At 64.3% G+C, this 57,287-nt stretch carries 53 protein-coding genes and 1 pseudogene (2 of these 54 cut by a window edge); 35 read left to right on the forward strand and 19 right to left on the reverse strand.

Annotated elements, in window-relative coordinates; translation table 11 throughout:
* From K408_RS0125930 to K408_RS0125955, 6 genes are all read right to left on the reverse strand, one after another.
* A protein-coding gene (locus K408_RS0125930; RefSeq protein ID WP_024341377.1) for a hypothetical protein crosses the window boundary here: on the reverse strand, positions 1-38 show its 5' portion. The gene continues 3,871 nt to the left of window position 1, outside the view; the window shows 38 of its 3,909 coding nt (coding positions 1-38); the start codon lies at positions 36-38; its stop codon lies beyond the left edge, outside the window.
* Positions 39-463: 425 nt separating this feature from the next.
* A complete protein-coding gene (locus K408_RS0125935; RefSeq protein ID WP_024341378.1) occupies positions 464-1,858 on the reverse strand; it encodes a hypothetical protein in 1,395 nt (464 codons plus the stop codon).
* Positions 1,855-3,129, reverse strand: coding sequence for a glycosyltransferase family 4 protein (locus K408_RS0125940; RefSeq protein WP_024341379.1), 1,275 nt, complete (start codon positions 3,127-3,129; stop codon positions 1,855-1,857). Before K408_RS0125940 ends, K408_RS0125935 begins: the two co-directional genes overlap by 4 nt.
* 29 nt (positions 3,130-3,158) lie before the next feature.
* Entirely contained in the window at positions 3,159-4,496 is a 1,338-nt protein-coding gene (locus K408_RS0125945; protein ID WP_029674310.1) for a hypothetical protein, read from the reverse strand.
* Positions 4,496-5,629 carry a glycosyltransferase gene (locus K408_RS0125950; protein ID WP_024341381.1) on the reverse strand — a complete coding sequence of 378 codons (1,134 nt, stop codon included), beginning with the start codon at positions 5,627-5,629 and terminating at the stop codon, positions 4,496-4,498. The genes K408_RS0125945 and K408_RS0125950 overlap by 1 nt, the downstream gene beginning before the upstream one ends.
* Positions 5,630-5,880: 251 nt before the next feature.
* Complete coding sequence (locus tag K408_RS0125955; protein ID WP_024341382.1) at positions 5,881-6,984, reverse strand: glycosyltransferase family 4 protein; 1,104 nt, start codon at positions 6,982-6,984, stop codon at positions 5,881-5,883.
* 162 nt (positions 6,985-7,146) lie between these two features.
* On the opposite strand from K408_RS0125955, the gene K408_RS0125960 reads away from it, so the two are divergent.
* Positions 7,147-8,034, forward strand: coding sequence for an aldose 1-epimerase family protein (locus K408_RS0125960; RefSeq protein ID WP_024341383.1), 888 nt, complete (start codon positions 7,147-7,149; stop codon positions 8,032-8,034).
* A 26-nt stretch (positions 8,035-8,060) separates the two neighbouring features.
* On the opposite strand, the gene K408_RS0125965 is transcribed toward K408_RS0125960, so the two are convergent.
* Positions 8,061-8,909, reverse strand: coding sequence for an MBL fold metallo-hydrolase (locus K408_RS0125965; RefSeq protein ID WP_024341384.1), 849 nt, complete (start codon positions 8,907-8,909; stop codon positions 8,061-8,063).
* An 87-nt stretch (positions 8,910-8,996) separates the two neighbouring features.
* Between K408_RS0125965 and K408_RS44135 the strand changes: the two are divergent.
* A pseudogene (locus tag K408_RS44135) lies at positions 8,997-9,225 on the forward strand (winged helix-turn-helix domain-containing protein); the annotation flags it as partial.
* Positions 9,226-9,520: 295 nt separating this feature from the next.
* On the opposite strand, the gene K408_RS44140 reads toward K408_RS44135, so the two are convergent.
* The gene (locus K408_RS44140; RefSeq protein ID WP_063830807.1) at positions 9,521-10,009 is read right to left on the reverse strand and encodes a transglycosylase SLT domain-containing protein; all 489 of its coding nucleotides are present in this window, start codon (positions 10,007-10,009) and stop codon (positions 9,521-9,523) included.
* Between the two features lie 246 nt (positions 10,010-10,255).
* Here K408_RS44140 and pgm point away from each other — a divergent pair, with 246 nt between their 5' ends.
* From pgm to K408_RS0125990, 4 genes are all read left to right on the forward strand, one after another.
* The gene (gene pgm, locus K408_RS0125975; RefSeq protein WP_024341385.1) at positions 10,256-11,902 is read left to right on the forward strand and encodes a phosphoglucomutase (alpha-D-glucose-1,6-bisphosphate-dependent); all 1,647 of its coding nucleotides are present in this window, start codon (positions 10,256-10,258) and stop codon (positions 11,900-11,902) included.
* 158 nt (positions 11,903-12,060) lie between these two features.
* Positions 12,061-13,110 (forward strand): aromatic ring-hydroxylating dioxygenase subunit alpha, encoded by a 1,050-nt coding sequence (locus tag K408_RS0125980; RefSeq protein WP_024341386.1) that lies wholly within the window; start codon positions 12,061-12,063, stop codon positions 13,108-13,110.
* Between the two features lie 3 nt (positions 13,111-13,113).
* Positions 13,114-13,866, forward strand: a complete 753-nt coding sequence (locus tag K408_RS0125985; protein WP_024341387.1) for a GntR family transcriptional regulator — start codon at positions 13,114-13,116, stop codon at positions 13,864-13,866.
* Between the two features lie 10 nt (positions 13,867-13,876).
* A complete protein-coding gene (locus tag K408_RS0125990; protein ID WP_024341388.1) occupies positions 13,877-14,857 on the forward strand; it encodes a PDR/VanB family oxidoreductase in 981 nt (326 codons plus the stop codon).
* A 111-nt stretch (positions 14,858-14,968) separates the two neighbouring features.
* Here the strand turns inward: K408_RS0125990 and K408_RS0125995 are convergent, their stop codons facing one another.
* Positions 14,969-16,930, reverse strand: a complete 1,962-nt coding sequence (locus K408_RS0125995) for a putative bifunctional diguanylate cyclase/phosphodiesterase (protein WP_024341389.1) — start codon at positions 16,928-16,930, stop codon at positions 14,969-14,971.
* A gap of 395 nt (positions 16,931-17,325) precedes the next feature.
* Between K408_RS0125995 and K408_RS0126000 the strand changes: the two genes are divergently transcribed.
* Positions 17,326-18,270 (forward strand): hypothetical protein, encoded by a 945-nt coding sequence (locus K408_RS0126000; RefSeq protein WP_024341390.1) that lies wholly within the window; start codon positions 17,326-17,328, stop codon positions 18,268-18,270.
* 11 nt (positions 18,271-18,281) lie between these two features.
* Here K408_RS0126000 and K408_RS0126005 read toward each other — a convergent pair whose 3' ends face one another.
* Positions 18,282-18,647 carry a nuclear transport factor 2 family protein gene (locus K408_RS0126005; RefSeq protein WP_024341391.1) on the reverse strand — a complete coding sequence of 122 codons (366 nt, stop codon included), beginning with the start codon at positions 18,645-18,647 and terminating at the stop codon, positions 18,282-18,284.
* Between the two features lie 99 nt (positions 18,648-18,746).
* Here K408_RS0126005 and K408_RS0126010 point away from each other — a divergent pair, with 99 nt between their 5' ends.
* The 3 genes from K408_RS0126010 to hemC are packed head-to-tail and all read left to right on the forward strand — an operon-like array spanning position 18,747 to position 22,021.
* Positions 18,747-19,337: a TetR/AcrR family transcriptional regulator gene (locus K408_RS0126010; RefSeq protein ID WP_024341392.1), complete on the forward strand. Its 591-nt coding sequence runs from the start codon at positions 18,747-18,749 to the stop codon at positions 19,335-19,337.
* Between the two features lie 53 nt (positions 19,338-19,390).
* The gene (locus tag K408_RS0126015) at positions 19,391-21,016 is read left to right on the forward strand and encodes a GMC family oxidoreductase (RefSeq protein ID WP_024341393.1); all 1,626 of its coding nucleotides are present in this window, start codon (positions 19,391-19,393) and stop codon (positions 21,014-21,016) included.
* Between the two features lie 24 nt (positions 21,017-21,040).
* A complete protein-coding gene (gene hemC, locus K408_RS0126020) occupies positions 21,041-22,021 on the forward strand; it encodes a hydroxymethylbilane synthase (protein WP_024341394.1) in 981 nt (326 codons plus the stop codon).
* Between the two features lie 165 nt (positions 22,022-22,186).
* On the opposite strand, the gene hemE is transcribed toward hemC, so the two are convergent.
* A complete protein-coding gene (gene hemE, locus K408_RS0126025) occupies positions 22,187-23,221 on the reverse strand; it encodes a uroporphyrinogen decarboxylase (RefSeq protein ID WP_024341395.1) in 1,035 nt (344 codons plus the stop codon).
* Between the two features lie 105 nt (positions 23,222-23,326).
* Between hemE and K408_RS0126030 the strand changes: the two genes are divergently transcribed.
* Together K408_RS0126030 and K408_RS0126035 are read left to right on the forward strand one after the other, a co-directional pair.
* Positions 23,327-23,542 carry a hypothetical protein gene (locus K408_RS0126030; protein WP_024341396.1) on the forward strand — a complete coding sequence of 72 codons (216 nt, stop codon included), beginning with the start codon at positions 23,327-23,329 and terminating at the stop codon, positions 23,540-23,542.
* A 174-nt stretch (positions 23,543-23,716) separates the two neighbouring features.
* The gene (locus K408_RS0126035; protein ID WP_024341397.1) at positions 23,717-25,621 is read left to right on the forward strand and encodes a sensor domain-containing diguanylate cyclase; all 1,905 of its coding nucleotides are present in this window, start codon (positions 23,717-23,719) and stop codon (positions 25,619-25,621) included.
* A gap of 6 nt (positions 25,622-25,627) precedes the next feature.
* On the opposite strand, the gene K408_RS0126040 is transcribed toward K408_RS0126035, so the two are convergent.
* Positions 25,628-25,846, reverse strand: coding sequence for a SlyX family protein (locus K408_RS0126040; RefSeq protein ID WP_024341398.1), 219 nt, complete (start codon positions 25,844-25,846; stop codon positions 25,628-25,630).
* Positions 25,836-26,633, reverse strand: coding sequence for an oxygen-dependent tRNA uridine(34) hydroxylase TrhO (gene trhO / locus K408_RS0126045; RefSeq protein ID WP_024341399.1), 798 nt, complete (start codon positions 26,631-26,633; stop codon positions 25,836-25,838). The genes K408_RS0126040 and trhO overlap by 11 nt, the downstream gene beginning before the upstream one ends.
* A gap of 195 nt (positions 26,634-26,828) precedes the next feature.
* Here trhO and ggt point away from each other — a divergent pair, with 195 nt between their 5' ends.
* The 5 genes from ggt (at position 26,829) to K408_RS0126070 (ending at position 33,034) form a co-directional block, all read left to right on the forward strand.
* Positions 26,829-28,415, forward strand: a complete 1,587-nt coding sequence (gene ggt / locus K408_RS0126050) for a gamma-glutamyltransferase (protein WP_024341400.1) — start codon at positions 26,829-26,831, stop codon at positions 28,413-28,415.
* 164 nt (positions 28,416-28,579) lie between these two features.
* A complete protein-coding gene (locus K408_RS0126055) occupies positions 28,580-29,194 on the forward strand; it encodes a (2Fe-2S)-binding protein (RefSeq protein WP_024341401.1) in 615 nt (204 codons plus the stop codon).
* Between the two features lie 4 nt (positions 29,195-29,198).
* Positions 29,199-30,215, forward strand: coding sequence for an FAD binding domain-containing protein (locus tag K408_RS0126060; RefSeq protein ID WP_024341402.1), 1,017 nt, complete (start codon positions 29,199-29,201; stop codon positions 30,213-30,215).
* 2 nt (positions 30,216-30,217) lie between these two features.
* Positions 30,218-32,509, forward strand: coding sequence for a xanthine dehydrogenase family protein molybdopterin-binding subunit (locus tag K408_RS0126065; RefSeq protein WP_024341403.1), 2,292 nt, complete (start codon positions 30,218-30,220; stop codon positions 32,507-32,509).
* Positions 32,510-32,569: 60 nt separating this feature from the next.
* On the forward strand, positions 32,570-33,034 hold the full coding sequence (locus tag K408_RS0126070; protein ID WP_024341404.1) for an FKBP-type peptidyl-prolyl cis-trans isomerase: 465 nt from the start codon (positions 32,570-32,572) through the stop codon (positions 33,032-33,034).
* Between the two features lie 169 nt (positions 33,035-33,203).
* Here K408_RS0126070 and K408_RS0126075 read toward each other — a convergent pair whose 3' ends face one another.
* Entirely contained in the window at positions 33,204-33,422 is a 219-nt protein-coding gene (locus K408_RS0126075) for a CsbD family protein (protein ID WP_024341405.1), read from the reverse strand.
* A 127-nt stretch (positions 33,423-33,549) separates the two neighbouring features.
* On the opposite strand from K408_RS0126075, the gene K408_RS0126080 reads away from it, so the two are divergent.
* From K408_RS0126080 to K408_RS0126090, 3 genes are all read left to right on the forward strand, one after another.
* Positions 33,550-34,059 carry a cupin domain-containing protein gene (locus K408_RS0126080; RefSeq protein ID WP_024341406.1) on the forward strand — a complete coding sequence of 170 codons (510 nt, stop codon included), beginning with the start codon at positions 33,550-33,552 and terminating at the stop codon, positions 34,057-34,059.
* A gap of 127 nt (positions 34,060-34,186) precedes the next feature.
* Positions 34,187-34,615, forward strand: coding sequence for a VOC family protein (locus K408_RS0126085; RefSeq protein WP_024341407.1), 429 nt, complete (start codon positions 34,187-34,189; stop codon positions 34,613-34,615).
* Positions 34,616-34,650: 35 nt separating this feature from the next.
* Positions 34,651-35,139 (forward strand): VOC family protein, encoded by a 489-nt coding sequence (locus K408_RS0126090; RefSeq protein ID WP_024341408.1) that lies wholly within the window; start codon positions 34,651-34,653, stop codon positions 35,137-35,139.
* Positions 35,140-35,293: 154 nt separating this feature from the next.
* Here K408_RS0126090 and K408_RS0126095 read toward each other — a convergent pair whose 3' ends face one another.
* Complete coding sequence (locus tag K408_RS0126095; protein WP_029674313.1) at positions 35,294-36,445, reverse strand: hypothetical protein; 1,152 nt, start codon at positions 36,443-36,445, stop codon at positions 35,294-35,296.
* Between the two features lie 2 nt (positions 36,446-36,447).
* The gene (locus K408_RS0126100) at positions 36,448-37,149 is read right to left on the reverse strand and encodes a FecR family protein (protein ID WP_024341410.1); all 702 of its coding nucleotides are present in this window, start codon (positions 37,147-37,149) and stop codon (positions 36,448-36,450) included.
* Positions 37,150-37,200: 51 nt separating this feature from the next.
* Between K408_RS0126100 and K408_RS0126105 the strand changes: the two genes are divergently transcribed.
* Positions 37,201-38,631, forward strand: coding sequence for a phospholipid carrier-dependent glycosyltransferase (locus tag K408_RS0126105; protein ID WP_024341411.1), 1,431 nt, complete (start codon positions 37,201-37,203; stop codon positions 38,629-38,631).
* A 54-nt stretch (positions 38,632-38,685) separates the two neighbouring features.
* Here K408_RS0126105 and K408_RS0126110 read toward each other — a convergent pair whose 3' ends face one another.
* A complete protein-coding gene (locus K408_RS0126110) occupies positions 38,686-39,327 on the reverse strand; it encodes an OmpA family protein (protein ID WP_024341412.1) in 642 nt (213 codons plus the stop codon).
* A gap of 353 nt (positions 39,328-39,680) precedes the next feature.
* Between K408_RS0126110 and K408_RS0126115 the strand changes: the two genes are divergently transcribed.
* The 3 genes from K408_RS0126115 (at position 39,681) to K408_RS0126125 (ending at position 41,554) form a co-directional block, all read left to right on the forward strand.
* Complete coding sequence (locus K408_RS0126115; protein WP_024341413.1) at positions 39,681-39,917, forward strand: hypothetical protein; 237 nt, start codon at positions 39,681-39,683, stop codon at positions 39,915-39,917.
* A gap of 121 nt (positions 39,918-40,038) precedes the next feature.
* Positions 40,039-40,284 carry a hypothetical protein gene (locus K408_RS0126120; RefSeq protein WP_024341414.1) on the forward strand — a complete coding sequence of 82 codons (246 nt, stop codon included), beginning with the start codon at positions 40,039-40,041 and terminating at the stop codon, positions 40,282-40,284.
* A gap of 109 nt (positions 40,285-40,393) precedes the next feature.
* Positions 40,394-41,554: a winged helix-turn-helix domain-containing protein gene (locus tag K408_RS0126125; protein ID WP_024341415.1), complete on the forward strand. Its 1,161-nt coding sequence runs from the start codon at positions 40,394-40,396 to the stop codon at positions 41,552-41,554.
* Between the two features lie 100 nt (positions 41,555-41,654).
* On the opposite strand, the gene K408_RS0126130 is transcribed toward K408_RS0126125, so the two are convergent.
* Complete coding sequence (locus tag K408_RS0126130) at positions 41,655-42,083, reverse strand: ribosomal maturation YjgA family protein (RefSeq protein WP_024341416.1); 429 nt, start codon at positions 42,081-42,083, stop codon at positions 41,655-41,657.
* A gap of 77 nt (positions 42,084-42,160) precedes the next feature.
* Between K408_RS0126130 and K408_RS0126135 the strand changes: the two genes are divergently transcribed.
* From K408_RS0126135 to K408_RS0126180, 10 genes are all read left to right on the forward strand, one after another.
* Complete coding sequence (locus K408_RS0126135; RefSeq protein WP_024341417.1) at positions 42,161-43,501, forward strand: MFS transporter; 1,341 nt, start codon at positions 42,161-42,163, stop codon at positions 43,499-43,501.
* Positions 43,502-43,723: 222 nt separating this feature from the next.
* The gene (locus K408_RS0126140; RefSeq protein WP_024341418.1) at positions 43,724-44,830 is read left to right on the forward strand and encodes an efflux RND transporter periplasmic adaptor subunit; all 1,107 of its coding nucleotides are present in this window, start codon (positions 43,724-43,726) and stop codon (positions 44,828-44,830) included.
* A gap of 222 nt (positions 44,831-45,052) precedes the next feature.
* Positions 45,053-48,190, forward strand: a complete 3,138-nt coding sequence (locus tag K408_RS0126145) for an efflux RND transporter permease subunit (RefSeq protein ID WP_024341419.1) — start codon at positions 45,053-45,055, stop codon at positions 48,188-48,190.
* Positions 48,191-48,224: 34 nt separating this feature from the next.
* Complete coding sequence (locus tag K408_RS0126150; protein ID WP_024341420.1) at positions 48,225-48,824, forward strand: TetR/AcrR family transcriptional regulator; 600 nt, start codon at positions 48,225-48,227, stop codon at positions 48,822-48,824.
* Between the two features lie 168 nt (positions 48,825-48,992).
* Entirely contained in the window at positions 48,993-49,616 is a 624-nt protein-coding gene (locus tag K408_RS0126155; protein ID WP_024341421.1) for a flavin reductase family protein, read from the forward strand.
* Between the two features lie 307 nt (positions 49,617-49,923).
* Positions 49,924-52,191, forward strand: coding sequence for an acyl-CoA dehydrogenase (locus tag K408_RS0126160; protein WP_024341422.1), 2,268 nt, complete (start codon positions 49,924-49,926; stop codon positions 52,189-52,191).
* Entirely contained in the window at positions 52,191-53,474 is a 1,284-nt protein-coding gene (locus K408_RS0126165) for an acetyl-CoA C-acetyltransferase (protein WP_024341423.1), read from the forward strand. Before K408_RS0126160 ends, K408_RS0126165 begins: the two co-directional genes overlap by 1 nt.
* Position 53,475: 1 nt before the next feature.
* Positions 53,476-55,572: a 3-hydroxyacyl-CoA dehydrogenase NAD-binding domain-containing protein gene (locus tag K408_RS0126170; protein ID WP_024341424.1), complete on the forward strand. Its 2,097-nt coding sequence runs from the start codon at positions 53,476-53,478 to the stop codon at positions 55,570-55,572.
* Between the two features lie 7 nt (positions 55,573-55,579).
* Entirely contained in the window at positions 55,580-55,990 is a 411-nt protein-coding gene (locus tag K408_RS0126175; RefSeq protein WP_024341425.1) for an acyl-CoA thioesterase, read from the forward strand.
* A 220-nt stretch (positions 55,991-56,210) separates the two neighbouring features.
* Positions 56,211-56,402, forward strand: coding sequence for a hypothetical protein (locus K408_RS0126180; RefSeq protein ID WP_024341426.1), 192 nt, complete (start codon positions 56,211-56,213; stop codon positions 56,400-56,402).
* Positions 56,403-56,513: 111 nt separating this feature from the next.
* On the opposite strand, the gene K408_RS0126185 is transcribed toward K408_RS0126180, so the two are convergent.
* Positions 56,514-56,966 carry a nuclear transport factor 2 family protein gene (locus K408_RS0126185; protein WP_024341427.1) on the reverse strand — a complete coding sequence of 151 codons (453 nt, stop codon included), beginning with the start codon at positions 56,964-56,966 and terminating at the stop codon, positions 56,514-56,516.
* 154 nt (positions 56,967-57,120) lie between these two features.
* Here K408_RS0126185 and K408_RS0126190 point away from each other — a divergent pair, with 154 nt between their 5' ends.
* Positions 57,121-57,287: the beginning of an HAD family hydrolase gene (locus K408_RS0126190; RefSeq protein ID WP_024341428.1), read on the forward strand. The gene runs 520 nt beyond the window's last position; 167 of the gene's 687 nt are visible here — the first part of the coding sequence; it begins with the start codon at positions 57,121-57,123; the stop codon falls past the right edge of the window.

Here is a 57,287-nt window from a genome sequence, read left to right on the forward strand (position 1 = left end):
ATGAAGCCGCTGGCGGACAGGACGGTTTGATCAGGCATTGCACACTCGAATTTCAACGCGAGCAAAATTGCTCGCAGGATTTGCGTTCAAGCTTCATTGTCGAGTGTGAATTTCAGATAAAAATCGTAGCTACAAATCGCGAGCGAATGAGGTTCCTTGTGCAGGAACAGGTCGACTCGAGTTGCAGCCGAATGCTGATGCGATGCCTGCGCAGGATGGCACGAGGAAGGCGCTTTCAAGAATTGCGCGACCCATGCTGCTGAAACTATGCGCACATCGCGCGGCATCGCTTGGTTGCTCAGCCTGTTGGCAGGTGCCGTTTTCGTTGGCGCGTAAACTATGGACGATTAGCGCTTTGGTTGTACGTATTTTCACGGGGTCTCACTGCCGGATTTACCAGGGCCGCTTACGGTTCCATAGGAGCGGCTGACTAGCCACTTGCTTCCGTGAAGGGACAGCGCAGCTATCTGCCTCGGCGGGCCAGCATCAGGAAGTCTCCGCGCCATCCGACGATCGCAGTCGCGATCGCCGCGATCACGATCTTGCCGGCGAGCCATGCCGCGGGCTCGGTCGGAATTGCGCCGAGTGATCCGATCAGGACCGCAGCCGCCACCGCCTGCGCGACCAACGACCAGCGCGGGAATGCGTCGAAGCGCAGGGTCGGACCGAGCGCAGCGAGGATCGTCGCAAGTGTGGCGACCGAAGCGCAGCCGACAGCCTGCCGCGGCGACAGGCCCGCCCATGTTGCGGCAAACACGACAGCTGCGACGGTTGCGAGCTGCCCCGCGGCGACGACCACAAGCCTGGTCGCGAGCTTCTCCAGGTGTGGAACGACGGCAGCTGTGGCCTGCAGATGGGTGTGCAGGAAATAGAAGACGGCGACTGCCGGCGCCGTCGCCAGAAAGCCGTCAAGGCTCTCGCGTGGCACCACCATGCGGGCGGCATCAGGAATGAAGCCTACCAGCCCACCGAGCAGCACAAGGGTGGTGCAGACCATGAATTCGAACATCCGTCGGGCCGATTCAACCGACTTCACGACCGGCCGGCGTTCGAACTCTTTGACCACGTCGGGATAACTTACGGTGTGGATCGCCGCATTGAGAACCCAGAACGGGCGTTGCAGCAGATCGAGCGCGATCGAGAATCCGGCACCTGCGCCGGTCGCGCCCAGCCTGCCGATGATGATGATCCGGAGCAGAACGGGCACCGACAGATGGATGACGGACGCGCCCGCGGCGAGCATGCCGTAACGGGCGAAGCTCTTCCAGTCGGCCAGCATCGTCTGCAACGAAGTACGCTCTACAGGCGTGCGATAGACGGCCATGCCGGCAAGGAGGCCCAGGACGTGACCCGACGCGATACCGAGCAGCGCTGCCTCCGCCGTTCCTGAAGTCGCTGCTCCCAACGCGCCTCCGGCCAGAAGCGCGGTTGCACGGAGTGCGAGAAGAGAGGAGGCCACTCCCAACCGGTCGGACAGACGCACCGTCAGAAAATAGAGATCCGTCAGGCCCTGAAGCACGGAAATGCCGAGACCCAGTGCAATGATCCCCGTCGGCAGGACACTGGCCAGAGATGCGCAGCTGCCGCCCACGATCAGCGCGCCAGCACTCGACAGGCCTGCTGCAAAGAGCGACCACCTCAGCCGAGCCGCCTCGTCTTCGTTGGCTGCCGCCAGGAAACGCAGTCCGGAGAGCTGCAGCCACTCGAACATCAGAACGCAGAGCAATTGGCTCGAGGCCAGTGCCAGCGAGAAATTGGTGTAGGCGGCGGCGGGCAGCAGATGGCTGACTGCGAAGATCAGGATGATCGCCGCGGCGCTCTGATAGACGTAGCCCGCCATCGCGAAGAGGCGTGTCATCTCGGAATGAGGCGCTCCTTGGCCACAGCCCGTCCCAGCGGCGCATCGGCCGTTGCCGCGTGCAGGCGCGACATCCGTTGCTCCCGCAATTGTTCATACAGGTTCTTGTATGACGACAGCACGTCGGCAAATACCCATTTATTGGTGTCCGCGATCAGGCGCCGGCTGATCTCATCGATCTTGTGCGGATCCGCCGCGACCGCGAGCATGCTGTCCGCCAGCGATTGCGGGTCGGCTTCAGTGAGCCAGCCGGTCACGCCATGCTGAATGACCTCGGGCATGCCGCCAAAGCGGGTTCCGAGCAGGGGCCTGCCGGCCGCCTTTGCGTCCGCGACGACGAGCGGGCCGGGGTCGTGCCAGATCGATGGTGCGACCACTACGTCGACTTGCTTGTAGAAATCGTCAGGCGCCACGAAGCCCATGAACTCAATTCGTGCATCTCCCGAGAGAGCCCGGAGACGTCCTTGCTCTTGGTCGCTGACCCGACCGGCGATCAGCATCCGGATCCGGTCGCGGGGCAGCAGAGCAAGAGCCCGCATGAGGTTATCGATGCCCTTTTCCTCCGTAAGCCGGCCAATGAACCCGAACGTCACTTCCGCGGTGCAGATGGGACGTGGATAGGGCTCACGCGGCGGCTCGGTCGAGGCGTTGCGGATCACGGTACGGATCGGCGTCTCCGAGAACATGCCAATGTCGGTATGAATGGACAGGACGCGCTCGCTCACACCGACCACGGCGCTGAGCCAGTGCGTGGCGCGCTTGCGATGAAAGGTCAGGATCCCGCAGCTCGTGCAAGTGTGCTCGCAGGAATGTCCCTTGTCGAAGCGCGAGCACCGCGGGCAGGTCAGGTAATAGTCGTGAAGCGTATGGAGCACCGGGACCTCGAGCTGGGCGGCAACGCGCCAGATCGCGGTGGTGAGACCCGACAAATTGTTGGAGTGCAGTACGTCCGGCTTGAAGGCCCGGATGCGCTCCGCGATCAGGGGCGCCTGCATCTGCCAGTCGTCGATGGCGTGCCAGATGCTGCGCAACGCGACGTTCTTCTGCTCCGTGAAGGGCAGATAGATATTCCGCACGGGCGCAGAATAGATGTTGATGCCGTTGCAGGTCTCGCGAGCCTGCTGGGGCGCGGGTGCTGCGCGTATAACCTCGACCTCGTCTCCGCGTTGCGCCAGGCCTTCGGCGAAACGTCGCGCGAAGATCTCTGCGCCGCCGACGATCTTTGGCGCCTGAGGCGTCGGATAAAGCGTGGATGTCAAAAGAACTTTCATCGCGTAACCCCATATCTGCAAAATGGCGTCTATCGCACCGGACGTATCTCCAGGGCGGGAATGGCACTGTCATTGGCTGCAATGAGAACCGGAGTGCTCGAAACCGGAATCCAGATTCCGGAAGCCGGTTTTGCGGTCGCATTGCACGGCATCGCAAAGCTCGCGCCTTGCTGATCGTCCTTGATCCGGATTTCGTAGCGTCGGCCCGGGGCCTCGGACCAGACCGCAACTCTGCCGCCGGACGTCGTCGATGCGTTGATCGACACGACGCCGCTGGCGAGCTCTCGTCGCTCGGCACTCAGGCTGGAGCGGATGAAGGCCCAGGCGCCCTGGGCCGCGCAGGCGACCGGCTTCGGCGAATTGTCGAAACGATAGAGGCCGAAATTGTGCTCCAGGTCCGACGGATTCGTTCCGCTGTCCTTGAGCTCGTAGAGCCACATTCCCTTGAGCCAGCGCGTTGCAGTCGACGCCCACAGGATCAGTTGTGCCGTATTGTCGGCCTGGGCCTGTTCGTTGACGCCGCATTTGTTGCTGGCGGTGGTCCAGCCGGTCTCGGTGACATAGATCGGGAAGGTGGGGTTTCCGCTCGCCTGGCTGACGAGGCGGTGAAACGCCGTCAGCCTGTCGATGATTTCGGCCGAGGTGCGTTTGCTCGGGCCCATGCAGAAATTATAGAGATGGATCGAAGCGCCGTCCGCGTACTGGAGAATGCCGGTGCGCAGCATCTTCTCCGTCCATATCCAGTCCGGATCGTCGCCGAGTGCTCCGACCAGGAAAGGCGCATTCGGCGCAACGCGCTTGACCGCCGGTCGTGCGACCTGCGCGAGCGCCAGATAATTTTCCGGCGAGAACGCAGCATCTTTCTTCGACGCCAGGTTCCATTCGTTCCAGAGCTCAAACAGGGGATCTTGCGCTACGACCGATCGCGCCGCCGCAGCGGCATACTCCGCGAAGCGCTGCCGGGCTTCATCGGTCGTCGGTGGCGAGGAATTCGGGATGAGATGATGGCCGAAGGCCAGAATCAGGAGAGGGCGTGCGACGCCGGACCTGACTTGCGCCTCGAGCCTGCCAAGTCTGGGGTTGAACCCCAGCCGGCGTCCTGGCATCTCGAAATCGGACCAGGGGAAATCGTCGCGGAAAGCGTTGAAGCCGAGTTGCTTGATCTGGGCTATGTTCTCGGCAGGAACATATCCGCGCGCGCTCACTGGGCCGCCAAGCCCCTGATGCGTGCCGACCCCGAGCAGGAATCGGGCATCGAGCGGCTGCGCCTGCTGCGCGCAGACGGAGGCTGGCAGGAGAATGGATGCGATGAGGCTCGCGACCCGAAGACTGTCGCGAAGCAAGGTGCATGGGAGCGGTCGAGCCATCAGAAGTTCTTGGAAAGATCCGACTGCAGTCCCGCCTTCGCCTCGACCCCGTCGCCCTGGAGAAGCTCGACATAGACCTGCTGCAATTGTGCATGCGTCTTCTGAACGTCATACAGCTGCTTGAAGCGGTCGTAGCCGCGCTGTCCCAGCACCTTGAGGTCGAGATCGAGCGCGCGCCGGAAACCATCGACGAGCGGCTGGACCGCGACGGGCTCGCAAAGCACCCCCGTCACACCGTCGACGACGATCTCGGGCAGCGCGCCGCTGCGGAACGCCAGGATCGGCTTGGCCGCTCGCATTGCTTCAAGGGCAACGAGACCAAACGCCTCCCATCGTGACGGAATCACGACGAGGTCGGCGGCCTCGAGCTGAGTCTCGATGGCGGGGCGATCCAGCCAGCCCAGCAGCGAGACATTGGAAGGCACCGTCGGCCCTTCGTATTTATTGACGACGGAGGCGCCGATCATGCGAACGTCCAGCACATCCTCGAGCGAGCGCGCTGCTTCGATCAGGAGATCGAAGCCCTTCTGTCGGTCCAGGCGCCCGATGAACAGGACCTTGACCTTCTTGGACGTCCAATCGGCCGCAACGGGCTGCGGATTGCGGCTCTTCGCGATGCCATTGTGGACGACCGTGAGGCGGTCGGCAGAAATTCCCGCGCGGATCGCCTCGCTATACTCGTCACCCGAGATGCAGATGATGCGGTCCGACGTTCGCGCGAGAAGAGTTTCTGCGGCCTTCGTCACGACATGGCTGAGACGACCGGTCTCGCGCGCAAACGCCCAGCCGTGTGGGCAATAGACGACCCGCGGACCGTCCGAGCGGGCTGCCAGCGCAGGGCGAAGCACGAGTCCTGCAAAGGAAGAGTGCAGGTGCACCACATCCGGGCGAAAGGCGTCGAGGGCTTGCATGCTTGCGCGCAGCATCTGGAATAATCCCGAGATGCTGCGGCTGGACCGCTCGAACGTCGTAATCTGATTGTCATCGATCGCGCCGAGATCGCGTCGATGATCCGAGGGCACGACATAGTGCACGTTGTCGGCGCCGAAGCTCGCCTGTTGCTGTGGATGCAGTTCATTCAGGTAACTGGCGATGCCGCCGCGGATCGTCTCGGCGATGTGCAGCACTTTCATCGTTTGCCTCGCATAGAACCGCGTTGGAGAGCCGGACATCGTGTATCCCTGTTCTGTTTTCGCTAGTGCGAAACACAGTTCCTCGAATACGTAGCGATATTGGGGCAGCGATGTGGTTATGTTGCGCCATGCTCTGCTCGCTTGCGATCATCGCGCGATCGGAAAAATTTCCTGGAACCACACGCGGAGCCGCGAGTTGCAAAGCGTTTGTGCAAAAACCAATGCGCGCGATAGGCGAGCTATGTCGAATTTCAAGCAGCGCTGGCGACGCTTGCTGGTGTCGCAAGGTGATCCAGCAGCGCCTTCGCAGATTTCTTCCACGAATAGAATGCCAAGCGATCCTGCTGCCGCCTGCGTTCCTGGTCCGAGATCGTGCCGATTGCCAATCTTTCGAGCATGAGTTGCTTCAGCGCTTCAGCGTCGTTGGCGCGAAAATACGCAGCCGCCTCACCACACGTCTCGACGACGGCATCTGCCGTCGATGCGATCACCGGACAGCCGAAGATCATGGCTTCGAGTGGAGGCACACCGAAGCCCTCGTAGAGCGAGGGAAACACGAATGCCGACGCCTGAGCATACAGCGCCGCGATCTCGCCGTCGGTGAGACGACCGGCGAGCACCAGGCCGGCAGATCCTTCGCCCGAATTATCCTGAAAGACCTTGCTGTTATCGCCTCCGACGACGACCAATGGAACGTCGGGTCGATCGAGCAACTGGACGGCGCGAATCGCAACGGAAAGATTCTTGTTCTTGGTCCTTGAGCCCACGAAGAGGAAGAACCTCTGCGGCCTGACTCCAAGCCGCGCGAGAATTCCGGGGTCCGGCTTGGTAGCCGCAAAATGTTCGGCGCTGTTGGGGAAGACCGGAATGCTCGATGCCGATAGATTCAGCACGTCGGCGAGTTCTCTGCGGGAAAAGGCCGACACGGTTGCGATGGCTGCGTGCCGGGAGAGCAACCGCCCCATCGTCCGATGCACGGCCAGATAGCGCCAATCGAAGAAATCGGGCCGGCGAAAGACCTGGGCGTCGTGGATCACGACAATGTGGTCGCGATGGAAGACGGGACCGGAATTGGAGAGGCTGATCAAGCGGCCGCCGGCAGCGGCGCGCGCCAGTTCGATTTGATCCCACGCGTGCCCATGCAACCGGCCGACAGCGCGAATCTTGATCCGATCAAGATCGAGATGTTCAGTTGCATCCGCAGGCGTCAGCAACTGCCAATCGGCATTGCGCAACGAGGCCGAAGTCTGCTCCGACGCAAGCAGCGCGTCGACTGCCTTGACCATTTCAGCGGCATAGCGCTGAACGCCCGTGAGCTTTTGCGACAGAAAGCGGCCGTTGATGAAGATCTTCAATTGGCTACCACAGGCGTTCATCGGTGTTCAGGGGCAGGCGGCGCGACGAACCAACAGAGCAGTCGTTAGGTACGGAAATATGACCGGCCTGACGACAAACCGCTCCGGTTGCATCATGGGAGCCGCCTTGCCGCTTGTCGGGGCGCGGTGTAGACGTCGGCCATGAGTGACGACACCCACTTCCTCCGCAGCGGCTCCCTCACCGCAACCGTCAAGGCGCACGGTGCCGAGCTGTGCTCGCTCAAGAGCGGCAGCATCGAGTTTCTTTGGCAGGCCGGGCCGGAGTGGCCGCGTCACGCGCCGCTGCTGTTTCCGATCGTCGGACGCCTCGCCAACGACGAACTGCGGCATCGGGGCAAGGCCTATCGGATGACTCAGCATGGCTTTGCCCGCGACAGACGCTTTGTCTGGGCAGAACGCGGCGAGAGTCGTTGCGCCCTGGTGCTCGAAGACGATGAGGCGACGCGCGCGCTCTATCCGTTCGCATTCCGCCTTACGGCCGCCTATGCGATTGATCAGTCCGGGCTCGACCTGACGCTCACGATCGCGAACACCGGCAAGGAAGTCTTGCCCGCGTCGATCGGCGGCCATCCCGCCTTCAACTGGCCGCTCCATCCGGGCGCGGCCAAGGAGAGCTATGCGCTGACCTTCGATCGCGCAGAGCAGTCTCCGATCCGGCGTCTCAATGGTGGACTGCTGCGGCCGGGGGCGGAGCCGAGCCCCGTCAAAGGCGCCTCGCTTCCTTTGTCCGAATCCCTGTTCACCGACGACGCCATCATCTTCGATCGGGTCGAGAGCAATTCCGTCCGCTATGCCGCGGGACCGGGCACATCGAGCGGACCTTGGCTGAAGATGTCCTGGCGCGGCTTTCGCGAGCTCGGCATCTGGTCGAAACCATCGGGCGCGCCGTTCCTCTGCATCGAGCCCTGGCGCGGCCATGCCAGTCCCGTGGGCTTCGACGGCGAGTTCACCGATAAGCCGGGGCTTATGCATATCGCGCCGGACGCGGAAGAGTCCTCGTCGTACCGGATCGAGGTCGGATCGTCGTGAAGGCGCAAGGCGGCTGATCGTCGTCCTCAGACCTCGATGCACGTGAGATCCTCGCCGAGCACGATAGGACCTGAGTAGTCGCGGCGCACGTCTTCGAGCAGCGCGTCCAGCATGGAATCGTCGGTCCGGGGCCGGTGATGGGTCAGTGCAAGCTTCTTGACGCCAGCCTTGGCCGCGACCTTGCCGACGGTGTCGCCACAGGCGATCGTGTATTTCGCAAGGCGGCGGAGGTGCTCGGTGTTAATCTCGCGCGTTGCGAGAAAGCAGCACTGAACGAGCAGATCGGCTCCCTCTGCCAGCCGCTCGAGACCGGGGCAGGGCACCGTGTCCCCGGAAATCGCAATGACCTTGCCCTCCGCCTCGAAGCGGTAGCCCAGGCACATCCAGCGGGCGAGGAAGGCGGGCGTCATGTCGAGACCATCGCCATGCGACACCAGCTCGGCGCGGATCTTCCAGCGCCCGGTGTCGAGAACGGGGCCGGGAACGATGTCCGTCGCGACCACTGGTTTCCAGCCGCCGAAGTTCGGCTCCCCCTGGGCGCGCCAGGTGATGTCCTTGTCGTAGACCTGCGTGACCAGCGTATCGACCAGCCGCTCGGTATCCGGCGGGCCGTAGATGCGCAGCTCGTCTTGACGACCATGCATCCAAGAATTCAGCATGACATCGTAGAGGTCGCCGATGTGGTCGAAGTGATGGTGCGTGAGAAAGACGGTGTTGATCGCGCCGAGCGGAACGCCGGCCTTGCTGAGTTGCACGACGACGCCGCGGCCGGCATCGAACAGGATGTTCTCGGTGCCGAGCCTGATCAGCGTGGTCGTTGCCATCCGTCGCGGATCCGGGCGCGGGCCGCCCGTGCCGAGCAATATGACCTCCATGACGCCACCTCCAGGTGCGGACTTTGGGCGCCACAGTAGATGCGAAGCTCGCGGCAGGGCAACTGCAGGGTTCGCCGAGAAGGACTGATCATCGACCCGGCGCGAACGCTCGACAGCAATGGCAAGCCGGTGCGCTGACGCGCGCCGAATTCGATCTGCTCGCGGCGCTTCTCGGAGCCGACGGCAAGCGCTCAGTCGCGATTATCTGATCGAGGTCGCCCGCAATCGCCGGGCCGAAGGCGACATCCGCACGGTCGATGCACTAGTGGCGCGGCTGGGCCGCAAGCTCGCCGGCAGCGGCTCGCTGTCAACGTGACGACGCGCTTTCTTCTGCCTTCGATGCGCGCCTTGATCCGGCTGATCCTCGCCTCGTGTGCGGCCCAGTAGGCGCGGCTGGCGGCCGCGGTGCCTTGCCGGTGGCGGGCATAGGCGGCTTTGGGCTGCACCGGCGTTTTCGATCGGGTCGCCGGTTTTGCCGGGGCTACAGCTGCAATCGCGGGCGCCGCATCTGTCGTAGCCGCAGCTTCGCTGCTTACCGGTATTGCGCTGATCGCAACGAGACGGTTGCGGGCCCGGTTGCAGTAGACCTGCGACCGGGCCGTCGGCTTTTCTTAATCCTGACCTGCCCGGTATTTGATCAGGGCGCGGCAGAGATCGCCGCCGGCCACACGCCAGGCCTGGCTGAGAGCAAGCACGCCGTAATGGATGTTGACGTCGGGTTCTGCGAGTTCCGCGTTGCTTCCGCGAAAGCCCAGCATCGCCGCCGTCTCGGGCCGTACCTGCATCAGGCCGATCTCGCCCGCGCTGCCGATGACGGACGGGTTGTAGCCGCTTTCGACGAAGACGACCGCCTCGGCAACAGCAGCCGGTAGATCGGTGCTTGCGGTTTCTCTCTCGATGATCCTCCGGATCATGGCCCGGGATGACGGCGTCTCGCCAGCGCCGAGCTCTGTGCTGGCGTCGGCGATCGTCGAGGTCGTGCGCGGCCCGTCGATATCGCCGTCGCTCGCATGCGCGCCGATTGGCATCGACAAAAGCAGGACGACCGCGACGTGTCTCCACATCGCGCCGAGCCCGAAGTGCGGCCGATCCCACAGCATGGGTCTGTCATAGGGCGCCGGAGTTAACAAACCGCCATCCGCCCGACCTCACTGTCGCGCGGGGCGGCGTGAAGCTGGTTACGGCATCGACGCATCCGCCCGGCGAGGTGCCTTGGCCGCGGGCGACGGGACGACGAGGATGAGATCACTCCAAGGAACGCCTTCCCCCTCGCGCGTGTTGTGGCTTGGCGGGGGCAATGCGGATGCTATGGTGTCCCGCACTCACGACAGGACGAGGATATTTCAGTGGCTGATGTTCATCCCGCGGCGGGCAAGCAGGCCTCGCCGGACGCGCTCACCAACATTCCGCGGCTGGTCACGGCTTATTTCGCCGGCAAGCCGGATGCGTCCGATCCTGCGCAGCGCGTGGCGTTCGGCACGTCGGGGCATCGCGGCACTTCGTTCAAGAACACGTTCAACGAAGGCCACATCCTGGCGACCACGCAGGCCATTTGCGATTACCGGCGCGAGAAGGGACTGACAGGACCGCTGTTCATCGGCATCGACACCCACGCGCTGGCCGAGCCGGCGCTGGTCAGCGCCATCGAGGTGTTCGCCGCCAACGGCGTCGAGATCATGATCGACAAGGACGGCGGCTACACGCCGACGCCCGTCATCTCGCACGCCATCCTCACCTACAACAAGGGCCGCACCAGCGGTCTCGCCGACGGCGTCGTCATCACGCCATCGCACAATCCGCCCGAGGACGGCGGCTACAAGTACAATCCGCCGCATGGCGGTCCGGCCGATACGGACGTGACCGGCGTGGTCGAAAAACGGGCCAACGCCTATCTCGCCGACGGACTCAAGGACGTGAAGCGGATCGATTATGCCAGGGCGCGCAAGTCGTCGAACGTCCACGCTTACGACTTCGTCACGCCTTATGTCGCCGACCTCGGCAACGTGGTCGATCTCGACCTCGTGAAGTCCGCCGGCGTCAAGATCGGCATCGATCCGCTCGGCGGCGCCGCCGTGCACTACTGGCATCCGATCATCGAGTGCTACGGCCTGAATGCTACTGTCGTGAACGAGGCGATCGATCCGACCTTCCGCTTCATGACGGTCGATTGGGACGGCAAGATCCGCATGGACTGCTCCTCGCCCTACGCCATGGCAAGCCTGATCGGCATGCGCGACCGCTTCGACGTCGCTTTCGCCAATGACACCGACGCCGATCGCCACGGCATCGTCACGCGCACCGGCGGGTTGATGAACCCGAACCATTATCTCGCGACCGCGATCTCCTACCTGTTTACGCATCGGCCGAACTGGGGCAAGGACGCCGCGATCGGCAAGACGGTGGTGTCGAGCTCCATCATCGATCGCGTCGCCAAGAAGCTCGGCCGCAAGCTGGTCGAGACGCCGGTTGGTTTCAAATGGTTCGTCGACGGCCTCGTCACCGGCGGCTTCGGCTTCGGCGGCGAGGAGAGTGCAGGGGCCTCGTTCCTGCGCCGCGACGGCACGGTGTGGACCACCGACAAGGACGGCGTCATCCTCGGCCTGCTCGCCGCCGAGATCATGGCGAAGACCGGCCGCGATCCGAGCCAGTTCTTTGCCGATCTCACCGCCGAGTTCGGCATGCCCCATTACGCCCGCATCGATGTCGCCGCGACCGGGCCGCAGAAGAACATCCTGAAATCAGTCACGCCGGAGCAGCTCGGCCTGAAGGAACTCGCCGGCGATCCGGTTCGCTCGACGCTGAGCAAGGCACCCGGCAACGGTCAGCCCTTCGGTGGCATCAAGGTCGAAACCGATTTCGGCTGGTTCGCCGCAAGGCCCTCGGGAACGGAGGATGTGTACAAGATCTATGCCGAGAGTTTTCGCAGTCCGGAGCACCTGAAGCGGATCCAGGAAGAGGCGCAGGCGGGCTTGGCGAAGGTGTTCGGGGCGTAAGCAGGGCGCGGGGCCCCTCTCGCCCTCTGAGTTATCGCCGCATTCTTGTATACATTGGATGAAGTAGAGGTATTATATTAGGCTAATTTTGGCCTTGAACGATTCTCCCGCACGGCTATTGTATACATAAAGCATACATAAGCCGTGGGAGTGAGACAGTGACAAAACCCTTCCCCATGAATGCCTGGTACGCCGCCGCCTGGGACGCCGAAGTGAAGGCGGCGCTGCTGCCGCGGACGATCTGCGGCAAGCACGTCGTGATGTACCGGAAGGCCGGCGGCTCGGTGGCCGCTCTGGAGGACGCCTGCTGGCATCGCCTGGTGCCGCTGTCCAAGGGCCGGCTCGAAGGCGACACCGTCGTCTGCGGCTATCACGGCCTGAAGTTCAACGCGCAGGGGCGCTGCACCTTCATGCCCTCGCAGGAGACCATCAATCCGTCAGCCTGCGTGCGCGCCTATCCGGTGGTCGAACGCCACCGCTACATCTGGCTCTGGATGGGGGATCCCGCGCTGGCCGATCCCGCGCTGGTGCCGGACATGCACTGGAATCACGATCCCGCCTGGGCGGGCGACGGCAAGACCATCCACGTCAAATGCGATTACCGCCTCGTGCTCGACAATCTCATGGACCTCACCCACGAGACCTTCGTGCACGGCTCTTCCATCGGCAATGATGCGGTGGCCGAGGCCCCGTTCGACGTCACCCATGGCGAGAAGACGGTGACGGTGACGCGCTGGATGCGGAACATCGAGCCGCCGCCGTTCTGGGCCAAGCAGCTCGGCAAGCCGGGGCTCGTCGACCGTTGGCAGATCATCCGCTTCGAGGCTCCGTGCACGATCGCCATCGACGTCGGTGTGGCCCCGGCCGGCAGCGGCGCGCCGGAAGGCGACCGCTCGCACGGCGTCAACGGCTTCGTGCTCAATACCATCACGCCCGAGACCGAGAAGACCTGCCACTATTTCTGGGCCTTCGTCCGCAACTACCGTATCGGCGAGCAGCGCATCACCACCGAGATCCGCGAGGGCGTCTCCGGCATCTTCCGTGAGGACGAGCTGATTCTGGAAGCACAGCAGCGCGCGATGGACGAGAATCCGGATCGCATCTTCTACAATCTCAACGTCGATGCCGGCGCGATGTGGGCGCGCAAGCTGATCGATCGGATGGTGGCGAAGGAAAGCGCCCCAAAGCACCTTCAGGCCGCGGAGTAGAGCATGGCCGAACGTGAGGTCGACCGCTCCGTCTCGCAGACCGTGAAGGCGCAGCTTGCGTTGCGCGACCAGATCCTGTCCGGCGCTTTGCGTCCGGGCGAGCGCATCTCCGAGCTGCAGGCGGTGGAGACGACAGGCGCTTCGCGCACGCCCGTGCGCATGGCGTTGGTGCGGCTGGAGGAAGAGGGCCTCCTGGAGGCGATCCCCTCCGGCGGCTTCATGGTCAAGGCGTTCTCCGAGCGCGACATTTCCGATTCCATCGAGCTCCGCGGCACGCTCGAAGGCCTGGCTGCGCGCTTCGCCGCCGAGCGCGGCGTCTCCGCGCGCGAGCTCGAGCCGCTGAAGGAATGCCTGGCCGCGATTGACGAATTGCTGCGGCAGGTGCCGATCTCGGTCGATGCGTTCTCGGCCTACGTCACGCTGAACGCACGCTTCCACGCCTTGCTCACGGAGCTGTCGCGCAGCCCGCCGCTGATCCGGCAGATCGACCGCGCCTCGGCGCTGCCGTTTGCATCCCCGAGCGGCTTCGTCATGGCGCAGTCGGCGCTGCCGGAGGCGCAGCAGATCCTGATCATCGGTCAGGAGCACCATCGCGTCGTGATCGACGCCATCGAGAACCGCGAAGGCGCGCGGGCCGAGGCGATCATGCGCGAACATGCGCGGCTTGCCGTGCGAAACCTGCGGCTGGCGCTGCGCAACCGGACCCATCTCGACCTCTTGCCGGCGCTCGCGCTGATCAAGACCGCAACCGATTGAGGGGAGTCCCATGCGCTTCATCGAAAGCTGGATCCCGGCAACGCTGGTCTCGACCCGCGATCTCGCCCCCGGCATCCGCGAATTCCTGATCCGGCCGGATCGGTTCGATGGTGCCGCCTATCCGGTCGGCAGCCACATCAATGTCAGCGTCACCATCGACGGCCTGCCCGAGACGCGGTCCTATTCGCTGGTCGGCGAAGCCTCGCCCGCCGGCTTCAAGGTCGCGGTGCGCCGTGCCGAGGATTCCCGCGGCGGCTCGCGCTACATGTGGTCATTGCAGCCGGGCGCGCGGCTCGACATCACCCAGCCCGCTTCGCTGCTCGCGGTCGATTGGGCTCGCCCCAATTATTGCCTGATCGCCGGTGGCATCGGCATCACGCCCATCCTCGGTGCCGCGCAGGCGCTGGCCCGCCGCGGTGCGGAGCTCACGCTGCACTACGCCGTGCGCTCGCGCGGCGAGGCGGCTTATCTCGGCGACCTCGCCGGGATGCTCGGAGATCGCCTCGTGGTCCATGCCGGTGACGAAGGAAAGCGGCTCGATCTCGATGCATTGTTCGCCTCAGTGCCGCAGGGAACGCTGGCCCTGTTCTGCGGCCCGATGCGGATGCTCGACGCCGCGCGCCACGCCTGGATCGGCGCCGGCCATCCGCTGCCAGATCTCCGCTACGAGACTTTCGGCTCCAGCGGCACCCTGCCGACCGAGGCTTTCCGCGTCCGGCTTAAGGATTCCGATGTCGAGCTCCAGATTCCGCGCGAGCGCTCGATGCTCGACGTGCTCAATGCCAGCGGTCATGACGTGATGTTCGACTGCAGGCGCGGCGAATGCGGCCTCTGTGCCATCGACGTGGTCGCGGTCGACGGCGAGATCGACCATCGCGACGTCTTCTTCAGCGATCACCAGAAGCAGAGCAACCAGAAGATCTGCGCCTGCGTCTCCCGCGCGCGGGGCACCATCGTCGTGGACACGCTGCTGCGGGCGGACGCGATCTAAGCGAGCTCCAAAACCCTTTGGGAGCAACGGACGGTGCCGCAGGCTCCGCCTTCCCGGCTTGCGGGAGAGGGAGTTCACCGCCAACGCGGCGGCGATTTCGGCCCCGATCACTTACGCCGCGTAAGTCATCCGGACCCTCTTCGTCTCCAGCAGCGCCATGACGCCATCAGCCGCCACGGGCCGGCTGATCAGATAGCCCTGCACCTCGTCGCAACCGATCTGGCGCAGATATTCGAGCTGGTCGGCAGTTTCGACGCCCTCGGCGACCACGCCGATGTCGAGGTCGCGCGCCAGCGAAACCACCGACTTCACGATTGCGGCGCAGTCCGGCTGGGCCAGCATGTCGCGGATGAAGGACTGGTCGATTTTGATGCGGCTGAACGGCAGCTTGCGCAGGTAGGTCAGCGACGAGAAGCCGGTGCCGAAATCGTCCAGCGCCACGGTTATGCCGAGCTCCAGCAGCGCATTCAGGACCGATGCGGCCGAGCCGTATTTGGACAGCAGCATCGATTCCGTGATCTCGATCTCGAGCCGGTGCGGGGCGATCCTGGCGTCGGCAATCGCCCGCACGATGGTCTGCAGGATGGCTGTGTTGTGAAACTGCGCCGCGGAGAAGTTCACGGCGACTCTGATCTCTTCCGGCCATAGCGCCACCGTGGCGCAGGCGCGGCGGATGACCCATTCGCCGATCTCGTGGATCAGTCCGGTCTCCTCTGCGATCGGGATGAATTCGTTGGGCGGTACCAACCCGCGCGAGGGATGCTGCCAGCGCAGCAACGCCTCGAAGCCGGTGATGCGATGGTCGTCGAGATCCAGGAACGGCTGGAACACCAGGAATAGCTCGTTTCGCGCGATCGCCCCTGCGAGATCCGATTGCAGCGCCTTGCGGTCGCGTGATGCCCTGTCGTCGACCTCCTCGAAGAAACAGATCGTGCCGGGTCCCGCCTTCTTGGCGCGGTAGAGCGCGGCATCGGCATTCTTCATCAGGTCGAGCGGCGTGTCGCCGTCTCGCGGCGCCAGCACGATGCCGACGCTGGTCGCTCCCACGATCTGGCGCCCGTCGATCCGCAAAGGTTCGTCGAAAGCCGCGACCAGGCGTTCGGCGATTTCGAGCGCATCCTCCGGCCGCGTCAGGTTGGCCATGACGAGCGCGAACTCGTCGCCGCCGATGCGCGCGACGTGCTCGGCCGCACGTGTGCAGCGTTGCAGGCGGCCTGCGACCTGAACCAGGAATTCGTCCCCGGCGGGATGGCCGAACTGGTCGTTGACCTCCTTGAAGCGATCGAGGTCGAGCAGCAGCACCGCGAACTCCTCACCTGATAACGCCAGTCGCTTCAGCGCCGCATCGAGCGTCTCGTTGAAGGCCACGCGGTTGGGCAAATGGGTGAGAGGATCCTGCCGCACCGTGCGCTCAGCCTCTACCTGCCGCGTCACGCGCCGCGCGAACGAGAAAGAGTTGACGAACACGCCGCGCAGCAGCACGCTGCCGTAGGCCACGACGAGGAAGGCGATCAGCAGGAAGGCGAGGTCGCCGTTCCTGCCCAGGCAGATAGCGATGCCGAGGAAGATCGGAGCCGTGAAGGCAATGGCCGCGATCGGGATCGTGGCGAACGCGAGCGCGCCGCCGGCCAGCATGCCCGAGCACAGGCAGGTGATGACGAGTTGGCCGCCGGTCGAGGCATCGGCGAAGAAGGCGACCGGGACGATGCCCCAGGCAGCGCCGAGAATGAAGGCATTGCGGACCAGGCGGTGCATGGCGCGCCGCGAGACGAATTGCGGTTTGGTGATGCGGCGCACCGCACGCGAGTGCAGGCCGAACGCGATCGCGGCGCCGGCGACGGCGCCTGCCCAGATCAGCGCAGCGATCCTGTCCGGAGACGGCCACAGCGCGATGGCGAGCACGATGGCGTTGCAGGCATTGGCGAGCATGATGCCGACTGAATAGCCCAGCACCAGCGACATCTGCTCGGCACGGAGATGCCCGGCCATGGCCTCGTCGGTTGCGGGACCGCCAAAGGCCGACAGATCGCCGGCGAACAGCCGCGCGACATAGTTGGTCGTTTGAGTCCGCATTCCCAAGCCTGGCAGCACGAGCCGCTTGTCCGGCTCTCTATCGTGAGAATTCGCTGCAAACCTTTGACGAACTATGAATTATCCCCGTTTGCCACGTTCGCCACGACCACTTCTGCGTGTTCGTCACGCGGTATCGATAACAAATCGATACGATGCGGCGCTATGCGTCACACCTCTGACACATGGCGTGCTCGGCGGCGGCAAGGAAGCTGTCCGCCTCTTCGCATCGAGCCTGAGCGGCTTCGTGTGCGGGAAGAGTTGCTCCTCGATTTGCTTTTTGCCGCCCTTGGCCGGACCGAGACGTCCCCTCGAACGCGTGATACGTTTCGTGGACCGACCGGGCTGGCGTGCGCCGCGTCGGCACTGGATGCGTTTGAAATCCCGAGGGCCTGTCCATGAGCGAGCCTTCAGCCGATGTTTCGGCGACGGTCGAATACACGATGGACAAATGGCGGATGGACCGGGTCCCCTGGGCCATGTGGGCTTGCGTCGCCGGCCTTGCGATCGCGCTTCACGCCGAGAGCCGCGGCCAGAATGGAGCGGCTCTGGCCGCCATCTATCTGGCGCTCCTGGGACTTGCGTTCGCAGGCTATGCACTGACGACCCTGATCGGAAGGTCCGGCCTTCCATTGCTTCTTGAATTGTTGATCGGCGCCCTTGTCCTGGTTGTCATCTCCGGCGTCATCGGTGTGATCAGCCTGATGGCCGGCGGGTCGAGCGGCAGCTCCAGCTACGTTGGCGCCATGCGCAGTCTCTATTGGAGCCATCTGGTGAACCCATCGCTGAATGTTTTCGGCTGGATGTTGCTCTACGTGGGATGGGGCTGGATCGCATTCTCCTCTTATCGGCACTTCTATGCGGATCGGGCAGTCGTCTCCTTGTCTTCCGCGGGCATCCGGTTTCATAGACCCTGGCTCAAGGGGCTTTTCATTCCCTGGCACGACGTGCGGGGGGTGGGCTACCTTGAGATTCCGTCCGTCTCAGGGCCGCCCTTCGCCAATCCGCATTCTGCGGCCGTCACGGTCGGTCTGGACTTCTATCAGCGGCACGTCGCACCGAAGCGCAGCTTTTTCGCGCCGCCCGGGGCCGAGGCGATGTTCTGGCCAAAGGGCGAGATGATGCAGGTGGTGCTGAACAGCGCCGACATGACGGTCAAGCCCGAGAATTTTCTCGTGCCTGCCGAGGCGCGCTGGAAGGCGTTCCGAGATCAACCCGGGCCGTCACCCCAACATGGTGGCACCATCGTCTACGGACGCTGGTCGATCGACGGCTCTCGGTGGCAGGCCATTCAGTTTCTGGCGCCGGTCGTCGCCGTGGCCGTGGTCATGCTATACCGATAAGGGCAATCTGCTCAGCGTCCGAGTTGCTTCGGATCGTAGAAGAAGCGCTCCTCGATGATCTGATCGCCGCGCCAGGTCTGCCACGCGATCTCCTCCAGCGTCCGCGTCACGCCCTCGGTGTTGGTGAAGCTGAAGCACCAGCGGGTCGCGACATGATCGCCTTCGATGAGGCTGGGCCCGATGCGAACCGCCCTGACTTCCTTCGAGGCCGCCAGCACACCGCGCTCCTCGGCGACGAGCTTGTCGCGGCCAACCGTTGGAGCAGCGTTGTTCTCGAAAGTCACGGCGTCGAGCGTGCAGAACTGTTCGATCGCGCCAATGAAATCACCGGCCTCCAGGCGTTTCGCGAAAGCTTCAACGATATCCCGACTTGGCACGGCACACCCCGCAAGATAACCGACTTATGGTCGGTAAATACCGACCGGCGGTCGAAAAGTCAACTGGCCGCCTGCCGCGAATTCGGTTAGACGGGATTCATGGCGAAACAGGCGGAGCGGCGCGCCGCAACAATCGAAGCGATCCTGGCGGCGGCGCGCCGCCTGTTCGGGACGCAAGGCTTCGCCGCCACGACGATGGATGAGATCGCGGGCGCCGCGGGCATCGCCAAGGGCGCGGTCTATCATCACTTCAAGACCAAGGAAGCGGTGTTCGAAGCCGTTTTCGACCAGGTCTCACGCGATCTCGTGATCGAGATCGACGGCGCCGCGCGGGCCGAGAAGGACGTGCTCGCCGCAATGGTTGCCGGCACCCAGCATTACTTTGCCGCGACCGCAAAGGGGCCGACCGGCCGGATCATTTTGCGCGACGGCCCGGCCGTGCTCGGTTGGGAGCGCTGGCGCGAGATCGACGCCAAGCATTTCGGCGGCAAGCTGCCGCGCGCACTTTCCATCGCCATGGAATCCGGCCTGGTCGCCAAGCAGCCGGTCGAGCCGCTGGCGCGACTGCTGCTCGGCGCGGTCACGGAAGCCGCGGTCGCCTGCGCTGGACGCGCTGACATCGCAAGGGCAGGCACGGAATACGCCCGTGCGTTCAAGTCGCTGGTCGAGGCGCTGCGCGTCACCGCATGATTGTGCTAATCACGTTGCCGGAAACGCCCACACAACGAGAAGAACAGTAGCGCATGAACGCAAATTCCTCGCTCGCACCGTCAGATCCCGAATTCGACTACATCATCGTCGGTGCCGGCTCCGCCGGCTGCGTGCTCGCCAACCGACTGTCGGCGGACGGCAAGCACAGCGTGTTGCTGCTCGAGGCGGGCCCGAAGGATTCGAACATCTGGATTCACGTCCCGCTCGGCTACGGCAAGCTCTTCAAGGAGAAGACCGTCAACTGGATGTACCAGACCGAGCCCGAGCCCGAGCTGAAGGGCCGGCAGGTCTTCCAGCCGCGCGGCAAGACGCTGGGCGGATCGAGCTCGATCAACGGGCTGCTCTATGTCCGCGGCCAGCACGAGGACTACGACCGCTGGCGCCAGCTCGGCAATACCGGCTGGGGCTATGACGACGTGCTGCCCTATTTCAAGAAAGCCGAGAACCAGTCGCGCGGTGCGGATCAATATCATGGCACGGGCGGTCCCCTGCCGGTGTCCAACATGATCGTGACCGATCCGTTGTCGAAAGCCTTCATCGATGCAGCGGTCGAGACCGGTCTGCCCTACAACCCTGACTTCAACGGTGCGACGCAGGAAGGCGTCGGCCTGTTCCAGACCACGACGCGCAATGGACGGCGTGCGTCGACGGCGGTCGCCTATCTCGGACCCGCGAAGTCACGCAGCAATCTCAAGATCGAAACCTCGGCACACGCCCAGCGTCTGTTGTTCGAAGGGCGCCGCGCCGTCGGCGTCGAATTTCGGCAAGGCGCAGCATTGCGCCGCGCCCGCGCACGCAAGGAAGTCGTGCTTTCCAGCGGGGCCTACAACTCGCCGCAATTGCTTCAGCTTTCCGGCGTCGGCCCCGGCGACCTCCTGCGCAAGCACGGCATCGATGTGGTGCTGGACGCGCCGGGCGTGGGTAACGACCTGCAGGATCACATGCAGGTTCGCATCGTGATGCGCTGCTCGCAGAAGATCACCCTCAACGACACGGTCAATCATCCGCTTCGCCGCACCATGGCCGGGGCGCGCTATGCACTGTTTCGGAAGGGCTGGCTGACGATCGCGGCCGGCACCGCCGGCGCATTCTTCAAGACCAGCTCACGGCTGGCTTCGCCCGACATCCAGGTGCACTTCCTTCCGTTCTCGACCGACAAGATGGGCGAGAAGCTGCACGATTTCTCCGGCTTCACGGCTTCGGTCTGCCAGCTCCGGCCCGAAAGTCGCGGTTCCCTCCGCATCAAGAGTGCCGACCCCGCCGTGCCCCCGGAGATCCGCATCAACTACATGTCGACCGAGACCGATCGCACCACAAACGTCGAGGGCATCAAGATCTTGCGCAAGATCCTGAACGCGCCGGCGCTGAAACCGTTCGTGGTCAGCGAGTACGACCCCGGCGAGAAGGTATCCACAGATGCCGAGATATTGGATTATTGTCGCGAGCGCGGCAGCACCATCTACCATCCGACCTCGACCTGTCGTATGGGCAATGACGCGCTCGCGGTGGTCGATCAGCGGCTGAAGGTGAGGGGGCTCGACGGTCTTCGTGTCGTCGATGGCTCGATCATGCCGGACCTCGTGTCGGGGAACACCAATGCGCCGATCATCATGATCGCCGAGAAGGCCTCCGACATGATATTGGAGGATGCGGGCTGAATTCGCCCTGAAAGGACATTCGACTTGCCTACTCGATTTCGGATCGGCACCCGCAAGAGCGCGATGGCGCTGGCACAGACGGAAGAAATCGCACGCCGCCTGACCGCCGCGGTGCCCGGTCTCGACGTCGAGATCGTCAAGTTCGACACCACGGGCGATCTCGACCAGACCAGCAAGCTGTTGTCGCATGGCGGCAAGGGCGGGGCCTTCGTGGCGCAGATCCGCGCGGCCGTGGTTTCAGGCGAGCTGCAGGCAGCCATGCATTCGCTCAAGGACATGCCGGGTAACGAGGATACGCCGGGCCTCGTCATCGGCGCCACCTTGTCGCGCGATCCGCCGAGCGACGCGCTGGTGCTGCGCGAGGGCGTGACGCTGGAGGCGCTGCGCCAGTCCCGCGGCAAGGGCCTCAAGATCGGCACCAACGCGGTGCGCCGGGCGGCCTATGCGCGGCGGTTGTTTCCCGAGGTCGAGATCATCCACTTCCGCGGCGCCGCCGATACGCGCGTGCGCAAGCTCGACAATGGCGAGAAGCAGCGGCTGCCGGACGGCGGCGCGGTGGGACCGGCGGATGCGCTGATCATGGCGCGTTCGGGCCTCGATCGCGTCGGTCTGGCGAACCGCATAGCCTACGAATTCACCGCGACGGAGATGCTGCCGGCGGCAGGGCAGGGCATCGTCGCGGTCGAATGCGCGGCGCAGGACTGGCAGACGCGAAAGATCCTGTCAGCGATCGACGATCCCGCCGCGCACGCCTCGGCCGACGCTGAGCGCGAGGTGCTGTGGGTGCTGAACGGCCACTGCAATTCGCCGGTGGCCGGCTTCTCGACCATCTCAGGTGATCACATGTCGCTCACCGCGTCCGTGCTCGACCTCTCCGGCAACACGATCATCGAAGTCTCGCGTGCCGGCCCTGCCAATCGTCCGCGCGAGCTCGGCCGTGCGGTGGGATTGGACCTGCTGGCGAAGGGGGCGGCGGAGATTATCGAGCGCAGCAGGCCTCGCTGAGGCTCGCGAAACCACGATCGGCGATCATGCCGTTCTGCGCCTGTTTTGCCCGACGTGTCAAACGCGCGGGGTGAGCCATGCCAGCCCAAGGCTTTCAATGGCTTGTCTACTGTGCATGGGGTTGTTTTCGGTTTTCTGTTGCCGTGCCCGAACGGGCCAAATCAATCAGCCCCGCACGCGCTTGATCATCTGCTCGACATGGGCGATCGGCGTCTCCGGCTGGATGCCGTGGCCAAGATTGAAGATCAGCCGCCCTTGCGCGAAATTTGCCAGCACATCGTCGACGGCGCGATCGAGCGCGGTACCGCCTGCAATCAGCACCAGCGGATCGAGATTGCCCTGCACGGCGACCTTGCTTTGCACATGATCGCGGATGAAGCCCGGCTCCGCGGTCCAGTCGATGCTGACGGCGCTGACGCGGGTTGCCTCGACATAGGCTGGTAGCTGCGCGGCGGCACCGCGCGGGAAGCCGATGATCTTCGCATCCGGTACCTTCGCGCGTACGCCCTCGACGATGCGCCGCGTCGGCTCGACCGACCAGCGCGCGAATTCGGCTGGAGGCAATACGCCGGCCCAGGTGTCGAAGATCTGCAAGGCGTCGGCTCCGGCCGCGAGCTGCGCCAGCAGATATTCGATCGAGTTGTCGACCAGCACGTCGATGATCGCCGAGAAAGCTTCAGGATGGCGATAGGCCATCATCCGGGCCGGCGCCTGGTCCGGGGTGCCGTAGCCCGCGACCATGTAGGTCGCCACCGTCCAGGGCGCGCCGCAGAAACCGATCAGCGCGACGTCGGGATCGAGCGCGCCGCGCACGATCTTGAGCGCCTCGAAGACCGGCGCGAGCTTGCTGAAATCCGCGCGCGAGGCCAGCGTGGCGACCTTGGCAGGATCGTCGAGCGGCTCGAGCCGCGGGCCCTCGCCCACCTCGAACCGCACCGAGCGGCCGAGCGCATGGGGGATCACCAGAATGTCGGAGAAGATGATCGCCGCATTGAAGCCGAACCTGCGGATCGGTTGCAGCGTCACCTCGGCTGCTAGCTCCGGGTTGAAGCAGAGATCGAGGAAGCCGCCTGCCTTGGCGCGCACCTCGCGATATTCCGGAAGGTAGCGCCCGGCCTGGCGCATCATCCACACGGGTGGGACGGCTTGTCGGTGACCGGAGAGCACGTCGATGAAGGGCTTGGTCGCAGATTGGGGCACGAATGGTCCTGCAGAGGTTATGGCTCCTGATACACCGGCCCGGCCGCCAGCGGAACAGGGGAACCAGCGCAACTTCGCCGCGTTGAACAGCCAATGGAGGAGATCATGGCTGAGACATTCAATCCCGCGCCGTACGACAAGCTCGCCGACGACCCGCACGAGGCGCTCGCCGCTGATCGGCAATCCAAGCTCGACGCCGGGCTGAAGGATACGTTCCCGGCTTCCGATCCCGTCAGCGCCGCGCAGCCGACGCCCTCGAAGGCAGATGCAGATGCCGACCAGCCCTCGCTCTGGGACAAAGTTAAGGCGATCTTCAGCTAGGGAGAGGTAGGCGCGCCGGATTCCGATAGGCCTGCTAGCATCTTGTTAGCGATGAGTGAATCCGGTCCCCCGTAGGACTACTGGAAAGGCGGAGCAGCGCCGCGTCGGGCCCCGTCTTTTTCAGGTTTCAATAACAGAACAGGCAGAGGTTCCGCCATCGGAGACCTCTGCCGCATGACCGCCGTCACCACACGACCCGGATGGAGCCGCTTGCCGCTGCGCGCGGCCGCGTTCGTCGTGCTCACCTGTGCCACCATCTTGGGCGTGAGCGGCTGGCGCGAATGGAGCGCCCGCGACACCGTGCTGAAGGGCGCCGAGACGGAGTTGGCGAACGTCGCGCGTTCACTGACCCAGCATGCCGAGGATAGCCTCGATCTCCTGGATTCCGGCGTCGTCGGTGCGGTCAGCCGGCTGGAGATCGATGGCACTGGTCCCATCACGATCGCGAAGCTCGGCACTGTCCTGGAAGCGCGCAGGAAGGCGATTCCGCGTGTCCATAGCCTCGCCGTCATCGATGATCAGGGCAACTGGCTGACCTCGCCCGGCACGATCGGCGCAACGCTCAGCGACGATGCGTTTTTCCGTCAGCATCAGCTTTCCCCGAAACGAGAACCCTATGTCGGCCGCCCCGTGAAGAGCCTGCTCGATGGCGAATGGGTGGTCACTCTGTCGCGCCGCTTCAACAAGCAGGACGGCAGCTTCGGCGGCGTGGTGCTCGCGACCATCAGCTCCAGATATCTCTCGCAGTTCTACGAGCAGTTCGAGATCGGCCGCAACAGCTCGATTGCGCTGACGCATGGCGACGGCGTGATCATCGCGCGCGATCCCAATAACGAAAAGTTCGTGGGACGCAACGTTGCAGACACCGCGCTGTTCCGCGACGCCAGCCTGCAACGGCCGAGCGGCGCCTATCACTTCGAATCGCCGCTGGATGGCGCCCAGCGTGTCAGCTTCTTCTGGCGCAGCAGCCGCTATCCACTCGTCCTGCTGGCCACGCTGGACAAGGAGGAGCTGCTCGCGCCTTGGCGAACCGACGCAATCTCCCGCATGCTCTACGTGCTCGCTCTGGTGATGCTGATCGCGGTCATCGGCGGCGTGCTGGTGTGGCAGTTGCATCGGGGCCAGCGCATGGCCGCAGCCCTGGGCGAGAAGGAAGCGCACTTCCGCCTGCTCGCCGAAGGCTCCAGCGACATGGTGACACGCATCGGCCTCGACGAGCGGCTCCGCTATGTCTCGCCCTCGTCGGTGCGCGTTGTCGGCTGGCGCCCCGATCAGCTGATCGGCACCCCGGCTCTTGCGGGTATCAACCCAGACGATCTGCCGGAGGTCCAGGCGATCGTCGGCGCGTTGAAGCGTGGCGAGAGGGAGGAGGCGCGTCTCACCTATCGCAACGCGCACCGGCAGAACGGCGAAGTATGGCTCGAATCGACCATGCGGGTGACGCGAAAGAGCAACGGCAACGTCGATGGCGTGGTCGCGATCTCGCGCGACATCACCGAACAGAAGAAGCTGGAGACCAAGCTGGAGACGCTCGCGATCGAGGACAGCCTCACCGGCCTGGCCAATCGCCGCCGCTTCGACGAGCGGCTGCAGGAGGAGTGGGCGCGCGCCTATCGCGACCGCTCCAGCCTCGCCTTGCTGATGATCGACGTCGACCACTTCAAAGCCTACAACGACGAATACGGCCATCCCGCCGGCGATGCCTGCCTGCGCCTGGTCGCAAGGATCATCGCGGCCGAGACGCAGCGCGCCGGTGATCTGGCTGCCCGCTATGGCGGCGAGGAATTCGCCATGCTGCTGCCGAACACCGATGCCGCCGGCTGCGCCAGGGTCGGCGAGCGGATCCGAAGCGCCATTCACGGCTCCGGCCTTGTTCACAGCACCAATCCGGCGGCCGGATGCGTCACCGCCTCCGTCGGCGGTGCGGCGTGCCGGCCGGTGCTGGAGCGCACGGCGGGCGTGGGCTCGCTGCTTGAAGCTGCAGACCGGGCGCTCTACGCCGCCAAGGACGCGGGCCGCAACCGCCTGGTGATGTCCGGCGAGGTCACGACCCTGCTGCCGAAGGTATCGGGCCAATAAGGCCGATCAGTAATGCGGAGGAGGCTCGTTGGCAGGCCCGGGCGCATTTGCCTCCGCCTCGTGGAGCCGCTCGTTGAGCTGCGCGACCTGCCGCGTCAGCGTGTCGATCTGCTTCCATTGCGCCGTGATGGTCTGGTTCAACGTCTCGATCGTGTCGTCCTGGTAGGCGAGGCGCGTCTCCAGCGCGTCGATGCGCTCGCTCAGCGTCTTGATCTCATTCGTCACGGCCGGGCCCCATGTCCTGCTCGCGCAAGTCCCGTCCTCGTGAGCCAAGTTCTCGCAAACCGTGGCCGAGCGCCACGCGCTCGTCGAACACGAAACATTCGCCGCGCCAGCGGCTCTGCGCCTCCGGCACCTCTTCCAGATACTTCAGGATGCCGCCCTTGAGGTGGTAGACCTCGGCAAAGCCGCGCGCGAGCAGGTGTGCGCTTGCCTTCTCGCAGCGAATGCCGCCGGTGCAGAACATAGCGATCCGGCGATGCTTGGCCGGATCGAGCCTGGCTGCGGCGAAGTCCTTGAACTCGCCAAAGCTCTTGATGCCGGGGTCGACCGCGCCCTCGAACGTTCCCATCGCCACCTCAAAGGCGTTGCGGGTGTCGAGCAGCACTGTGTCGGGCGCCGCGATCAGAGTGTTCCACTCGGCAGCCTCGACATAGGTGCCGACCTGGCGGGTCGGATCGGCCGTCCCGTCGCCCAGCGTGACGATCTCCTTCTTCAGCCGCACCTTGAGCCGGCCGAACGGCATCCCCGCGGCGGTCGAGAACTTCAATTCGAGATTGTCGAGCCGGCCTCCGAATAGGCTGCCGTGTGCGAGCTCATGAGCGAGCGTGTCGATCGCCTCCGGAAGCCCGGCGACGGTGCCGTTGATGCCTTCCTGCGCCAGCAGCACGCTGCCTTTCAGCCCGAGGCCGGCGCAGAAGGCGCGCAGGGGCTCGCGCAGCTCGCGGTAGTCCGGGAGGGCGGCGAACTGGTAGAAGGCCGCGACCTTGATGGTCGAACTGGGGTCAGACATGGCGGCCCGTTTAGCAGGCGACAGCCGTCCGGAAAACCCGCATGACCGCCGTCTTGAAAGGTCCATACGTTCAGCGGATGGCAGCCATTTTCGTGGCATGCCAGCATTGCCCCGCCGGGGCGGAATGTGTCATGTAGACGCGGTTTTTCGAGAGGCGCGCCACCGGCGCCGACGGCCAAGAGAGCAAGACATTCGATGAGAAACTTCCATTTTCCCGGCAGGTCCACGGTCCACGCCACCAATGCGATGGTGGCGACCTCGCACCCGCAAGCCTCGCTTGCCGCCATCGAGGTGCTGCGCGAGGGCGGCACCGCGGTGGACGCGGCGGTTGCCGGCTCGGCCCTGCTTGGCGTGATCGAGCCGCAATCGACCGGCATCGGCGGCGATTGTTTTGCGCTGGTCCAGCCGCGCGGCGAGGGCAAGATCATCGCCTATAACGGATCCGGCCGCGCGCCGAAGGCGGCGAATGCCGACTGGTATCTCGAGCGCAAGATCAATTCCGTGCCGCTCACCTCGGCGCATGCCGTCTCGATCCCCGGCGTGGTCGATGCCTTCGCCACCGTCCTGCGCGATCACGGCAAGTTCGGCTTCGACCGGCTGCTCCAGCCCGCGATCAAGGCGGCGGAGGAGGGCTATGTCGTCGCACCCCGCATCGCCTTCGACTGGAAGAACCAGTTCGAGAAGCTGAAGGCCGGCACCAACACTGTGCGTTACCTGCTGCCGGGCGGCAAGCCGCCGGTCACCGGCGATGTCATCCGCCAGGCTGAGCTCGGCAAGACCCTGCGGGCGATCGCCAAGGACGGCCGCGACGCCTTCTACAAGGGCGCGATTGCGGAGGACATGGTCGAGACCCTGCGCGGCATCGGCGGCCTGCACACGCTCGACGATTTCGCCGCGCATACGACCGAGACGACGACGCCGATCGGCACCATGTACAAGGGCTATGATGTCTGGCAGTGCCCGCCGAACGGACCGGGCCTCACCATGCTGCTGATGCTCAACATCCTGTCGCGGTTCGACCTGACCAAATACGCCCCGCTCAGCGTCGAGCGCTTCCATCTCGAGGCCGAGGCTGCGCGCATCGCCTACATGCATCGCGAGTTGCACGTCGCCGATCCCGAGCACATGCAGATCGAGGTTGCCAAGATTCTGGCCAAGGAATTCTGCGACGAGCACATCGCCAAGATCCGGATGGACGGCATGCTCGACCTGCCGAATGTCGCGCCGCCGATGAATCCTTCGACCATCTACATCACGGTCGTGGACAAGGATCGCAACGTCTGCTCGTTCATCAACTCGATCGCGCACTCCTTCGGCTCGGCCATCGTTTCCAACAAGACCGGTGTCTTGTTCCAGAACCGCGCCGGCGGCTTCCGCATTCAGCCCGGCCATCCCAACTGCATCGCCGGCGGCAAGCGCCCGCTGCATACGATCATGCCGAGCCTGCTCACCCAGGGCGGCCGCTCCGTGATGCCGTTCGCGGTGATGGGCGGGCAGTACCAGCCGGTCGGCCAGACCCGCGTGATCACCAATATCCTAGATTATGGCTGTGACGTGCAGGAGGCGATCGACATGCCGCGCGGCCTGCACTACGAGGGCCAGTATCAACTCGAGGACAGCGTGCCGGCGGCAATCGTCGATGGTCTGAAGAAGCTCGGCCACAAGACCACCAGTGTGGTCAGCCCGCTCGGCGGCGCCCAGGCGATCTGGATCGATTGGGACAAGGGCACGCTCACCGGTGGCTCCGATCCGCGCAAGGACGGCTGCGCGCTCGGCTATTGATCGCCCGCGCAGTTCCCCGCGAGATCAGGAAAAGTTGACGAAGGGCGGCCGGCATTCGCTGCGCCGCCCTTATCTCGTCCGGAACCGCACTCATTGCTCCAAGTTAAGGGGCGATGAGCGGTGCAGGCGTGCGCTGCTTTGCAGATCAGCGGCGGAGGCCTGCCATGCCCGACAAACCAGGTTCCAGAACATCAGCATTCGATCGGCGCGCCTTCCTGGCCGGTGCTGCCGGAAGTGCGTTGGTCCCGATGACCGCGCGTGCGGCCGCGCAGGAGGCGAGTGCGCCCGCCGCTCGGGATCCATCGCTGCCCGTCGAAGTCACGCTGCGGGTGAACGGCAAGGACAATCGCCTGAGCATCGACGCGCGCACTACGGTGCTCGATGCATTGCGTGAACATCTCAAGCTCACCGGCAGCAAGAAGGGCTGCGACCACGGCCAGTGTGGCGCCTGTACCGTGCTGATCGACGATCGGCGCGTCGTGTCGTGCCTGACGCTGGCGCTTGCGGCCGAAGGGCAGGAGATCACGACGATCGAGGGGCTTGCCACCGACGACCGCCTGCATCCGATGCAGCAGGCCTTCATCGACAACGACGCCTTCCAGTGCGGCTATTGCACGCCGGGCCAGATCATGTCCGCCGTCGCCTGTGTCAAGGAAGGCCATGCCAACAGCGAGGCCGAGATTCGCGAATACATGAGCGGCAACATCTGCCGCTGCGCCGCTTATCCGAACATCGTGGCCGCCGTGAAGCAGGCCGCGCCCGAGATCGTGAAAGGCTAGGCCGATGCGACCGTTTTCGTATCAGAGGGCAACAGACCCTGACATGGCCGTGCAGGCGCTCGGCGCCGCCGCGGCGGCGAACAATCCGGTGACCAAGGCACTTGTGCAGCCGCTCGCCGGCGGCACGACGCTGATCGACCTGATGAAGCTGGACGTGATGCGGCCGGCCGCGATCGTCGACATCAATCCGCTCGCGCGCGGCTGGTCAGCGATCGAGCCGAAGAGCGACGGCCTGCGCCTCGGCGCGCTGGCGAAGATGTCGGATGTTGCCGCCCACGCCGAGATCGAGCGAAACTATCCGGTGATCGCGGATTCGCTGAAGCTCGCCGCCAGCGCCCAGCTGCGCAACATGGCAACGCTCGGCGGCAACGTGATGCAGCGAACGCGCTGCAGCTATTTCCGCGACGTCTCCTATGAAAATTGCAACAAGCGCAGTCCCGGCTCCGGCTGTGCCGCAATGGACGGCGTCAATCGCATGCATGCCGTGCTCGGCGTCTCCGACCAGTGCATCGCGACCTATCCTGGCGATTTTGCCCAGGCGCTGATCGCTCTCGATGCCATGGCCGAGATCACCGGCAAGGCCGGGACGCGCAGCATGCCGTTCGCCCAGCTGCACAAGGCACCGGGCAGCACGCCTGATATCGAGACCACGCTTCAGCCCGGCGAGCTGATTTCGGCCTTCTCGATCCAGGGCCGGTGGCCGCGGTCGGTATATCTAAAGGCGCGCGACCGGCAATCCTACGAGTTCGCGCTGTCCTCGGCGGCGGTCGCGCTCGACGTTCAGGATGGCGCGATCAGGGACGCGCGCGTCGCGCTCGGCGGCGTGGCCACGGTGCCTTGGCGGGCGCGCGAGGCGGAAGCACTGTTGAAGGGGCAGGAGTTCGATGAAGCGCTGGCCCGGCGCGCCGCCGATGCCGCTTTCGCCGAGGCCAAGGGGCGGCGGCACAACAGCTTCAAGATCGCGCTCGGCAAGCGCGTGGTGGCACGTGCGCTTCAGCAGGCCGTAACGATGGAGATCTGACGATGACCGCTGCAGCTCCCGAGCCCAAGGCGAATATGGGAACACCCGTGCCGCGCTATGATGCGGCCGCAAAAGTCACGGGGCGGGCGACCTATGCCGCCGACATGCCGCTGGACAATCCGGCCTACGCCTTCCTGGTCACCAGCGCCATCGCCAAGGGCCGCATCGACCGCTTCGACCTCGACGATGCCAGGCGAGTCCGCGGAGTGATCGAGATCGTTACGCATGAGAATGCGCCGAAGCTGAAGGAATCGAAGTTGTTCAGCAATGGTGGCTATGCCGGCACTACGATCCAGCCGCTGAAATCGGTCGAAATTGCGCATGACGGCCAGATCATCGCTGTGATCGTCGCCGAAAGCTACGAGGCGGCGCGCGAGGCCGCCAACCGCGTCAAGGTCAGCTGTACGGTCAGCGCGCCGAGCGCGACTTTCGATTCGCCCGGTGCAACGACCGCGGCCGCGAAGGGACAGAACGCGCAGTTCAAGGAGGACCCGAAGGTCGGCGATTTCGCCAAGGCGTTCGAGGAGGCCGAGGTCAAGCTGACTGCCGCCTACGACACGCCGGCGCAGCACCACAATCCGATGGAGCTTTTTACGACCAGCTGCGCCTGGATGGGCGACAACCTCGTCATCTATGAGGGCAGTCAATACGTCTATGGCTTGAAGAACGGCGTTGCCGAGCAACTCGGCATCGACGCCGACAAGGTGCGGGTGGTCAATCCCTATGTCGGCGGCGGGTTCGGCTCGCGGGGCTCTATGACGCCGCGTACCGCCATCATCGCCGCGATCGCCAAGCGTCTGAATCGTCCGATCAAGCTCGTCCCGACCCGCGATCAGGGTTTCACCATCACGACGTACCGCGCAGAGACGCGTCATGAGATCAGGCTCGGCGCGAGCCGTGACGGCAGGCTGGTGGCCTTGAGGCATGCGGGGTTCGAGGTCTCCTCGCGCCCGGACGCCTATTGCGTCGGTGGGACCAAGACGACGACGCGACTCTATGCCTGCCCGAATGTCGACAGCCTGGTGTCGATCGTGCGTGCCGATCGCAACACGCCCGGTTTCATGCGCTCGCCCCCGGAGGTGCCGTACCTGTTCGCGCTCGAGAGCGCCTTGGACGAGCTCGCCGTGAAGCTTGATATGGATCCCATCGAGCTTCGCCGCATCAACGATGCCACCAACGAGCCGATCGATGGCAAGCCTTACACCTCGCGATCGCTCATGGCGTGTTTCGATGAAGCCGCCAAGGCGTTCGGCTGGTCGCAGCGCTCGCCGCAGCCGAAATCGATGTCCGACGGCGACTGGCTGATCGGCTACGGCTGCGCCGCCACCTGCTATCCGACGCAGATGGCGCCATGTGCCGCACGCGTGCGCTTGCAGCGCGACGGCCGTACCCGTGTCGAGATCGCCGGCCACGAGATCGGCACCGGGGCCTATACAATCATAGCCCAGACGGCGGCCGAGCGGCTCGGCGTGCCGCTCGAAAAGGTCGCGGTCTTCATAGGGGACAGCGACCTGCCGCCTGCGCCGGTCGCCGGCGGCTCCAACTCGACGGCCAGCACCTGCTCGGCAGTGATGATGGTGTGCGATCAGATCCGGCAGCGTCTGCTCAAGGCGGTGATGCCGAGCGACAGCCTCGCCGACAAGGCCAAGGAGACCGTCGGCATCAGTCCTGCACCCTCGACTCAGGCTGCGAAGAGCGACCGCCCTCTCGATATCGAGAAGGCCTTCGATGCGCTCGGCGTCGGGATCGTCGAGGAGTATGGCGAGTGGAAGCCGGACGGTGCGCCGATGGACTCGTTCACGGCCATGCACCGCGGACAGCCGCGGTTCGTCGGCGGTCATCAAATGAAAGACAAGATCGCCTACGCCTTCGGCGCTGAGTTCGTCGAGGTCCGCATCAACCGTTTCACGCACGAGATCCGCTGCCCTCGCCTTGTCGGCGCTTTCGCTGCGGGCCGCATCATGAATTCGCGCACGGCGCGCAGCCAGCTCATGGGCGGCCTGATCTGGGGCATGTCTTCGGCGCTGCTGGAGGCCACCGAGATCGACGAACGCTATGCGCGCTACGTCAACGACAATCTCGCCGATTACCTCGTGCCCGTGAACGCCGACGTCCCCGGCGTCGAGGTCATCATGCTTTCCGAGCAGGACGACCACATCAACCCGGCGGGCGCAAAGGGCCTCGGCGAGCTCGGCAATGTCGGCACCAATGCGGCGATCTGCAACGCGATCTATCACGCCACCGGCCAGCGTATCCGCAGGCTGCCGGTACGGCTGGAAAATATCGAAGTCTAGAGGGTGGAAACGGCGGCGGCGTTGGGTTAGACACCTCCCGCCTCAAATGGAAGGTGTCTTATGCAGCGTTTTCAGCGCGTGCTCCTCGCTATCATGTCGGCACTCGCGATCACCGTGATCGCAGGCGTAACCGATTTCGTTTCCACCCCGGCCTCGGCCCAGACCGCAGGAAAGACCATGACCACAGCTTCAGGCTTGCAGATCATCGACTCGACCGTCGGCACCGGTGCCTCGCCGCAGCCCGGCCAGATCTGCGTGATGCACTATACCGGCTGGCTCTATGAGAACGGGCAGAAGGGCAAGAAATTCGACTCCTCCGTCGATCGCAAGGAGCCGTTCGAATTCCCGATCGGCAAGGGCCGCGTCATTGCCGGTTGGGACGAAGGCGTTGCCTCGATGAAGGTCGGCGGCAAGCGCACGCTGATCATTCCGCCGCAGCTCGGCTACGGCGCTCGCGGCGCCGGCGGCGTGATCCCGCCGAACGCGACGCTGATGTTCGACGTGGAATTGCTCGCGGTGAAGTGATGGCGCCGCCGTCATTCCGGGCCGGCTCGGAGAGCCGAACCCGGAATCTCGAGGTCCCTGGTTGCGCAATCGCACACCTGGGGTCTGGCACCTGCGCACCATCCCGGACATGAAAATACAAAAAAAGACCGGCCTTTCGGCCGGTCTTTCGCTTTCAGATCACTGCGTGCTACTCGGTCGCACGCTTGGCGGCCGCAGCGGCGCGGTCCATCGCTTCCTTCCCGGCGTCCTTGGCGTCGCCCATGGCCTGCTGGCCCTTGCCCTTGGCCTCCTGGACCACGCCTTCGCCTTTCATGCGATCGGAGCCCGTGGCTTCGCCGATGCCCTGCTTGGCGTTGCCAATGGCTTCGTTGGCGGTGCCCTTGATCTTGTCGGTCGTGCTACCCATGAAACTCTCCTTCCATTTTGCTCGCATTGACAACGCCCGGTGGCTACGAGGGTTCCGATTTTGGTCTGGCTAGTGGGCGCTGCTTTGGTTAGTTTGCCGCGCACGGAACCAACAGAAAGCAAGTCCCATGACCGGCCATGACCATTCGCATTCCCACCATGACCACGATCATGATCGCTGGAAACATGACGGCGTGCGCGTCATTCCCGGTAACCAGCTCGACACCAACGTGCCGTCGACGGCAGGCATGGACCGCGCCGCCGCCATCAACTTCGCACGCGTCGGCGCGCAGAAACTGTGGGCTGGCACGGTCAGCATCAAGCCGGATGCGAAGACCGGCGCACATCATCACGGCCATCTCGAAAGCGTCATCTATGTGGTGAAGGGAAAGGCGCGGATGCGCTGGGGCGAGAGCCTGCAGTTCACCGCCGAAGCCGGCCCCGGCGACTTCATCTTCGTCCCGCCCTATGTGCCGCACCAGGAGATCAACGCCAGCCCGGACGAGGTGCTGGAGTGCGTTCTGGTGCGCAGCGACGGCGAGGCGGTGGCGATCAACCTCGACATCGAGCCGGTCGAGAAACCCGAGACCGTGCTGTGGATCGACCCGGTGCACCGGGATCCCAACGAGAAGAAGTGAGCCGCCCCAGGGTTGATGGGAATCGGTACAATAGAGCCACGCAAGCGGGATCAAAAAATACTCGGAAGTGATGTCGGATGGCGGTCTTGCCGGCCGTCCTTGGGCAGAACCCGCCAAGGAGCTTCCGATGCCCAAGATGATCTTCGTCAACCTGCCGGTGACCGACCTCAAGCGCGCGACCGCCTTCTACGAGGCGGTCGGCGCGGTCAAGAATCCGCAATTTTGCGACGAGACCGCAAGCTGCATGGTCTTTTCCGAGACCATCTACGCCATGCTGCTGACGCACGACAAATTTCGCCAGTTCACGCCGAAGCCGATCGCGGACGCCAGGACCTCGAATCAGGTGCTGCTCTGCCTGTCTGCTGACAGCCGCAGCGATGTCGACGACATCATTGTCAAGGCCGCGGCCGCGGGCGGAGTAGCAGATCCAAGCCCGAAGGACGAATACAGCTTCATGTACGGCCGTAGTTTCGAGGACCCGGACGGCCATATGTGGGGAGTGAACTGGATGAATCTCGCGGCCGCCCCCCTGCAGCCCGACTTGGCGAACGTCTGAGCCGAGCCCGGCAGATCTGAAGAGGAGCATTCACGATGTCCAAGCTCGTGCCCTGCATGTGGTTCGACGGCGATGCCGAAGAGGCCGCAAAATTCTACGTCTCGCTGGTCCCGAATTCGGAGATCACGCACGTTCAGCACAACGTTTCGGACGGCCCCTCCGGCAAGGAAGGCTCGGTTCTCGTCGTCGAATTCACGATAGCCGGGCAGCCCCTGGTGGCGCTCAATGGCGGCATGAAAATGGAGTACACCCACGCGATCTCGCTGATGATCCATTGCGACGACCAGGCCCAGGTCGACAGCGTCTGGAACGCGTTCCTCGCCCATGGCGCCAAGGAAGAACAATGCGGCTGGCTCAGGGATCGCTGGGGCGTGGCCTGGCAGGTGGTCCCGACAGTAATGTTCGAATTCCTGTCGAGCCCGGACAAGGCAGCGGCCGCGCGCGCAATGCAGGCCATGATGAAGATGGTGAAGCTCGACGTGGACGTGCTGCGTCGGGCCTTCGAGGGCAAGTCGGCGGCGTGAGCCGCAGGCCCGTGCCATGCACGCGCTGTGATCGCCCGGCTTGACCGGGCGATCCAGTACTCCAAGACGGCAGTGATTGAGCGGATGGTTGCGGCGTTCCGGATGCCCCGGTCAAGCCGTGGCATGACGGCGGGTGTGAGGCGAAGCCTCGCTGCTAGTAATTGATCCGCAACCCCACGCCGCCATGAATGGTGTTACCGACCGGCTGTGGACCGAGCGTGCCGTTGGCGAAGAGATCCACGATCCACCCCTTCTGCACGCGGAAGCCAAGGCGGCCGCCATATTCGAACCAGCCCTGGTTGCCCATGGTGGGCACCACCGTGCCGTTGCCGGTCACGGTGGCAACGATGCCGCTGTGGCTGGCGAATGACTGTACCCACCCGCCATTGATATTGGTCTCGATGTTGCTGCCGAACAGATGCGTCCACTGCCCGCCGATCTTGACGAGGCTGGTGCGGTCGGTGCCATCAGCGATGCTGGCATCGAACGGATTGAATGCCACGGCGCTGTCGCTGTAGCCGGAGACGCGTTGCCAGAGCTGCCAGACTTCGATCGAGGCGGCGACCTCGTCGCGCGGCGACAGGCGGCTGATCCAGCCGGCGCGGCCGTAGACGGCATAATTGGAGGCATTGGTCGAACTGGTTACGCTCACCGGGCCGAGGCTGGTGTCGTAGCTGCGCGTGTAACGTGCCTTCTCCCACGGCGTCAGGATTGCGCCGACGTCGAAGAACGGGCGCGACGAGCCCCAATCGGTGAAGTCGTAGCGCAGTGCGAAAGCGCCGATCGGTGCGCTGGTGATCTTGTAGCCGCCCCCATCGTAATGCGTGTAGGCGATGCCGGCGAGCAGTGACAGATTGTTGGTGAGCGCCTTGCGGCCGTGGATGCCGGCCGAGAACGAGCCGGCCGAGCCGAACGCGCTGACGCAGTCGCCGCAATTGATCTGCTCGTTGACGCCGAGCAGCACCGTGCCAAGCACCCGGTTGGTGATCATCTGGTTGAAACGCTGATTGGCAAGCCCGCCGATCGAATTGCCGCTCGAATCGGCGCCGGTCGGTCCTGACGGCGGAGGATACGGACTCGGTGAAGGCGCCGGATAGGGGCTCGGTGACGGGGAGGGAGTCGGAGTAGGTGACGGAGACGGTGACGGAGAATAGGTTGGGGACGGAGTGGGATTTGGCTCGCACTCGGACCCGCACTCCGATTCCTGCGCAGCCGCCGGGCGGGCATCGAGCGTGGCAAGCGCAAAGGCCGCAGTTGCGGTCAGTGCAACGGCAAGGATGAGGCGCCGTACGTTCAACTTTGCCATCGTCAGCGTCCGCACAGCATGCCGTCGTCCTGGACGGCGGGCGTGATGGTCGGCGAGGCGTCGGCGTACTGGTTGACCGCGCACAGCCCCGCACTCGCGGCGCAGTTGGCGGCAAAGGTCCAGGGCGGCGTGTTGGATTTGGTGATGCTGACCTTGCCGCCGGTCGAGGTGATGACCGCGGTCTCGCCGGGCTGGGTGAGCTGCACGCATTGGCCGCTTCTCGTACACACGCTGGCTGCGCCGTCCTGAAGCACGACCACGGAGCGTCCGCGCTGCGAGAGAATGTCGAGCGTGGTGCCGCGCACGCCGATGGTCGCGAGCGGCGTGGTGATCTTGTAGGCGGCCTTGTCGGAGTTGCCGGTGACAAAGCGGAATGCGCCGGTGGTCATGCGGATTGCGACGTCGCGATAGCTGTGCTCGTCGTTGAAGACGGTACGGTCGAGCTTCAGCGTGGCACTCGGCCCGAGCGACAGGTTGGTGCTGTCGGCCATCACGAAACGTGCCGCGCTGTCGGCACCGGTGCGTACGGTCTCATCGCGCAGCATGCTGTCGCCGACGTTGATCGGCGTCGTGGTTGCGGCGACGCGCACCACTTCGTTCTGGATCACGACGGCCTGGCCGACGCGTGTCTGCGCCGGTGCAGCAGATGCTGTGCACAATGCGGCCGACGACAGGATGGAGAAAAGCCAAAAACGCAAATTCATTTCGCAACCGATCGATGTGTCCCTGATCGTACCGGATCGCGCGCGCTTGCGATGTGGCGGAATTATCACAAGCGGCGCGGGACGTGCGCTATGCTTAGTGACAGTTGCGGCAGAATGCGTTCAATGAAAACACAACACTTACTTTTGTCCCGCGGTGACGCAAATTTGCCACGCAAAACATCCCCACAGCAGCCTCTTGAATCGATCGCAGTTCCAAGATTGTCGCGGAGCGCAGTAATCGCTGTCGCGATTTTCCTGATCGCGCATCTGGCGCTGCTGATCGGCCTCACCACGCCGGAGAAGTTCGTCTTCGACGAGGTGCATTATGTGCCGGCGGCGCGGCAGATGCTGGCGCCTGTGATGTCGCAGCCGATGCTCAACCCGATGCATCCGCCGCTAGCCAAGGAGCTGATGGCGGCATCCATCGCGGCCTTCGGCGACAACGCGCTCGGCTGGCGTTATCCCGCGACGTTGTTCGGTGCACTGGCGATCGTCGCGATCTATCTGTGCGGCCTCGCGCTGTTCTCGGCACGAGGGCCCGCGATCGCGGCCGCGCTGATCGCCGGTCTCAACCAGATGCTGTACGTGCAGGCGCGCATCGCCATGCTCGACATTTTCGCGCTCGGCTTCGGCCTGCTGGCGACCGCCGCCTTCATGCATGGCTTTCGACGAGAGCGGCCGCAGACGATGTTTGCCGCGGCAGGCGCTCTGTTCGGACTTGCTGCGGCGTGCAAATGGAGCGGCTTGTTTCCGCTCGGCGTCTGCATCGTCATTGTCGCGGTGATCCGCCTGATGCAGGGCTGGCGCACGCTGTTCGCGGACGCGAGGCCGGACGATTGGTATCGGCCCGAGCTGTGGCCCGGCTTGAAGCTGCATCATCTCGCGCTCTGCTTCGCGATCCTGCCGGCGCTGACGTATCTTGCAGCGTTCGTTCCGCTCAATGGATTGTCGCTGCCGGATTTGTTCGAGGCGCAGCGGCGCATCTTTGCCGACAACACGACGACCGCGATCGCCGGCCACACCTATATGAGTTCATGGCCATCCTGGCCGCTGCTCGCGCGCCCGGTCTGGTTCCTGTTCGACAAGACCGCAGAGGACAACGTCGCTGCCATCGTCTTCCTCGGCAATCCGCTGGTGCTTTGGCCGGCGCTGCTCGCGCTCATCATCGTGCTGCGGGATTTCATCGTCGCGCGCCGCTGGGACGCGTTCCTGATCGCAGCATTCTATTTCGGCCCCTGGCTTGCCTGGGCCTTGCTGCCGCGCACGCTGGGCTTCATCTATTACTATCTGCCGGCCGCGACGGCGGCCTCCCTCGCCCTCGTCTACGTGCTGCGCCGGCACGGAATGCCGCGCTGGCTGCTGTGGGCCTATGTCGGCGTCGCTGCGGCTGGCTTTGCAGTCATGCTGCCGATTTCCGCAGCCTTCATCGGCGCGTCGATGAACAGCTTCAACCGGCTGATGCTGTTCCAGAGCTGGATATGACATCGCCGCCTGCCGGGCTGCGGCAGGCGGCGTGTCTTGCACGATGGCCGCGCCTCACTTGGACGCGGTCTTGGTCTCCATGTTCACGACCTGGACGCGGCGGTTGACCGCGTCTGCGCCGTTGGCGGCATCCTTCAGCTTGGTCTCGCCGTAACCGACGGTGACCAGATCGTTGCCGTTGAGGCCGTAGTTCTGCACCAGGTACTTCTTGATGGTGTCGGCGCGCCTCTCGGAGAGGCCCTGATTGTACTCTTCGCCGCCGGTGGCGTCGGTGTGGCCGGCGACCACGAAGGTCGAGCCCTTGAGTGCCGGATCGGACAGGGCCTTGCCGAGCGCCTGCACCGAGGCCATCGAGGTCTTGGCGATGTCAGCCGAGTTGTAGTCGAACTGGATCTCCAGATCGATCTTCGGCTTGGTCGCCGCGAGCTCGGCGATCTGCTCCCGCTCGCCCATCGACAACGATCGGGTCGGTCGGTTGCGCACGGTGTTCAGGAATGTCGCCTCCTTGGCCTGCACGGTCGTATCGGTCTGCGGGCCCACGGACAGGCCGCGGGTCGCCGGTTTGGGCTTCAGGGCATCCAGGATCTTGTCGGTGGAGACGTTGTTGTCGCCAGCCATGGCCAGGCTCGCCGTCATCGACAGCGCGGCTGTCAGAGTCATCGCCTTCAGTCCAAAGAACTTATCAAAACGGGTCATTGTCATATCCTCGCTGCTACGCCTGATGGCGATTTGATGCTGTGAGCCTAGGGCAGGTTCAAAGGCATAGATGTGATCCTTGTCACATTCATATCGTCGGACTGAGACATCGATCTGTTTCGACACTCTGCGCGTCAGGTCGGATCGAGGAGCCTTTGAGACCCGCGTTCGTCGCAAAGGCGTCGCCTCGCAGCCCGCTCCAGAACAAGAATTCGTCTAGAAACCCGGCTATCGTACTTAGATCCTTTGACAATTCGTCCGCGACAGGAGCTGAGTTCCGTCCAGTGCCGAGGCCAAGTGACTACCAGTTCCATCGCAGCGCCCCGCCGGATCGGACAGTGTTCGTGAGCTCGATGCCGATCTACGTCGGGGCGGCTATGATCGCAGTGGCGATCCTGCTGTCCACGCTGATCACGGGCCTGACCTCCCGCTATGTCGGGCTGGGAGCGCCCAACGAGGAAAATATGTGGCTGGTCGATCGTCTCACCGGCGAGGTCTATCGCTGCCAGTCCGAGGGACGCGGCAAGGCCTCCTGTGAGCCTGATGTTGCGACCGGCAGCGTCGGGGAGCGCCCAAAAGCCGCACGCTGAACGCGGGCGAGTACGGCGACGCAGCAACGAAAATGTCTTCTCCTTGATAAACTTGTCGCTGAAGAATGTCCGGTGCGGTGGCCGGCATCAGGCCGGCTTCATTTCTTGAGGAGAAAATTTGATGAAGACCCTATTGCTCGCGACGGCATTCGTGGCACTCGCTCTGACTCCCGCATCGGCTGCCAAGATGGCGTGCACCAGTGCAAACATGGCAAAGCTGGTTGCCGGGATGGGTGGCGAAGACACGCCGGGCAAGATCGCAGCGAGGAAGTCGATGGCCTCGGCCAATTCCGACATGAGCAAAGGCAACATGCGCGGCGCCTGCAAGCACTACATGAACGCCGAGAAGGCGATGGCGATGAAGTAGCTTCCGCCGATTTCACGCGTGATGGCCGCGCTGGCAGCAGATGGCAGCGCGGCTTTTTCGTGTCCATGCTTCTTTGCCTCGGCGCGAATCCCGCTACATTGTCCCTGCAATGTCCCGCACGCCCAAACCGCTTCCGCTCACAACCACACAGGCTCGGCAGATCTGGCTGCATGCCCAGCGACTGGACGAGCGAATCCCTTTTGGTGACGGCGCGCAGGCCGTCGCGGACGCGGTCGCGCATCTCGGCTATGTGCAGATCGACACGATCAACGTCATCGAGCGCTGCCATCACCATATCCTGTTCAGCCGGATCCCGGCCTACCGACGCGCCGATCTTCGCCAAGCCCAGAGCGTCGACAAAAGCGTGTTCGAATACTGGACCCATGCGCTGTCCTACGTGCCGGCGAGCGACTTCCGCTTCTTCCTGCCGGCGATGCGCGAGCACCGGCGCGAGGGGCACAAATGGTTCGCTTCGGTGAAGCCGGCGGACACGCGCAAGGTGATGCGGCTGGTGCGCGGCGGTCCGCTGACGATCCGCGACATCGACGACGATGTGCTCGTCGAGAAGGAGCATTTGTGGCAGAGCCGCAAGCCCTCGAAGCGCGCCTTGCAGCTTGCCTTCTATACCGGCGCCGTCACCATCAGCGAGCGACAGGGCATGCTCAAGACCTATGAGCTGATGACGCGGCATTTCGGCTGGGACAAGCTGCCGAAGCCGGCATCGGCAGGGGAGACGACCGCCTATCTGCTCGACCGCGCGCTGCGCTCGCAGGGCGTGGTCAGCCTCGATTCGATCTGTCATCTCGACGCACCGAGCAAGAAGCCGGTCGCGCGCCTGATCGCCTCGCGCGTCCGCCGCGGCGAACTCGTGCCTGTTACGATCGAGGGAGCCGGCAAGCAGGAGCATTGGGCCCCGCCCGCTGCGCTGAAGCCGCATGAGGTGCCGCCCGATCTCGTCCACATCCTCTCGCCGTTCGATCCGCTGATCATTCAGCGCAAGCGCACCAATTTGATCTTCGGCTACAATCATCTGTTCGAAGCCTATGTGCCGAAGGCCAAGCGCAAGCTCGGCTACTTCGCGCTGCCCGTGCTGGTCGGCGACGAGATCGTAGCTGCGCTCGACCTCAAGACCGACCGGCAGAACAAGAAGCTGTTGATGCAGAAATGGACGTGGGTCGGCGAGGGCAAGAAGACGGGACGGCGCAAGGAGCTGAAGCGTGTGATCGAGGACGAGCTCGATCGTTTCGAGCGATTTCAATTGGCAGAGTGAGGTAGATTGCAGGTGGATTGGCAAAGCGTATTCCGCGAGCGCTTGTATCCGCACAGACCGAGGAAGCGAGTTGCCTTTGCTTTTGGAGCTGCGGCGAACGCTAGCTCGCCCGACGCTTCGCAACGAGCCGATCGATGAAGATTCCGAAGAGAATCCCGATCGCGTAGGCCACCAGATTCCATAGCGAGAAGATGCGCCCGAGCAGCAGCGCGCCGACCGTGCTGAGCCTGAATGCATCGAGCCATGGCGTGTGAACCAGCCGGGAGAACTCGACGGCGATGGCGATGGCGGCTGCGATCGCCGCAAGACCGCTTCCCGTCAGCCGCGGCAGCAACACCCCGACCAGCAAGAACACCATCGTCGCCCACAACAGCGAGCCGCCGTACTTCACGATGAAGGCGGGCAGGCCGAGCGGGAAACCGTACCAGCGCAAGCTGAGCCCGCAGACGATCACCGCGAGCGCAAGGATGGCGCGGACCAGCGATCTCCGGAGCAGCGCGACAGGTCTATCCGGCTGCGCTACGCGCATTGCTTGCTCCATTGACTCTTTGCTCGCGATGCTCAAAACCGCCGCTCAGCCCTAGAAAAGCAACAACGGGGGAAGCCATGAGCCAAACCACTTACGCCGGTTCCGCCGGCGGTGCCAAGAACGCCAACAAGAGCGACATCGAGACCTCGACCATCCGTGCGATCTCCTGGCGCCTGATTCCATTCCTGGTTCTGGCCTACTTCTTCTCCTATCTCGACCGGGTCAATCTTGGCTTCGCCGCGCTGACCATGAATGCGGATCTGAAGTTCACGCCACTGATCTTCTCCTGGGGCGCCGGCATCTTCTTCATCGGCTATTTCATCTTCGAGGTGCCGAGCAACCTGGCTCTTGAGAAGTTCGGCGCGAGCCGCTGGATCGCCCGCATCATGGTGAGCTGGGGCATCATCTCCGCTCTGATGGCCATGGTCAGCGGTGTCACCAGCTTCTATGTCCTGCGCTTCCTGCTCGGCGTCGCCGAGGCCGGCTTCTTCCCCGGCATCATTCTCTATCTCACCTATTGGTATCCGGCCGAATATCGCGCCCGCTTCCTCGCAGCTTTCGCCATTGCGGTGCCGGTCTCGACCGTGATCGGGGCGCCGATCTCGGGCCTCTTGCTCGGGCTTGACGGCATGATGGGGCTGAAGGGCTGGCAGTGGCTGTTCATCATCGAGGGCATCCCGTCCGTGCTGCTCGGCATCGTCACCTGGTTCTATCTCACCGACAAGCCGGAGAAGGCGGACTGGCTTTCGGCCGAGCAGAAGGCGTGGCTCAAGGCCAAGCTCGACTCGGAAATCGCGGCCAAGCAGGCGGTGAAGCATTTCTCGCTCGGTGAAGCGCTGTCTTCGCCGAAGGTGATCGCGCTCAGCCTGATCTATTTCGGCTTCGTCGGCGCGCTCTATGGCATGCAGTTCTGGCTGCCGCAGATCGTCAAGGCGTTCGGCCTCACCAACGCGCAGACCGGCTTCGTCACGGCGATTCCCTATCTGTTCGGCACCATCGCCATGATCTTGTGGGCGCGGCATTCGGATGCGACGCGCGAGCGCGTGATGCATGTCGGCGCGCCCTTGCTGCTCACCGCGGTTGCGCTCGGCATCTCTTCCTATCTCGCGGATCCGACGCTCACGATGGTGGCGCTGACGGTGGCCGCGATCGGCGTGTTCTGCTGCTTCGGCGTGTTCTGGACCCTGCCGACTGCCTGGCTGTCCGGCACGGCCGCGGCCGGCGGCATCGCCCTGATCAACTCGATCGGCAATCTCGCCGGCTTCGGCGGACCGTACCTGATCGGCTGGGTCAAGGAAGCCACTGGCCAGACTTCGACGGGTCTGCTGGTGCTCGCGGTGCTGCCCCTGATCGCCGGCCTCCTGGTCTTCGTCGGCGGCCACGACAGCAAGCACGAGTTCGCTGGCCACGGGCGGTAGGAATGTCCGGAGGTGGAAAACGCGCTCTTGTGCGCCATGCCACCTCATCTCCTTCGCAAGCTGACGCCACACCTTGCCCGTCCCTGCAATGGGACTTTTTCGACGTGGCTTCTCAATCCCACCACCCCTTAACGATCACGCATTCCTGATGACTGACGATTATTGACTTTCGTCACTAGTTAGTCGACAGTTCCTGCAATTGAGATGCAGGAGTGTTCGCCGATGTTCGTCAGGTCGGTTTTATCGAGCTATTCCAGGCTGTTGGCGGGAGTGTCGCTCGCCCTGATGGCCGCTGTGCTGACCGGGTGCAATGATACCGTCGCCGAGAAGGCTGAGCCGCCGCGCCCGGTTCTGGTGGCGACCGCGAATTATAATGCCGAAACGCCGGAGCGCAGCTTTGTCGGCACCATCAGGCCGCGCATCGAGAGCGATCTCGGCTTCCGCGTCGCCGGCAAGGTCGCCAAACGCCTGGTCGAGGTCGGCCAGACGGTTGAAGTCGGCCAGCCGCTCGCGACCCTCGATGAGGTCGACCTGAAGCTGCAGGCTGAGCAGGCCGTCGCCGAGCAGACCGCCGCCACCGGCGTTCTGGCCCAGGCCGCTGCAGCCGAGCAGCGTGCCAAGGATCTGAAGGCCAAGGGCTGGACCACCGATGCGCAGCTGGATTCAAGCCGCGCTGCCGCCGATGAAGCCCGTGCGCGCCTCAATCGGGCCGAGCGCTCGGTCGAGTTGACCAAGAATTCCCTTTCCTACGCGACGCTCGCTGCCGACGCCCGCGGCGTCGTCACCGCAACGCTGATCGAGCCCGGCCAGGTGGTTGCCGCGGGCCAGGCTTCGATCCGTGTCGCCCGCTTTGCCGAAAAGGAAGCGGTCGTCGCGATCCCTGAGACGCTGGTCGGACGCGCCAAGTCGGGCGTCGCCAGCGTCACTCTTTGGTCCGAGCCGAACAAGAAGTATGCGGCGAAGCTGCGCGAGATCGCGCCTGCCGCCGATCCGGCCACCCGCACCTATCTGGCGAAGTTCTCGCTGCCCGAGGCGGACGACAAGGTCTCGCTCGGCATGACGGCGACCTTGACGCTGTCGGATGCCGCGACCGAGCGGGTCGCGCGACTGCCGCTGTCGGCGCTGTTCAACGAAGGCGGCAAACCCTCCTTCTACGTCGTCGACGACAATGGGAACGTCTCGCTGAAGCCGGTCACGGTGAAGTCCTATGAAAGCAAGGACGTCGTCATCACCGGCGGCGTGGAAGAGGGCGCCAAGATCGTCGCACTCGGCGTTCAGAAGCTCGATCCCGGCCAGCGGGTGCGGATCGTGTCGTCGTTGTCTTTCTAACTACCCGTCATTCCGGGCCGGCCCTGCGGGGCGCCCGGAATGACGTGAAGAGTAAGTTCCGTCCTTGCAAGGCGAGTTTCGGCCCGAGCGCAAATGCTGGGGCTGAAGCGGCGAAGCGATCCAGAACCTGCCCAGCCCCCTGGGTTGCTTCGCTGCCTCGCGATGACGGTTTGAACAGAGCGGCTGTCGTTTTTGCAACTGGATCGTCTTTCGGAGAGAGCGATGAAGCGCTTCAACCTTTCGGCCTGGGCCGTGAGCCATCAGACGCTGGTTCTCTTCCTGATGATCGTGCTCGGCGCCGCCGGCTTCTTCTCCTATCAGAAGCTCGGCCGCGCCGAGGATCCGTTCTTCACGGTGAAGGTGGTCAACGTCTCCGTGATTTGGCCGGGCGCGACCGCGCAGGAGATGCAGACCCAGGTCGCCGATCCCATCGAGAAGAAGATCCAGGAGCTGCCCTATTTCGAGAAGGTGCAGACTTATTCCAAGCCCGCCTTCACCGCGCTCCAGGTCACCTTCCGCGACAACACGCCGCCGAAGGACGTGCCTTATCTCTTTTATCTCCTGCGCAAGAAGCTGGTCGACGTGCAGGGCCAGTTGCCTGCGGGGATTCTGGGGCCCGTCGTCAACGACGAGTTCTCCGACGTCGATTCCATCCTGTACATGATGACCGGGGACGGCGCCGACTATGCCCAGCTCAAGAAGGTGTCGGAAGGATTCCGTCAGCGACTGCTGAAGGTGCCGGGCGTGACCAAGGTCGACGTCTACGGCAATCAGGACGAGCGCATCTTCGTCGAGTTCAGCCATGCCAAGCTTGCCACGCTCGGCATCACGCCGCAGGCGCTGTTCGATTCGCTCGCCAAGCAGAACAACGTGACCCCGGCCGGTACGGTCGAGACCTCCTCGCAGCGCGTGCCGCTGCGCGTCACCGGCGCGCTCGACGGCGCCAAGGCCGTGGCCGAGACGCCGGTCGAGAGCAACGGCCGCGTGTTCCGCCTCGGCGACATCGCCACCGTCACTCACGGCTACGTCGATCCGCCCAGCTTCGTCGTGCGGCAGGAAGGCAAGCCGGCGATCGGCATCGGCGTCGTCACTGCCAAGGGCGCCAACATCCTCGATCTCGGCAAGGAGGTCGAGAAGGCGACGGCCGACTTCATGAAGGCCGTGCCGCAGGGCATCGATGTCAAGCTGATCGCCGACCAGCCCAAGGTGGTCGAGCACGCCGTCGGCGAGTTCGTGCGCTCCTTCATGGAGGCGCTCGTCATCGTGCTGTTCGTCTCGTTCCTGGCGCTTGGTTGGCGCACCGGCATCGTGGTTGCGCTGTCGGTGCCGCTCGTGCTCGGTATCGTCTTCATCGTCATGAACGCGATGTCGCTCGACCTGCATCGCATCACGCTCGGCGCGCTGATCATCGCGCTCGGCCTGCTCGTCGACGACGCCATCATCGCGGTCGAGATGATGGTGGTGAAGATGGAGCAGGGCTGGGACCGCATGCGCGCGGCGTCCTTTGCCTGGGAATCGACTGCGTTTCCGATGCTCACGGGAACGCTGGTGACCGCAGCTGGCTTCCTCCCCATCGGCTTCGCCAATTCAGCGGTCGGCGAATATGCCGGCAGCATCTTCTGGATCGTGGCGATCGCGCTGGTCGCGTCCTGGTTCGTGGCGGTGATCTTCACCCCCTATATCGGCGTCAAGCTGTTGCCCGACATGAAGGCGCATCACAACCACGATCCGCATGCGGTCTACGAGACCCGCATGTATCGGGGCCTGCGCGCCATCGTGCGATGGTGCGTCAACCATCGCATCACCGTGGTGGTGGCGACCGTCGGCGTCTTCGTGGCCTCGATCGTCGGCTTCGGCCAGGTCCAGCAGCAGTTCTTCCCGCTGTCGGAGCGACCCGAGCTGTTCTTCCAGCTCCGCCTGCCCGAGGGCACCGCTTTCAACGTCACCGAGAAGGCGGTGAAGAAGGCCGAGACGCTGCTGAAGGACGACAAGGACATCGAGACCTACACGTCCTATGTCGGCCAGGGCTCGCCGCGCTTCTGGCTCGGCCTCAATCCGCAACTGCCGAACGAGGCCTTCGCCGAGATCGTGATCGTCGCCAAGGGCGTCGAGGCACGCGAGCGCATCAAGGCCAAGATCGAGAATGCGGTCGCCGATGGCATGCTGACAGAGGCGCGCGTTCGCGTCGACCGCTTCAATTTCGGCCCGCCGGTGGGCTTCCCCGTGCAGTTCCGTGTGATCGGCCCGGATGCCAACAAGGTGCGCGAAATCGCCTACCAGGTCCGCGACGTCATGCGCCAGAACAAGAGCGTCAAGGACGTCCAGCTCGACTGGAACGAACAGTCGCCCTACCTCAAGCTCGTCGTCGACCAGGACCGCGCCCGCGCCATGGGCCTGACTCCTCAGGACGTCTCGCAGGCGCTGGCGATGCTGATCTCGGGTTCGCAGGTCACGACCGTGCGGGACGGCATCGAGAAGGTCGGCGTAGTGGCCCGTGCGATCCCGTCCGAGCGCCTCGACCTCGGCGGCGTCGGCGATCTCACCATCACATCGCGCAACGGGGTGGCCGTGCCGCTGCAGCAGATCGCCAGGATCGAGTATGCCCACGAAGAGCCGATCATGTGGCGGCGCAACCGCGACATGGCGATCACCGTGCGCTCCGACGTCGTCGACGGCGTACAGGCGCCCGATGTCACCAACCAGATCACGCCGAAGCTGAAGCCGATCATGGATCACCTCGAGCCGGCCTACCGGATCGAGCCGGGCGGCGCGTTCGAGGAATCCGCCAAGGGTAATGCCTCGATCTTCATCCTCTTCCCGGTGATGGTCATGGTGATGCTGACGCTGCTGATGATCCAGCTGCAGAGCTTCTCGCGCCTGATCCTGGTGTTCCTGACCGCGCCGCTCGGCATCGTCGGCGCCTCGCTTGGCCTCAACGTCGCCAACGCGCCGTTCGGTTTCGTTGCGCTGCTCGGGCTGATCGCGCTCGCCGGCATGATCATGCGCAACACGGTCATCCTGGTCGACCAGATCGAGACCGACGTCTCGCACGGCCTGACCCGGCGCGAGGCGATCGTGGAGGCCACCGTCCGCCGCGCCCGTCCGGTGGTGTTGACGGCGCTGGCCGCCATTCTCGCCATGATCCCGCTGACTCGCTCGGCCTTCTGGGGCCCGATGGCGATCACCATCATGGGCGGCCTGTTCGTCGCGACCTTCCTCACGCTATTGTACCTGCCGGGCCTCTATGCGCTGTGGTTCAGGAAGAGCCTGGACGAGGCTGGTTCAGTCGAACAGCCTGCCGCGTCGCAGCATGGCAGCGATGAACATCCGGCAATTCCGCTTGCTGAAGCGGCTGAATAAGTGAGATGAAGTGCAGATTGACGAGTCCTGACAGATGACACTGGTTGCGGAACATATCGAAGGCGACACCCGGGACCGTATTCTCGAGGTGGCCGAGCGGCTGTTCCGCCAGATCGGCTACCAGAAGACCACGGTCGGCGATATCGCCAAGGAGCTCCGGATGAGCCCCGCCAACGTCTATCGCTTCTTCGAATCGAAGAAGGCGATCCATCAGGCGGTGGCACGCTCGCTGATGGGCGAGGTCGAGCTTGAGGCCCAGCGGATCGTCGCAAAGCCCGGGCCGGTCAGGGAGCGCTTTCGCGAGTTGCTCACCACCATCCACCGCATGAACACCGAGCGCTATGTCGGTGACAACAAGCTGCACGAGATGGTCGAGATCGCGATGCAGGAGGATTGGCAGGTCTGCGTCAATCATATGGAGTGTATCGCCGGCGTCGTCGGCCAGATGATCGCGCAAGGCGTCGCCTCCGGCGAGTTTGAGGCGCCCGACCTGCAACTGGCTGCGCTCTGCTCGTGCACCGCGATGATGCGCTTCTTCCACCCCCAGATGATCGCCCAGTGCGCCACCAAGCCCGGCCCGACCATCGACCAGATGATCGATTTCGTCATCACCGGTCTGTCGCCGCGCCACTGACGGGGCGGGGCAATTTCTCCTATAAGCGAATTGCTGCCCGTGGCGGGCAAGGACGGATCAACAAACCCCGTCATTGCGAGCGCAGCGAAGCCAATCCAGGCTGTTCCTAAGGAGGGATTCTGGATTGCTTCGCTGCGCTCGCAATGACGAGTACGGAGAAGCAAGCGCGTGACCGATAAAGACCTGTATTTCTACGAGCCCTCCAAGGGCCACGGCCTGAAGCACGATCCCTTCAACGCCATCATCGCGCCGCGGCCGATCGGCTGGATCTCATCCCGCGACGCCAAGGGCCACGTCAATCTGGCGCCCTACAGCTTCTTCAATGCGTTCTGCTACGTGCCGCCGATCATCGGCTTCTCCTCCACCAACTGGAAGGACACGGTCTCGAACATGGAGCAGACCAGGGAGTTCGTCTGGAATCTCACGACCATGGATCTTGCCAAGCACATGAACGCGACCGCCGCGCATGTCGCTCCTGAGGTCGACGAGTTCAAGCTTGCCGGGCTCACCGCCGTCCCGGGCAAGCTCGTCAACGTGCCGCGCGTCGGCGAGAGCCCCGTTGCTTTCGAGTGCAAGGTGTCCGACATCGTCCGCCTCAAAGGCGCCGACGGTAAGCAGGCCGATGCCTGGCTGACGCTCGGCGAGGTCGTCGCCGTCTACATCGACAAGGCCCTGATCAAGGACGGCGTCTACCAGACCGCCGCGGCCCGCCCCATCGTCCGCGCCGGCCGCCGCGGCGACTATTTCGAGATCAAGCCGGAAAACATGTTCGAGATGATCCGGCCGGATTAGGCCACTCCGTCATTCCGGGGCGCGCCGCCAGGCGCGAGCCCGGAATCCATTCACCCGCCAACCTCCGCCGGACGATGGCTTCTCGGGTGCGCAATTGCGCACCATAGCTCGCGCTTCGCTTGCCCCGGAATGACGGTGGGGGACCGGTGCGGCCAACCTTCCCCCTCCCGGAACTGCCCCCACGCTCTGGCCGTTATGGTCCCGGAGCGGCGGCCCGGCCGCGTCAATGTCGCAGGCGAAGTGTTCGCCTCCACCGGCCACTTTCCGCTAAAATACCCGCCAACCGCGCCGATGCATGAGGTCAGCCATGAGCTTCCGCCGCGACACCGTCACAAAGCCGATTTTTTCCTGGGCGCGCGGCGTGCTGCCGTCGATGTCCGACACCGAGCGCGAGGCGCTGGAGGCGGGTGACGTCTGGTGGGACGCCGATCTCTTCACCGGCAACCCGGATTGGTCGAAGCTGCTGAAGGTGCCGCAGGCCGTGCTGACTGAAGAGGAGCGGGCCTTCCTCAATGGTCCCGTCGACGAGCTCTGCGCCATGCTCGACGAGTGGAAGATCTTCTGGGAATGGCGCGACCTGCCGCCGGACGTCTGGCATTTCGTCAAGCGCGAGAAGTTCTTCGGCATGATCATTCCGAAGGAGTTCGGCGGCCTCGGCTTCTCGCCTTACGCGCATTCGGAAGTGGTGCGCAAGATTTCGACCCGCTCGATCGCCGCGGCCGTCACCGTGATGGTGCCGAACTCGCTCGGTCCCGGCGAGCTCCTGATGCGCTTCGGCACGAAAGAGCAGCAGCAGCGCTGGCTGCCGCGCCTTGCCGACGGCCGTGACATTCCTTGCTTCGGGCTCACCAGCCCCGAAGCCGGCTCCGACGCCGCCTCGATGGTCGACACCGGCATCATCTGCAAGTGTGAGTTCGAGGGCCGCGAAGTCCTGGGCCTCAGGCTCAACTGGCACAAGCGCTACATCACGCTCGGCCCGGTCGCGACGCTGCTTGGTCTTGCCTTCAAGGCATATGATCCGGATCACCTCGTGGGGAGCCAGGACGAACTCGGCATCACCGTGGCGCTGATCCCGACCAATCTGCCGGGCGTCGAGATCGGCCAACGCCATCTGCCGTCGATGCAGGTGTTCCAGAACGGCCCGAATTGGGGCCGCGATGTCTTCATTCCGCTCGACTACGTCATCGGCGGCAAGGAGCGCCTCGGGCAGGGCTGGAAGATGCTGATGACGGCGCTCGCCGCCGGCCGCGGCATCTCGCTGCCGTCGCTCTCTGCCGCGGGCACAGCCTATGCCGCGCGGACCACCGGCGCCTACGCCCGCATCCGCGAGCAGTTCGGGATCTCCATCTCCAAGTTCGAAGGCGTCGAGGAGCCGCTGGCGCGCATCGTTGCGACCGCGTACCAGCTCGATGCGGCACGGCGGCTGACCTGCGCAGCGCTGAATGCCGGCATTCATCCCGCCGTCATCTCAGGCATCATGAAGCTGCATGCGACGGAGCGGATGCGCATTGCGATCGATGACGCCATGGACATCCATGGCGGCAAGGCCGTGATCGACGGTCCGCAAAACTATCTCGGCAATCTCCATCGCGCCGTGCCGGTCGGCATCACGGTCGAAGGCGCCAACATCCTGACCCGCAACCTCATCGTGTTCGGGCAGGGAGCCATTCGCGCGCATCCTTATCTGCTCGACGAGATGAACGCGCTTGCCGATACCGATCGCGAGCGCGGCCTCGGCGCCTTCGACAAGGCGTTCTGGAAGCATGTCGGCCACAGCTTCCTGACGCTGTTCCGGGCCTTCGGCCGCAGCTGGACCTTTGGCGCCTTCGCACCGGCGCCGGATGCGGGCGACGCCACGCCATTCTACCGCCAGCTCTCGCGCTACTCCGCAGCCTTTGCGCTCTGCGCCGACATGGCGCTGCTGACGCTCGGCGGCGCGCTCAAGCGCAAGGAGATGCTGTCGGCGCGCTTCGGCGACATCCTCTCAGAGCTGTATCTGCTCTCGGCGGCGCTGAAGCGCTGGCAGGACGAGGGCAGGCAAAAGGAAGATTTTGCCGCTCTGGAATGGTGCATGGCGACGGGCTTCAAAACCATCGAGAACCGGTTTGCCGAAATCCTCGCCAACCTGCCCAACCGCTTCGTCGCAGCTGTCCTCAAGTTCGTGGTCCAGCCGTTCGGCGCACGCGTGCTCGGCCCCTCCGACCGGGTCGTGCACCAATGCGCGAGCCTCGTGCTCGAGCCGTCCGCAGCGCGCGAGCGCCTCACGCCCGATCTGGCTTATGTCGACGACGACGGCGGCTTTGCCCGTCTCGAGCGCGCGTTCGAGCTGGTCGCAAGCACCGACGCCGTCGCCAGGCGCATGCGCGCCGCGCATGTCCGCGATTGGAAGCAAGCGGTTGCCAAGGGCGTGATCACGCAGGCCGAAGGCGAGCAGCTCGCCGCGGCCCGCGAAGCCGTGAGGGGCGTGATCGAGGTCGACGATTTCGCGCCTGAGGCGCTGTCGCCGATTTACAAGAAAACCGGCGACGTGCATCAGTTCTTCCAGGAACTCGGAGAGCAGAGGGCGGCGAGCTGATGGCACGACCGGTATTCATCGTCGACGGCAGCAGGACGCCGTTCCTGAAGGCGCGCTCGGGGCCCGGGCCGTTCACGCCGGTCGATCTCGCCGTGCAGTGCGGCCGGCCGCTTCTGGCGCGCCAGTCGTTTGCGCCCGATAGCTTCGACCAGGTCATCCTCGGCTGCGTCAACGTGGTCGCGGACGAGATGAATCCCGCCCGAGTCGCCGCGCTTCGGCTCGGCATGGGCGAGGACATGGTCGCCTTCACCGTGCAGATCAATTGCGGCTCCGGGATGCAGTCGATCGACACCGCCTATCGCTACATCCGTGAGGGCCATGCCGATATGATCCTCGCCGGCGGCACCGAGGCACTGAGCCATGCGCCGCTGGTCTGGCCCAATTCGGGCGTGCGCTGGTTTGCGGGTCTCGCCACCGCCAGAGGCATGGCCGCCAAGCTCGCGGCTGCGTTCAAATTGCGGCCCCGCGATCTCAAGCCGGTCATCGGCCTCGAGCGCGGGCTGACCGATCCCGTCACCGAGCTGAACATGGGGCAGACGGCCGAGGTCGTCGGTCATCTCTTTGGCATCACGCGGGCGCAGTCCGATGCCTATGCCGCCGAGAGCCATCGCCGGCTCGCGCATGCGCAAAGCGCCGGGTTTCTCAAGGGCGAAGTCGAAACCGCGTTCTCCCGCGACGGCAAGTTCTTCGACCATGACGACGGCGTGCGGCCGGATTCGACGGTCGAGTCACTCGCAAAGCTCCGGCCGGTGTTCGAGCGTCCCTGGGGACAGGTCACCGCCGGCAATTCCTCGCAGATCACAGACGGCGCCTCGTGGGTGATCCTCGCCTCGGACGCGGCGGTCGCAAAGCACAAGCTGACGCCGAAGGCTGCGATCGTCGACAGCCACTGGGCTGCGCTCGATCCCAGCATCATGGGGCTCGGTCCGGTGATGTCGGCGACGCCGCTGCTTCAGCGCAACGACCTCACCATCAAGGACGTCGAGACCTGGGAGCTGAACGAGGCTTTTGCCACGCAGGTGCTCGGCTGTCTCGCCGCCTGGAACGACGACAAATTCTGCCGCGAGATCCTCGGTCTCGACGGCGCGGCCGGCCAGATCGAGCGTGAGAGGCTGAATGTCGACGGCGGCGCCATCTCGCTCGGTCATCCCGTCGGCACCTCGGGCAACCGTATCGTGCTGCATCTCGTCAACGCAATGAAGCGGCTCGGCACGCGACGTGGCGTCGCCACTGAATGCATCGGCGGCGGTCTCGGCGGCGCGATGCTGATCGAGGCGGTGTGACATGGATTCCAAGATCATGACCGCGCTCGGGGATCGCGTGCTGGAGCTGGGACCCCAGCCTGCTGCGGAAAGTCCGTACAAGCACTTCAAGCTGACGCGCGATGCCGACGGCGTCGCCTGGCTGCTGTTTGATCGCGCCGATGCAAGCGCCAACACGCTCTCCTCAGAGGTGATGGAGGAATTCGACGCCGTGCTCGCCGCGATCGAGAACGAGCGTCCCGCGGGCCTGGTGATCCGATCGGCAAAGCCGTCCGGGTTCATCGCGGGCGCGGACGTCAACGAATTCCGCGGTGTGTCCGACCCCGGTGTGGTGGAGACGCGCATCCGCGCCGCGCACGCCGTGGTCGACCATCTGGAGGCCTTGAGGCTACCGACGGTCGCGGTCATCCACGGCTTCTGCCTCGGCGGCGGGCTCGAGGTTGCGCTGGCCTGTCAGGCGCGCATCGCCATCGACGGCGCGCGGTTCGGCTTCCCGGAGGTGATGCTCGGCCTGCATCCCGGTCTCGGCGGCACCGCGCGCTTTACAACGCTCGTCAATTCCACGCAGTCGATGTCTCTGATGTTGACCGGCCGCACCATCGATGCGCGACGGGCCAAATCGCTCGGCCTCGTGGATGCCGTGACCCAGGAGCGCCACGTCCGCGGCGCGGTGAAGGATGCGCTGTTCGGACGCCTGGAGCGGGCAAAGCCAGGTCTGTTCACGCGCGCCGCCAATCTCGGGCTGGTCCGCGGCCTGCTGGCCAAGCGCATGCGGGCGGAGGCCGCGAAGGCTGCCTCCCGCGAGCATTACCCCGCCCCTTATGCGCTGATCGATCTCTGGGAGGCTCATGGCGGCAGCAAGGCCGCCATGCTGAAGGCGGAGCAGGCGTCCTTCGCCAAGCTGATGGTGACGCCGACCGCGCAGAATTTGATCCGCGTCTTCTTCCTCCGTGAGCAAATGAAGAGGGCCGCCGGCGGCGGCAATGCCATCAAGCATGTCCATGTCATCGGTGCCGGCGCCATGGGCGGCGACATCGCAGCCTGGTGTGCGGGGCAGGGGCTGCGGGTCTCCCTCGCCGACATGAAGGCGGAGCCGATCGCGGGCGCCGTGAAGCGGGCCGCCGAGCTCTATGGCAAGATCATCCGCAAGCGCACGGACGTGCGCGACGCGCTCGATCGTCTCATCCCCGACATGGACGGGGAGGGCGTGCGGAATGCCGATCTCATCATCGAGGCGGTGCCGGAAAGGCTGGAGCTGAAGCAAAAGGTCTATGCCACGCTCGAGCCCCGGATGAAGCCTGACGCGATCCTCGCCACCAACACGTCCAGCATACCGTTGCAGGATCTGCGTATGACGCTGGCGCGGCCGGAGCGGCTGGTCGGATTGCACTTCTTCAATCCGGTGTCGCGGCTGCAACTGGTCGAAGTCGTCAGCCATGACGGCAACGATCCGCAAATTCTGAAGCAGGCGCTCGCCTTCGTCGGTGCGATCGACCGCCTGCCGCTCGCCGTGAAGAGCTCGCCGGGCTTCCTCGTCAACCGCGCGCTGACGCCTTACATGCTGGAAGCGATGGTGATGCTGGACGAGAAGGTCGACCAGCGGCTGATCGACGCCGCGGCCGAGCAGTTCGGCATGCCGATGGGGCCGATCGAGCTCGCCGATCAGGTCGGTCTCGACATCTGCCTCGACGTCGGCGACATGCTGCGCACCAAGTTCGGCGATCTCCTCCCGCCGACCCCGGCCTGGCTGCGCGAGAAGGTCGCCAAGGGCGAGCTTGGCCGCAAGACCGGCAAGGGCTTCTACACCTGGAAGGATGGAAAGGCGGAGAAGGCGCCGCTCGCAGAGACCGGTCCGCGAGTCACGGACCAGATGATCGATCGCCTGGTGCTGCCGATGTCCAACGTCTGCGTCGCAGCGCTTCGTGAAGGCATCGTGGACGATGCCGACGCGGTCGACGGCGCCATGATCTTCGGCACTGGCTATGCGCCGTTCCGCGGCGGCCCGCTGAACTATGCGCGCACGCGCGGCGCGGAAAATGTCCTGTCTACCCTGCGCGCGCTGGCCGAACGATTCGGCGAGCGCTTCGCGCCCGATCCTGGCTGGGACAGCTTCAAGTGAGAGAGACATGAGCGAGCACGCTACGACCGGGCCGAGCGGCGACCTCTGCATCCGCACGCTGGCGATGCCGGCCGACACCAACGCCAACGGCGATATCTTCGGCGGCTGGCTGTTGAGCCAGATGGACGTCGGAGGCGGCGTGTTCGCCTCGAAGGCCGCGCGGTCGCGCACCGTGACCGTCGCGATCGAGGCGATGAATTTCCGCAAGGCGGTCTATGTCGGCGATCTCGTCTCGGTCTATGCCAATCTCGTGCGTGTCGGGCGCACTTCGCTGACCGTGCATCTCGAGGCATGGGCGTTGCGTCGCAAGGAGCTTCATCCGTTCCTCGTCACCGACGGAAATTTCACTTACGTCTCCATCGACGATCACGGTCGCCCGCAGGCGATCCAGCGCAACGGTCCGCCGATCGCGACGTAATCGCGCGCGACGCTCTGCCTCATCCCGCGACATGGCAGGCGCAACGGAACGCGGCGCCGGTGAGATCGGCCCGTCGCGGCTTCGCCAAGAACCAGTCATAAAACGGATGAGGTCCCGGCGTACTCAATTGCCTGTCGATTCGGGGTGGAAACGGCCTCCAATGCCTGGGAACCTTCGGGCAGGATTGCCGTTATTTGCCCGCACTGAGGAATCACGGACCATGCCGGACAGCTACATCATCGAAGTCAATTCGCAGACCGCAGGTATCGTCGTTCGCTCTCAAGGGGGCTACTGCTTCTTCGCCTCGTCCCACCGTTTCAACCGCCTCGAGGGCCAGCTCTTCCGTAACGCCCGCGAGGCCGAGCGGGCCGCGCGCAAGTTGGTGAACGGTGACGTGAAGGAGGCGGCGTAACCGTCGCCGTCATTCCGGCGCGAAGCGCGATCCGGAATCCATCTTGCCTTGCAAAATGTTGATCAAAAGATTCCGGGCTCGCACCTGTCATCCGCGTCCCGGAAGTGCTGATCACAGCTTTGTCGCGGCGCGCGACAGCAGCTTCCACTCGTCGCCCTGCTTCTGCCAGTTCATCAGGATGTGAAGGTTGGTCGACACTTTTTTCCCATCGGCCGCCATCTCCTGCTCACCCAGCCAGTGGAAGCGCACGATCGCGGCTGGTCCGACCACCTTGATGGTCGGCTCCTTGTATTCGATCGACAGGAACTTGGACTTGCCGTCGGTCGCGTTAGTGATGAAGGTCGCCTTGTCCTCGACCTTGCCGCTGGAATGGCTGTAGCTCAGCTCGTCCGCGCAGAGCGCGCCGAGCGCCTTCGGGTCCGCCGCGATCTGGGCAAGGCGGAAGGCCTCGACCTTCCTTGCCACGGCTTCCTCGTCCGCCGACGCAGCGCGTGCTGGCGTGGCGAACGCAAGCGCAGAGACGGCGAGAGTGGAGAGCGCCAGATCACGTCTGTTGATCGTCATCGTTTCCTCCTTTTTGGTCTTGGCCGGAGTGTTGCAGTCGCCCGCGGACTTGTCGAGTGTCGCGTGAGCAGGGATGCGCATGCGTCGTTGCGCGATCGAAGCCATATTGATACGTGTTCCGCGTCGACGCGTCGCACATCGAGAAAGTACGGAAATGATCGAGGCCAGCCACGATGCGAGGGGGAGGGCGTTGCTGTTCGACATCGACGGCACGCTCGCCGACACCGATCCGTTGCACTTGAAGGCTTTCAACCAGGTGCTCGGTCCTCATGGCCATGTCTTCGATCACGCGCGCTTCTCCAGAGAGCTGCAGGGCTTCGC

The sequence above is a fragment of the Bradyrhizobium sp. in8p8 genome, from assembly GCF_000426845.1.
GTDB lineage: Bacteria > Pseudomonadota > Alphaproteobacteria > Rhizobiales > Xanthobacteraceae > Bradyrhizobium > Bradyrhizobium japonicum_C.

Coding starts and splice junctions, on each gene's coding strand:
- K408_RS0125935 (WP_024341378.1), bottom strand. CDS start 1,858: ATGACACGCCTCTTCGCGATGGCGGGCTACGTCTATCAGAGCGCCGCG.
- K408_RS0125940 (WP_024341379.1), bottom strand. CDS start 3,129: ATGAAAGTTCTTTTGACATCCACGCTTTATCCGACGCCTCAGGCGCCA.
- K408_RS0125945 (WP_029674310.1), bottom strand. CDS start 4,496: ATGGCTCGACCGCTCCCATGCACCTTGCTTCGCGACAGTCTTCGGGTC.
- K408_RS0125950 (WP_024341381.1), bottom strand. CDS start 5,629: ATGAAAGTGCTGCACATCGCCGAGACGATCCGCGGCGGCATCGCCAGT.
- K408_RS0125960 (WP_024341383.1), top strand. CDS start 7,147: ATGAGTGACGACACCCACTTCCTCCGCAGCGGCTCCCTCACCGCAACC.
- K408_RS0125965 (WP_024341384.1), bottom strand. CDS start 8,909: ATGGAGGTCATATTGCTCGGCACGGGCGGCCCGCGCCCGGATCCGCGA.
- K408_RS44140 (WP_063830807.1), bottom strand. CDS start 10,009: ATGCTGTGGGATCGGCCGCACTTCGGGCTCGGCGCGATGTGGAGACAC.
- K408_RS0125985 (WP_024341387.1), top strand. CDS start 13,114: ATGGCCGAACGTGAGGTCGACCGCTCCGTCTCGCAGACCGTGAAGGCG.
- K408_RS0125990 (WP_024341388.1), top strand. CDS start 13,877: ATGCGCTTCATCGAAAGCTGGATCCCGGCAACGCTGGTCTCGACCCGC.
- K408_RS0125995 (WP_024341389.1), bottom strand. CDS start 16,930: ATGCGGACTCAAACGACCAACTATGTCGCGCGGCTGTTCGCCGGCGAT.
- K408_RS0126000 (WP_024341390.1), top strand. CDS start 17,326: ATGAGCGAGCCTTCAGCCGATGTTTCGGCGACGGTCGAATACACGATG.
- K408_RS0126010 (WP_024341392.1), top strand. CDS start 18,747: ATGGCGAAACAGGCGGAGCGGCGCGCCGCAACAATCGAAGCGATCCTG.
- K408_RS0126015 (WP_024341393.1), top strand. CDS start 19,391: ATGAACGCAAATTCCTCGCTCGCACCGTCAGATCCCGAATTCGACTAC.
- K408_RS0126030 (WP_024341396.1), top strand. CDS start 23,327: ATGGCTGAGACATTCAATCCCGCGCCGTACGACAAGCTCGCCGACGAC.
- K408_RS0126035 (WP_024341397.1), top strand. CDS start 23,717: ATGACCGCCGTCACCACACGACCCGGATGGAGCCGCTTGCCGCTGCGC.
- trhO (WP_024341399.1), bottom strand. CDS start 26,633: ATGTCTGACCCCAGTTCGACCATCAAGGTCGCGGCCTTCTACCAGTTC.
- ggt (WP_024341400.1), top strand. CDS start 26,829: ATGAGAAACTTCCATTTTCCCGGCAGGTCCACGGTCCACGCCACCAAT.
- K408_RS0126055 (WP_024341401.1), top strand. CDS start 28,580: ATGCCCGACAAACCAGGTTCCAGAACATCAGCATTCGATCGGCGCGCC.
- K408_RS0126060 (WP_024341402.1), top strand. CDS start 29,199: ATGCGACCGTTTTCGTATCAGAGGGCAACAGACCCTGACATGGCCGTG.
- K408_RS0126065 (WP_024341403.1), top strand. CDS start 30,218: ATGACCGCTGCAGCTCCCGAGCCCAAGGCGAATATGGGAACACCCGTG.
- K408_RS0126070 (WP_024341404.1), top strand. CDS start 32,570: ATGCAGCGTTTTCAGCGCGTGCTCCTCGCTATCATGTCGGCACTCGCG.
- K408_RS0126075 (WP_024341405.1), bottom strand. CDS start 33,422: ATGGGTAGCACGACCGACAAGATCAAGGGCACCGCCAACGAAGCCATT.
- K408_RS0126080 (WP_024341406.1), top strand. CDS start 33,550: ATGACCGGCCATGACCATTCGCATTCCCACCATGACCACGATCATGAT.
- K408_RS0126085 (WP_024341407.1), top strand. CDS start 34,187: ATGCCCAAGATGATCTTCGTCAACCTGCCGGTGACCGACCTCAAGCGC.
- K408_RS0126090 (WP_024341408.1), top strand. CDS start 34,651: ATGTCCAAGCTCGTGCCCTGCATGTGGTTCGACGGCGATGCCGAAGAG.
- K408_RS0126095 (WP_029674313.1), bottom strand. CDS start 36,445: ATGGCAAAGTTGAACGTACGGCGCCTCATCCTTGCCGTTGCACTGACC.
- K408_RS0126100 (WP_024341410.1), bottom strand. CDS start 37,149: ATGAATTTGCGTTTTTGGCTTTTCTCCATCCTGTCGTCGGCCGCATTG.
- K408_RS0126105 (WP_024341411.1), top strand. CDS start 37,201: ATGTGGCGGAATTATCACAAGCGGCGCGGGACGTGCGCTATGCTTAGT.
- K408_RS0126110 (WP_024341412.1), bottom strand. CDS start 39,327: ATGACCCGTTTTGATAAGTTCTTTGGACTGAAGGCGATGACTCTGACA.
- K408_RS0126115 (WP_024341413.1), top strand. CDS start 39,681: ATGCCGATCTACGTCGGGGCGGCTATGATCGCAGTGGCGATCCTGCTG.
- K408_RS0126120 (WP_024341414.1), top strand. CDS start 40,039: ATGAAGACCCTATTGCTCGCGACGGCATTCGTGGCACTCGCTCTGACT.
- K408_RS0126125 (WP_024341415.1), top strand. CDS start 40,394: ATGTCCCGCACGCCCAAACCGCTTCCGCTCACAACCACACAGGCTCGG.
- K408_RS0126130 (WP_024341416.1), bottom strand. CDS start 42,083: ATGCGCGTAGCGCAGCCGGATAGACCTGTCGCGCTGCTCCGGAGATCG.
- K408_RS0126135 (WP_024341417.1), top strand. CDS start 42,161: ATGAGCCAAACCACTTACGCCGGTTCCGCCGGCGGTGCCAAGAACGCC.
- K408_RS0126140 (WP_024341418.1), top strand. CDS start 43,724: ATGTTCGTCAGGTCGGTTTTATCGAGCTATTCCAGGCTGTTGGCGGGA.
- K408_RS0126145 (WP_024341419.1), top strand. CDS start 45,053: ATGAAGCGCTTCAACCTTTCGGCCTGGGCCGTGAGCCATCAGACGCTG.
- K408_RS0126150 (WP_024341420.1), top strand. CDS start 48,225: ATGACACTGGTTGCGGAACATATCGAAGGCGACACCCGGGACCGTATT.
- K408_RS0126160 (WP_024341422.1), top strand. CDS start 49,924: ATGAGCTTCCGCCGCGACACCGTCACAAAGCCGATTTTTTCCTGGGCG.
- K408_RS0126165 (WP_024341423.1), top strand. CDS start 52,191: ATGGCACGACCGGTATTCATCGTCGACGGCAGCAGGACGCCGTTCCTG.
- K408_RS0126170 (WP_024341424.1), top strand. CDS start 53,476: ATGGATTCCAAGATCATGACCGCGCTCGGGGATCGCGTGCTGGAGCTG.
- K408_RS0126175 (WP_024341425.1), top strand. CDS start 55,580: ATGAGCGAGCACGCTACGACCGGGCCGAGCGGCGACCTCTGCATCCGC.
- K408_RS0126180 (WP_024341426.1), top strand. CDS start 56,211: ATGCCGGACAGCTACATCATCGAAGTCAATTCGCAGACCGCAGGTATC.
- K408_RS0126185 (WP_024341427.1), bottom strand. CDS start 56,966: ATGACGATCAACAGACGTGATCTGGCGCTCTCCACTCTCGCCGTCTCT.